General features: G+C 59.8%; 54 protein-coding genes (2 of these 54 cut by a window edge). 21 read left to right on the top strand and 33 right to left on the bottom strand.

The annotated features are described in order from the left end of the window. From B0E33_RS30145 to B0E33_RS30130, 4 genes are all read right to left on the bottom strand, one after another. Positions 1-199, bottom strand: the 5' portion of a protein-coding gene (locus B0E33_RS30145; protein ID WP_077294532.1) for a cysteine rich repeat-containing protein. It extends 44 nt beyond the left edge of the window; 199 of the gene's 243 nt are visible here — the first part of the coding sequence; it begins with the start codon at positions 197-199; the stop codon falls past the left edge of the window. A 115-nt stretch (positions 200-314) separates the two neighbouring features. After that, on the bottom strand, positions 315-845 hold the full coding sequence (locus B0E33_RS30140; RefSeq protein WP_077294529.1) for a hypothetical protein: 531 nt from the start codon (positions 843-845) through the stop codon (positions 315-317). A gap of 105 nt (positions 846-950) precedes the next feature. After that, the gene (locus B0E33_RS30135) at positions 951-2,288 is read right to left on the bottom strand and encodes a HAMP domain-containing sensor histidine kinase (RefSeq protein ID WP_077294526.1); all 1,338 of its coding nucleotides are present in this window, start codon (positions 2,286-2,288) and stop codon (positions 951-953) included. Position 2,289: 1 nt separating this feature from the next. Beyond that, positions 2,290-3,006, bottom strand: a complete 717-nt coding sequence (locus B0E33_RS30130) for a response regulator (protein WP_077294523.1) — start codon at positions 3,004-3,006, stop codon at positions 2,290-2,292. Positions 3,007-3,301: 295 nt separating this feature from the next. Here B0E33_RS30130 and B0E33_RS30125 point away from each other — a divergent pair, with 295 nt between their 5' ends. Further along, positions 3,302-3,979 carry an SH3 domain-containing protein gene (locus tag B0E33_RS30125; RefSeq protein WP_077294520.1) on the top strand — a complete coding sequence of 226 codons (678 nt, stop codon included), beginning with the start codon at positions 3,302-3,304 and terminating at the stop codon, positions 3,977-3,979. A 53-nt stretch (positions 3,980-4,032) separates the two neighbouring features. Here B0E33_RS30125 and B0E33_RS30120 read toward each other — a convergent pair whose 3' ends face one another. The 4 genes from B0E33_RS30120 to B0E33_RS30105 form a co-directional block, all read right to left on the bottom strand. After that, positions 4,033-6,381 carry a cytochrome P450/oxidoreductase gene (locus B0E33_RS30120; RefSeq protein WP_439126697.1) on the bottom strand — a complete coding sequence of 783 codons (2,349 nt, stop codon included), beginning with the start codon at positions 6,379-6,381 and terminating at the stop codon, positions 4,033-4,035. Positions 6,382-6,498: 117 nt separating this feature from the next. Continuing rightward, complete coding sequence (locus B0E33_RS30115; RefSeq protein WP_023001304.1) at positions 6,499-7,812, bottom strand: TRAP transporter large permease; 1,314 nt, start codon at positions 7,810-7,812, stop codon at positions 6,499-6,501. Further along, entirely contained in the window at positions 7,805-8,302 is a 498-nt protein-coding gene (locus B0E33_RS30110) for a TRAP transporter small permease (protein WP_077294517.1), read from the bottom strand. The genes B0E33_RS30115 and B0E33_RS30110 overlap by 8 nt, the downstream gene beginning before the upstream one ends. Before the next feature lie 54 nt (positions 8,303-8,356). Beyond that, positions 8,357-9,373, bottom strand: a complete 1,017-nt coding sequence (locus B0E33_RS30105) for a TRAP transporter substrate-binding protein (RefSeq protein ID WP_077294514.1) — start codon at positions 9,371-9,373, stop codon at positions 8,357-8,359. Between the two features lie 409 nt (positions 9,374-9,782). Here B0E33_RS30105 and B0E33_RS30100 point away from each other — a divergent pair, with 409 nt between their 5' ends. After that, on the top strand, positions 9,783-10,184 hold the full coding sequence (locus B0E33_RS30100) for an acyl-CoA thioesterase (protein ID WP_077294655.1): 402 nt from the start codon (positions 9,783-9,785) through the stop codon (positions 10,182-10,184). Positions 10,185-10,402: 218 nt separating this feature from the next. On the opposite strand, the gene B0E33_RS30095 is transcribed toward B0E33_RS30100, so the two are convergent. The 8 genes from B0E33_RS30095 to B0E33_RS30060 are packed head-to-tail and all read right to left on the bottom strand — an operon-like array spanning position 10,403 to position 18,676. Further along, the gene (locus B0E33_RS30095; RefSeq protein WP_077294511.1) at positions 10,403-11,128 is read right to left on the bottom strand and encodes an SDR family NAD(P)-dependent oxidoreductase; all 726 of its coding nucleotides are present in this window, start codon (positions 11,126-11,128) and stop codon (positions 10,403-10,405) included. Continuing rightward, the gene (locus B0E33_RS30090; RefSeq protein WP_077294508.1) at positions 11,125-11,898 is read right to left on the bottom strand and encodes a cyclase family protein; all 774 of its coding nucleotides are present in this window, start codon (positions 11,896-11,898) and stop codon (positions 11,125-11,127) included. Before B0E33_RS30090 ends, B0E33_RS30095 begins: the two co-directional genes overlap by 4 nt. Beyond that, positions 11,895-13,151 carry an SDR family NAD(P)-dependent oxidoreductase gene (locus B0E33_RS30085; protein WP_077294505.1) on the bottom strand — a complete coding sequence of 419 codons (1,257 nt, stop codon included), beginning with the start codon at positions 13,149-13,151 and terminating at the stop codon, positions 11,895-11,897. Before B0E33_RS30085 ends, B0E33_RS30090 begins: the two co-directional genes overlap by 4 nt. Continuing rightward, the gene (locus B0E33_RS30080) at positions 13,148-14,323 is read right to left on the bottom strand and encodes a thiolase family protein (protein WP_077294502.1); all 1,176 of its coding nucleotides are present in this window, start codon (positions 14,321-14,323) and stop codon (positions 13,148-13,150) included. The genes B0E33_RS30085 and B0E33_RS30080 overlap by 4 nt, the downstream gene beginning before the upstream one ends. Further along, positions 14,323-15,936: an AMP-binding protein gene (locus B0E33_RS30075; RefSeq protein ID WP_077294499.1), complete on the bottom strand. Its 1,614-nt coding sequence runs from the start codon at positions 15,934-15,936 to the stop codon at positions 14,323-14,325. The genes B0E33_RS30080 and B0E33_RS30075 overlap by 1 nt, the downstream gene beginning before the upstream one ends. Beyond that, positions 15,933-16,406, bottom strand: coding sequence for an aromatic-ring-hydroxylating dioxygenase subunit beta (locus B0E33_RS30070; RefSeq protein WP_077294496.1), 474 nt, complete (start codon positions 16,404-16,406; stop codon positions 15,933-15,935). The genes B0E33_RS30075 and B0E33_RS30070 overlap by 4 nt, the downstream gene beginning before the upstream one ends. Continuing rightward, positions 16,406-17,716 carry an aromatic ring-hydroxylating dioxygenase subunit alpha gene (locus B0E33_RS30065; protein WP_077294494.1) on the bottom strand — a complete coding sequence of 437 codons (1,311 nt, stop codon included), beginning with the start codon at positions 17,714-17,716 and terminating at the stop codon, positions 16,406-16,408. The genes B0E33_RS30070 and B0E33_RS30065 overlap by 1 nt, the downstream gene beginning before the upstream one ends. A gap of 27 nt (positions 17,717-17,743) precedes the next feature. Continuing rightward, complete coding sequence (locus B0E33_RS30060) at positions 17,744-18,676, bottom strand: PDR/VanB family oxidoreductase (protein WP_077294492.1); 933 nt, start codon at positions 18,674-18,676, stop codon at positions 17,744-17,746. Between the two features lie 120 nt (positions 18,677-18,796). Here B0E33_RS30060 and B0E33_RS30055 point away from each other — a divergent pair, with 120 nt between their 5' ends. From B0E33_RS30055 to B0E33_RS30040, 4 genes are all read left to right on the top strand, one after another. Further along, entirely contained in the window at positions 18,797-19,255 is a 459-nt protein-coding gene (locus tag B0E33_RS30055) for a MarR family winged helix-turn-helix transcriptional regulator (protein WP_077294652.1), read from the top strand. Positions 19,256-19,755: 500 nt separating this feature from the next. After that, positions 19,756-20,322 (top strand): MaoC family dehydratase, encoded by a 567-nt coding sequence (locus B0E33_RS30050; protein WP_077294488.1) that lies wholly within the window; start codon positions 19,756-19,758, stop codon positions 20,320-20,322. A gap of 6 nt (positions 20,323-20,328) precedes the next feature. Beyond that, positions 20,329-21,489 carry a CaiB/BaiF CoA transferase family protein gene (locus B0E33_RS30045; RefSeq protein ID WP_077294485.1) on the top strand — a complete coding sequence of 387 codons (1,161 nt, stop codon included), beginning with the start codon at positions 20,329-20,331 and terminating at the stop codon, positions 21,487-21,489. After that, the gene (locus B0E33_RS30040; RefSeq protein ID WP_077294482.1) at positions 21,486-22,622 is read left to right on the top strand and encodes a type 2 periplasmic-binding domain-containing protein; all 1,137 of its coding nucleotides are present in this window, start codon (positions 21,486-21,488) and stop codon (positions 22,620-22,622) included. The genes B0E33_RS30045 and B0E33_RS30040 overlap by 4 nt, the downstream gene beginning before the upstream one ends. A gap of 76 nt (positions 22,623-22,698) precedes the next feature. Here B0E33_RS30040 and B0E33_RS30035 read toward each other — a convergent pair whose 3' ends face one another. After that, a complete protein-coding gene (locus tag B0E33_RS30035) occupies positions 22,699-23,535 on the bottom strand; it encodes an amidohydrolase family protein (RefSeq protein ID WP_023001320.1) in 837 nt (278 codons plus the stop codon). A gap of 65 nt (positions 23,536-23,600) precedes the next feature. Continuing rightward, positions 23,601-24,383, bottom strand: coding sequence for an IclR family transcriptional regulator (locus tag B0E33_RS30030; RefSeq protein ID WP_023001321.1), 783 nt, complete (start codon positions 24,381-24,383; stop codon positions 23,601-23,603). Between the two features lie 176 nt (positions 24,384-24,559). Between B0E33_RS30030 and B0E33_RS30025 the strand changes: the two genes are divergently transcribed. From B0E33_RS30025 to B0E33_RS29970, 12 genes are all read left to right on the top strand, one after another. Then, complete coding sequence (locus tag B0E33_RS30025; RefSeq protein ID WP_077294479.1) at positions 24,560-25,876, top strand: ABC transporter substrate-binding protein; 1,317 nt, start codon at positions 24,560-24,562, stop codon at positions 25,874-25,876. Positions 25,877-25,984: 108 nt separating this feature from the next. After that, complete coding sequence (locus B0E33_RS30020; protein WP_023001323.1) at positions 25,985-26,881, top strand: carbohydrate ABC transporter permease; 897 nt, start codon at positions 25,985-25,987, stop codon at positions 26,879-26,881. 2 nt (positions 26,882-26,883) lie between these two features. Then, on the top strand, positions 26,884-27,750 hold the full coding sequence (locus B0E33_RS30015) for a carbohydrate ABC transporter permease (protein ID WP_077294649.1): 867 nt from the start codon (positions 26,884-26,886) through the stop codon (positions 27,748-27,750). A gap of 2 nt (positions 27,751-27,752) precedes the next feature. Next, positions 27,753-28,850 carry an ABC transporter ATP-binding protein gene (locus tag B0E33_RS30010; protein ID WP_077294476.1) on the top strand — a complete coding sequence of 366 codons (1,098 nt, stop codon included), beginning with the start codon at positions 27,753-27,755 and terminating at the stop codon, positions 28,848-28,850. A 4-nt stretch (positions 28,851-28,854) separates the two neighbouring features. Beyond that, a complete protein-coding gene (locus B0E33_RS30005) occupies positions 28,855-29,976 on the top strand; it encodes a mandelate racemase/muconate lactonizing enzyme family protein (protein WP_023001326.1) in 1,122 nt (373 codons plus the stop codon). A 3-nt stretch (positions 29,977-29,979) separates the two neighbouring features. Then, entirely contained in the window at positions 29,980-30,309 is a 330-nt protein-coding gene (locus B0E33_RS30000) for an L-rhamnose mutarotase (protein WP_077294473.1), read from the top strand. Further along, on the top strand, positions 30,302-31,375 hold the full coding sequence (locus tag B0E33_RS29995) for a Gfo/Idh/MocA family protein (protein WP_077294470.1): 1,074 nt from the start codon (positions 30,302-30,304) through the stop codon (positions 31,373-31,375). The genes B0E33_RS30000 and B0E33_RS29995 overlap by 8 nt, the downstream gene beginning before the upstream one ends. Positions 31,376-31,378: 3 nt before the next feature. Next, positions 31,379-31,831, top strand: a complete 453-nt coding sequence (locus B0E33_RS29990; protein ID WP_055661060.1) for a MaoC/PaaZ C-terminal domain-containing protein — start codon at positions 31,379-31,381, stop codon at positions 31,829-31,831. Between the two features lie 18 nt (positions 31,832-31,849). After that, on the top strand, positions 31,850-32,584 hold the full coding sequence (locus B0E33_RS29985; protein ID WP_077294467.1) for an SDR family oxidoreductase: 735 nt from the start codon (positions 31,850-31,852) through the stop codon (positions 32,582-32,584). A 23-nt stretch (positions 32,585-32,607) separates the two neighbouring features. Beyond that, complete coding sequence (locus B0E33_RS29980; RefSeq protein ID WP_077294464.1) at positions 32,608-33,903, top strand: L-fuconate dehydratase; 1,296 nt, start codon at positions 32,608-32,610, stop codon at positions 33,901-33,903. Positions 33,904-33,939: 36 nt separating this feature from the next. Continuing rightward, entirely contained in the window at positions 33,940-34,779 is an 840-nt protein-coding gene (locus B0E33_RS29975; protein WP_075284566.1) for a fumarylacetoacetate hydrolase family protein, read from the top strand. Between the two features lie 58 nt (positions 34,780-34,837). Then, a complete protein-coding gene (locus B0E33_RS29970; protein ID WP_228148156.1) occupies positions 34,838-35,428 on the top strand; it encodes an AAA family ATPase in 591 nt (196 codons plus the stop codon). A gap of 27 nt (positions 35,429-35,455) precedes the next feature. Here B0E33_RS29970 and B0E33_RS29965 read toward each other — a convergent pair whose 3' ends face one another. The 13 genes from B0E33_RS29965 to B0E33_RS29905 all read right to left on the bottom strand — a co-directional run bounded on the left by B0E33_RS29965 (position 35,456) and on the right by B0E33_RS29905 (position 53,380). Further along, entirely contained in the window at positions 35,456-37,951 is a 2,496-nt protein-coding gene (locus B0E33_RS29965; RefSeq protein ID WP_077294461.1) for a DNA translocase FtsK, read from the bottom strand. 222 nt (positions 37,952-38,173) lie between these two features. Further along, complete coding sequence (locus tag B0E33_RS29960; RefSeq protein WP_156912576.1) at positions 38,174-39,283, bottom strand: COG3904 family protein; 1,110 nt, start codon at positions 39,281-39,283, stop codon at positions 38,174-38,176. A 273-nt stretch (positions 39,284-39,556) separates the two neighbouring features. Continuing rightward, positions 39,557-39,901 carry a copper-binding protein gene (locus B0E33_RS29955; protein ID WP_077294455.1) on the bottom strand — a complete coding sequence of 115 codons (345 nt, stop codon included), beginning with the start codon at positions 39,899-39,901 and terminating at the stop codon, positions 39,557-39,559. 39 nt (positions 39,902-39,940) lie between these two features. Continuing rightward, the gene (locus B0E33_RS29950) at positions 39,941-43,123 is read right to left on the bottom strand and encodes an efflux RND transporter permease subunit (RefSeq protein ID WP_077294452.1); all 3,183 of its coding nucleotides are present in this window, start codon (positions 43,121-43,123) and stop codon (positions 39,941-39,943) included. Further along, positions 43,123-45,324: an efflux RND transporter periplasmic adaptor subunit gene (locus tag B0E33_RS29945; RefSeq protein ID WP_077294450.1), complete on the bottom strand. Its 2,202-nt coding sequence runs from the start codon at positions 45,322-45,324 to the stop codon at positions 43,123-43,125. Before B0E33_RS29945 ends, B0E33_RS29950 begins: the two co-directional genes overlap by 1 nt. 86 nt (positions 45,325-45,410) lie before the next feature. Next, complete coding sequence (locus tag B0E33_RS29940; protein ID WP_156912575.1) at positions 45,411-45,785, bottom strand: hypothetical protein; 375 nt, start codon at positions 45,783-45,785, stop codon at positions 45,411-45,413. A 261-nt stretch (positions 45,786-46,046) separates the two neighbouring features. Next, on the bottom strand, positions 46,047-46,760 hold the full coding sequence (locus tag B0E33_RS29935; RefSeq protein WP_077294444.1) for a HoxN/HupN/NixA family nickel/cobalt transporter: 714 nt from the start codon (positions 46,758-46,760) through the stop codon (positions 46,047-46,049). After that, positions 46,757-48,091 carry an MFS transporter gene (locus tag B0E33_RS29930; protein ID WP_077294441.1) on the bottom strand — a complete coding sequence of 445 codons (1,335 nt, stop codon included), beginning with the start codon at positions 48,089-48,091 and terminating at the stop codon, positions 46,757-46,759. The genes B0E33_RS29935 and B0E33_RS29930 overlap by 4 nt, the downstream gene beginning before the upstream one ends. Positions 48,092-48,186: 95 nt before the next feature. Further along, complete coding sequence (locus tag B0E33_RS29925) at positions 48,187-48,675, bottom strand: c-type cytochrome (protein ID WP_077294438.1); 489 nt, start codon at positions 48,673-48,675, stop codon at positions 48,187-48,189. 20 nt (positions 48,676-48,695) lie between these two features. After that, positions 48,696-49,586 (bottom strand): c-type cytochrome, encoded by an 891-nt coding sequence (locus tag B0E33_RS29920; RefSeq protein WP_077294435.1) that lies wholly within the window; start codon positions 49,584-49,586, stop codon positions 48,696-48,698. Between the two features lie 3 nt (positions 49,587-49,589). Further along, entirely contained in the window at positions 49,590-50,225 is a 636-nt protein-coding gene (locus B0E33_RS29915) for a c-type cytochrome (RefSeq protein ID WP_055661046.1), read from the bottom strand. 52 nt (positions 50,226-50,277) lie between these two features. Further along, a complete protein-coding gene (locus B0E33_RS29910) occupies positions 50,278-50,601 on the bottom strand; it encodes a hypothetical protein (protein WP_055661045.1) in 324 nt (107 codons plus the stop codon). Between the two features lie 271 nt (positions 50,602-50,872). Then, a complete protein-coding gene (locus B0E33_RS29905) occupies positions 50,873-53,380 on the bottom strand; it encodes a heavy metal translocating P-type ATPase (protein WP_077294428.1) in 2,508 nt (835 codons plus the stop codon). A gap of 161 nt (positions 53,381-53,541) precedes the next feature. Here B0E33_RS29905 and B0E33_RS29900 point away from each other — a divergent pair, with 161 nt between their 5' ends. After that, a complete protein-coding gene (locus B0E33_RS29900; RefSeq protein WP_077294426.1) occupies positions 53,542-53,748 on the top strand; it encodes a heavy-metal-associated domain-containing protein in 207 nt (68 codons plus the stop codon). A gap of 358 nt (positions 53,749-54,106) precedes the next feature. Here B0E33_RS29900 and B0E33_RS29890 read toward each other — a convergent pair whose 3' ends face one another. Further along, entirely contained in the window at positions 54,107-54,703 is a 597-nt protein-coding gene (locus B0E33_RS29890; RefSeq protein WP_077294420.1) for a hypothetical protein, read from the bottom strand. Between the two features lie 64 nt (positions 54,704-54,767). Here B0E33_RS29890 and B0E33_RS29885 point away from each other — a divergent pair, with 64 nt between their 5' ends. Both B0E33_RS29885 and B0E33_RS29875 read left to right on the top strand, forming a co-directional pair. Next, a complete protein-coding gene (locus B0E33_RS29885; RefSeq protein WP_167579711.1) occupies positions 54,768-55,319 on the top strand; it encodes a Crp/Fnr family transcriptional regulator in 552 nt (183 codons plus the stop codon). 250 nt (positions 55,320-55,569) lie between these two features. Beyond that, complete coding sequence (locus B0E33_RS29875) at positions 55,570-56,043, top strand: fasciclin domain-containing protein (protein WP_031269461.1); 474 nt, start codon at positions 55,570-55,572, stop codon at positions 56,041-56,043. A gap of 90 nt (positions 56,044-56,133) precedes the next feature. Here the strand turns inward: B0E33_RS29875 and B0E33_RS29870 are convergent, their stop codons facing one another. Then, positions 56,134-56,693 carry the 3' portion of a cation-translocating P-type ATPase gene (locus tag B0E33_RS29870; protein ID WP_322853570.1) on the bottom strand. Its footprint extends 2,059 nt past the window's final position, so the window shows 560 of its 2,619 coding nt (coding positions 2,060-2,619); its start codon lies beyond the right edge, outside the window; it ends in the stop codon at positions 56,134-56,136.

Below are 56,693 nucleotides of genomic sequence, written 5' to 3'. Positions count from 1 at the left end.
CGCAACTCGGCGACATGCTTGCGGCATTGGCCTGAAGGCACTGCAGAAGTCTGCCGCCGCCCGGCTGTATGCCGGAGCACAAGCTGCGCACGTCTGCTTCGCAGGCGGTCCTGATTTCCCGCATCTGCTGACGGGTCAGTTCCTGGGCATTGGCCCCGGAGACACCCAGAAGCAAAAGAGCCGAAATCAAAAATCTCATGAAAATCTTCCTATGTCTTGAGGGGGACGACGAGCGCGTAGAACATTGGCGGCCACGCGCCCGTCTTTGCCGATGCGGCGGGAGCACCGGCAATTCTGTCGTATTGAGATGCGGGTTATCTGAGGGTAAGGCGAGGGAACCGGGAGGCTTCAAGCTGCTCTTCCGTTAGCGCTGCGCGCAGGTTCTCGACTGCGGTTTTCAACGCTGCACCCTTTTCGCCATAGACGGAAAGGACGTCCGCCAGAGCTTCAATCCGGCCGAAGGCTTCCGGACCTGCCGGATCTTCGTCCGGCGCTCCTGCAAGGGCGCGCACCGTGCCGGCATCCGGAACCAGAGCGAGCATTGCAGCGGTATAGGCTCGCCATTCGTCCTGTTGGTCGGCCCGGATGCCGATTGCCGTTTCCTGCGAACTCAACGCGCCGGCCAGCCTGAACCTGGCGGCTTTCCCGGTATAGAAATGCCGAAGATGATCGAGGCGCTCCGCAACGTCGTAGATGTCGGGAACGCCCCCGAAGACGATAGGCAATTCGGGTGGATAGGCAGGGCCTTTGATGGCGAAGGGATTGTCCTGCGACACCGCGGCAAAAGGCATGACGGCGGCAAGCGTGACGCCGGCCACAAGTGACAAGGGGATCAGCTTCTTCACGGTTACTCTCCAACTCGTTGTCGATGGAGAGATCCTGCAAATTCCGCATGTCCGCCGGTTTTCCGACTGATGGGAAATTGTAGCTTTTTGTTTCCCGCCCGGTGGTCAGCTTGACTTGAAGAGGGGCAGCGTCACCTTCACCCGACCACCCCGAGGAGTGTTTTCCAGACTGATGGCCCCGTCATGGGCTTCGGTCAATGACCGGGCTACCGAAAGACCGAGGCCCGCGCCGCCAGTTCCCCGGGACCTTGATGGTTCCGCGCGCACAAAGGGCTCGAGCAACAGCGATCTGGCTTCTTCCGAAAAACCGGGGCCATCATCATCAATCAGGATCGTTATCCGCTCTTCGTCCAGGACGAAGGTTGCCCGCGCGCGGGTGCCATATTTTATGGCGTTGTCGACCACGTTCAAAATGATGCGCCTGAGCGCGACACGATCGCCGACGATCCATGCCTGCTTCTGCGCGAAATCCTCACTCGCTTCGGCAGGCAGTCCGGCTTCCCTGAACTCGGCAAACTCCGCGCTGACAAGTTCGCAGAGATCAAGCAACTCCTCGTCGAGTACGCCGACGCCTGCCCGGGAAATCAGGAGAGCATTGTCGAGCAGGGAGATCATGTCAGTGATATCGGACGTTGCCCGCTCCCGCTCCGAGGCGTCGGGCAGATTTTCCAGACGCAATCTGAGGCGGGTGGCGAAGCTGCGCACGTCGTGCTGAAGCCCGCCGATCAGTGCCATTCGCGAGCGGGTCATGGTGTGAAGCCGTTTTTGCAGCCTGTCGAACGCCCGGACGAGCGCTGAAATTTCCGGCGTACCCGCGCGGGTGTCCGGCAAGGGAACAGGTTCGGTAGACGGATCGATGCGGTCCACCGCCGCCGCCAGCCTTGCAAGCGGCCGGATCTCACGGTGGAACAGAAGCAGCGCGATAAAGGCGAACACCGTACCGAGCAGACCCGCCCCCAGGCCGACAGGCAAGCCCAGAGGCGTGACCGGGAACGGCAGATGAACCCCGATTGCCAGAGCCTTGCCGTCTCCCGCTGTGATCCAGAACTTGAGCGGGCGCATGGGGCCGAAACGCCAGCGGCTGCCGTCCAGTCCGTTCAGCTTGCGAGACTGTGCGGCAAGCAGGCGCTCTCCCAGAATTGCCCGGTAGGGTTCAAGCACACCGCTGTCACGCAGTTCGCTGTCGGTTTCGGGAACCTCGGAAACGGCTACCAGTTGAACATCAATCCCCGGCGAGCGGACAGCTTTCAGAACCGTGTCCTGCTGCGCGGGAGGAGTACCAGCAAAAAGCTCTGCAATCGCGGCAAGCTGCGCAGGTTCGGGGTTGGATGTTGCGCGCGAAAGACTGCCTTCGCGATAGGCGACGCCCAGCACCAGCAGCCACAAGACCAGAAGCAGGCTCGCGCCGATGGCAACAAGTCTTGCGACCAGGCCGAAGCGCATCTCACGCCACCTGCCGGACCGAGGCCGTCAGAAGATAGCCGCCGTTGCGAACGGTGTTTATCAAGCTGCTGCCGGGGCTGTAGCTTTCCAGTTTCTTGCGGATGCGCGAAACCAGGATATCGACTGTACGGTCGAATGGACCGGCACTGCGACCACGGGTCCAGTCCAGGATCTGATCGCGGGAGAGAACCCTGCGCGGGCGGAGAACAAAACACGACAGAAGATCGAATTCGGCACTGGTGATGGACACCAGATCTCCATCGTCGGTCTCGACCTGGCGCGCGTCCAGATCGACAATGAACCGGTCAAAGGCAAACCGTCTCGACATGGGTTGCGAGGGGTTGGAGGCGGCCCTGCGCAACATCGCCCTGACCCGTGCCAGCAGCTCTCGCGGGCCAAAGGGCTTGACGACATAGTCATCGGCGCCGAGTTCCAGCCCGACCACACGGTCGGTTTCATCCCCTTTTGCCGTCAGCATGAGAATGGGCGTATTGCCCTGGGCACGCAGCCTGCGGCAGATGGACAGTCCATCTTCGCCCGGCAACATGAGGTCGAGAATGAAAAGGTCCGGCTGGACGCGTTCAAGCGCCGAATCCATGTCCCGGCCGTCCTGTGCAGAGACGACTTCGAAGCCTTCCCGGCTCAGAAACTCGCCCACCAGGCGGCGGATTTCATGATCGTCGTCGACGATCAATATTGTCTTTGCATCCGGTTCCATGAGTTCAATTGCACATGACGACCCTGCGAAATCAAACGAAAACAGGCAGCGATTACAAAATCATACAAACCGGAAATCTAACGAAATGCCTTGGCTGCCAGAGCGCCGCACGGTGCAGAACCACCGCGACCACGGCATTTGTCTTCCTGTACGCGCCAGCAGGACCAACGCCGGCCGAACGGTCATGTTTTACAAATTGAAACATAACGCAACGCGCCGGAAAGACCCGGTGCAAGCGACACGGCGAAGGTCTCCAGAGGCCGCTGCCAAGGCGGCGACGCATATGGAGAATACCATGATGAAACGACTGTACCTCGCGCTGGCGATCCTGATCGGCGCACCATCGCTTGCGGCGGCGGCAACGGTTGCCGTCTCTACCGGAAACGTGAACCTGAGGGCTGGCCCATCGACCGGCTATCCCGTCGTCACTGTTGTTCCCGCCGGAACACGGATCACGACTTACGGCTGCGTTTCCGGCTATTCCTGGTGCGACGTGAGCTTCGGCGCGTATCGCGGCTGGGTGTCGGCCAGCTACATTCAGGTCGTTTACCGCGGCAACCCGGTCATCGTCACGCCAGTGGTCGCACCTGCAGTCGGCCTCACCGTCGTTGCCTATAACCGCGCTTATTGGGACACCTACTACGCCGCTTATCCATGGTATGGCCGCTGGGGTCATTATTACCGCCCGGGTTATCCGGTCGCGCCGGCGGCACGCGTTACTTCGCATGACAGGGCGGTTACCTGCACAGGAGACAGCTGCACGGCCACGCGGACGACAACGGGTATCTACGGCGGCTCGACCAGCCAGTCCCGCACCTGTGCCAATGGTGAATGCAATGCCACCCGAAACGTGGTCGGCCCTTACGGCGGCACCGCGTCGCGCAGTCGCAACTGCAGCACCAACAGTCAGTCCTGCACCGTCAGCCGGACGGGACCTGCCGGCGGCACCAGAACGCGGGTTTTCCAGCGTTGAAACGATTACCGGTCTGCAGACGGTTCGCTCATTGCGAACCGTCGCCCGGCACCCTACAGCGCCAGCTTGACCTTGCCGCCCTTCACAGACCGCGAGCAGCAGGACATCATGCGCCGGTTTTCCGCGCGTTCGGTGCGCGTCAGTACCACGTCGCGATGATCGATTTCTCCCTCAAGAACTTCAACCTCGCAACTGCCGCACAAACCTTCCCGACAATCGCAGGCAATGTCGATACCTGACGCAAGCAGTGCGTCGAGCAACGTTACATCTGCTGCAACGTCAAGCGTCAGGCCGGAATCTTTCAGTTCGACCTGAAAGGCGTTTTCCTTCGATGGATCGAGAGCGGTCTCCTGCGCGGAGAAATGCTCGAAATGCAAAGTTCCGGCCGGGTGACTTGCAGTAAGGTCTTCCAGCTGGGAAATCATCCGTTGCGGACCGCAAGCATAGATCTGTCCGCCGTCGTGCAAGCCGGCGACAATGGCGGCCAGGTCCGCGCGTGCGCCTTCGTCCCCGGCATAGATCGCAAGCCTTCCGGGGTGGTCGGCCTGCAACCGGTCCAGAAAGGCCATGCTTCCGCGGGATCGGCCGCAATAGTGGATCGTGTAGTCCCGCCCCAAGGCTTTCAGCCGGTCTGCCATGGCGAGGATTGGGGTGATGCCGATCCCTCCGGCAATCAGGACGTATGAGCTGGCCTGTTCGTCGAGCCGAAAGAGGTTGCTGGGTCCGCGAAGGCGCAGTTCCAGCCCCTCTGCGGCAACCTCGTGAATTCGGCGGGAACCGCCCCGTCCATCTTCTTCAAGAAGCACGGCGATATCGTAGTCGGTGCCATCGGCTCTGCCGCACAGAGAGTATTTGCGATCGAAGCCCTCAAGACACACTTCGATATGTGCCCCGGCACTCCAGCCCGGCAGGGACCGGCCCTTGGCATCCTCGATCGTCAGCCCAAGAATGCCGTCTGCTTCCCTGCGGACATTCTTGACGCGGATCTTGCGCGCGATGTCACGGCGCGCAGGCGCTCCGACCGGGAAATGATGGTTGCCGTTTGCAATCGAGGACGTGGCCCGCTCGGGGTTCTTCACCGGATCCCACTCGACCCAGACATGATCCGGACCTCTGAAGGAGGTGTTGGAAAGGTAGGTGAATTCCTGTTCGGCCAGTTGCAGGTGTGGCAGCCGGCGGGTCATTTCTTCCAGGAAGATCCGCATTTCCATACGGGCAATGTTCTTGCCCATGCACTGGTGGCTGCCGTAGCCGAACGTGAGGTGATCGACGGCGTTGTCGCGGTAGATGTCGAACTTGTCGCCATCTTCGAAATGCCGCTCATCCTGGTTGCCGGACGCCTGAACGATAAGCAGCTTCGCCCCTTCCGGGATCTCGACGCCGCCGATGCTGGTCGCCGCCGTCGCCTGCCGCCGCCAGGCGACGATGGAGCCTGAATAGCGCAGGCATTCTTCCACCGCGTTGGGGATCAGGCTCGGATCCTCGCAGATGTCCTGCCAGGCCTGCCTGTGGGTGAGCAGCGTCTTGAACATTCCTGCCGAGGCAAGCGACGTCGTTTCGTGGGCGGCAACGATGATCGCCATCATCATCGAATGTACGTAGCTGTCCGGCACGACATCCGGCATTTCCGCGTTCTTGCGGATCGTCTCATGCATCCAGCCGGTTCCGTCCGGCTCCTTGCGCATCTTTTCGATGATCTTGCCCGCGTAGTTCCAGAACTGCCCGACGTCATGCGCAATGGCGACCTGTTGCTCGTCGGTGGGCTTGCCCCAGGTATTGACCGAGTGGGCGACCGAGAAGTTCTTGAGGACCGCGATGTCGTCTTCCGGAACGCCCAGAAAATGCAGGGCGACATTCAGCGGCACTTCGTAAAGCATGGCATCGACCAGATCGACCCGGCCGCTGTCGATGAAGGCGTCGATCTTTTCGCGCGTCAGCCGGCGCACCATCTCCTGCCTGGCTTCCAGATTATCCGGAAGAAAGTGGTCCATCAGGGCGCGCCGCCGTTCCATGTGTACGGGCTCGTCCTCGTTCACCATGGTCCGGTTCATTGCATAGCCGTAGCCCTTCAGAACCTCCATTGCTTCCGGCGTTGCCGGTGTGATTTTTTCTAGGGCGTTCCGGGGCGAGAAGAGGATGTTGTCGCGAAAGACCGCCTTGATGTCATCGTAGCGACTGACCACCCAATAGCCGAGCTTGGGACTGTAGAAGACGGGCAACTGCTCCCGCGACCAGCGCAGTGCTTCTGCGGGGTCCGCCTGATAGGGTCCGGCGAACGCATCGAATTCGGCAGCCTTTTTGGAAAACGGACACTGGGCTTCGGCAGCGGCCGGGTTGTCCGGTCTGCCCTTTGAAGACTTACCGCCCGCCATCGCGTCTGCAGGGCTCGCAGTGCGTTCCATTTTCTCCTCCTCCCAGAAAAGTGGTCGGACCGCATCCCCCTTTGAAAAGGTACGTCTGCGGTCTGTGTCGGCTCCGATGCCAGAGGCTTGCCGGCAGATGCCAGACCAAATCTGATCCTACATCTGGTTTGGCAGCAAGAGCACTAGTCCCGGCAGTGTCAGCAAGATGATCAGACGAATGATATCGACCATCCAGAACGGCGTGACACCCTTGAAGATCGTGGCCGTCGGCACGTCGCCGACGACCGCCCGCAACACGAAGACATTCAGGCCGACGGGAGGCGTGATCAGGCTGATTTCGGTTACCACCACGACGATGATGCCAAACCAGATCGGATCATAGCCAAGCCCTGTGACGACCGGAAAGAAAATCGGCACGGTCAACAGCAGCATCGACAGGCTTTCGAACACGCAGCCGAGCGCAATGTAGATCAGCAGGATCAGCCCCATGACCATCCACGGCGGCAGATTGTAGGCGGTCACCATGTCGCTAAGTGCGGTCGGCAGGCCTGCGATATTGACGAAGTTGGAGAAGATCCAGGCGCCGATCAGAACTGCAAACAGGCTGGCTGCGGTCATGGCCGTTTCGCGCAGGGCTTCCAGGGCATCTGCAAGCGACAGGCGTCTGCGGGCAAGCGCAATCAGAAAAGCCCCCATGGCGCCCATGCCGGCGGCTTCCGTCGGCGAGAAGCTCAAGTTGATCGGCGGCACATCGAAGACACCATAGAGCCCGCCGATCACCAGAAAGAACAGCAACAGGACAGCCCAGACATCCTTCAGGGCGGACAGTCTTCCGCTGAGGTTGATGCGTTCACCTGCCGGACCGGCTTCCGGATCTCGCCACACCGTGAACTGGACAGCAACCAGATAGAGTACGACACCCAGAAGGCCGGGAATGATGCCGGCGACAAAAAGCTTGCCGATCGAGGTTTCGGTCAGCAGACCGTAAATGACGAGGATCACCGAAGGCGGTATGAGGATGCCGAGCGTCCCGCCGGCGGCAATCGAAGCCGTCGACAGTTTGTCGGCATAGCCGAACCGACGCATTTCCGGCATGGCCACTTTCGACATGGTGGCGGCGGTTGCAAGGGACGATCCGGATATGGCGGCAAAACCGCCGCAGGCAACGATGGTTGCCATCGCGAGGCCACCGCGAAAATGGCCGAGGAACGCGTTGGAGGCGGCATAGAGCTCCCGGCTGATTCCCGCCTTGTTGACGAACAACCCCATGAGGATGAACAGCGGAACGACCGAAAGGCCGTAATCCTGACTGGTATCGATGATCAGACGAGCCGTCATGGAAATCGAGGCGCGGTAGCCCGATTCAATCATGAAGCCGATCATTCCGACAAAGCCCATGGCGAAGGCGATGGGCACTCGCAGCAAGACCAGTACGAGAACCGCTGCGAATCCGAGAAGTCCTTCAAGCATGCCGGGGGCTCATCAATTTCGGTGCGAAAATATGGCCGAGCCCTCGGATAATGAGGACTGCGGCGGTAATTGCCGTGACGATGGAAATGAACCAACCGACATAGTGCAGGGGCAGGCGCAGATATTCCATGACGTCGCCATAGGAGCGGCTTCGTTCGGCCAGATCAAATACGCGCATGGCCGGCAGGACCAGCATCAGGCCGCAAAAGAGATCTGTGAATGCATTACGCCAGCGGGTCAGTCCGGCGCGCTTGAACATGCCGTCCGTCAGGTCGACGCAGATGTGGCCATCCTTTGCGGAGACGACCGGCAGAACGGAGAAAACCATGATTGCCATAAGCAGGCGCGTCATGTCGGCGGCAACTTCGATCGGCGCGTTGAACACCGACCGGAGCACCACGTCGCAGAACGTCATGACCATGAGGACGAACAAGGCAAACGAGGCAAGCAGCGCCGGCAGACTGGCCGCAAACTTGAGTAGACGGGACACGTCCAGATCCTTCAGCTGCGGGCGGCCCGGACGAACCGGACCGCCCGGACTCGTTTAGTTTCCGGCCATTTCCTGCTTGACCATTTCGTAGGCGGCTTTCGCGTCCACCCCGGCTTCCTGCAGTTCCGCCAGAACCTTGTCCGTGACTTCCTTGCTGATTTCCTCGAACTTGGCGATGTCATCGTCGCTCGCAGGCGTGATCTTCGTGCCTTCTGCGTTTTTGGTCGCTTCATAGGCAATCGTGTCGGACTCGTCCCAGGATGCACCTGCCATCCGGCTCGCGGGCTCACCAAACACTTGCTCGTCCAGGGCTTTCTGGACATCTTCCGGCAGGCTGTCGAATTTTTCCTGGCTCATGATCACGGCAAATGAGCCGCGATAGAGACCGCCCGGCATGTCATAAAGATACTTGGCCACTTCGTTCAGCTTGAAGCCGACACGCTCGCCGACATTCATCGCAACGGCGTCGGCGGCACCGGATTCCAGCGTTTCATAAACCTTCGGAGCCGGAACGTTGATGCCGATCAGACCGAGCGCGGATCCCACATCGCCGGCAACACCGCCGCCGATACGCGTCTTCAGGCCGTTCATGTCGGCAAGACTGCTGACTTCCTTGCTGGAATGGATCTGACCGGGGCCATGGGTGTTGAGCGAAATGACCTTGACGCCGCGATGCTCGTTCAGGGCAGCGAGGTATTTCTCATAAACGCGCCAATAGGCGACGGATGCGTCTTCTGCGTTGCCTTCATAACCCGGCAGTTCAATCAGCTTCGTCCCGACGAAACGGCCCGGTTGATACCCGTGGAAGATGATAGCCATGTCTGCGGCACCATCGAGAACCAGATCCATCTGGGCTGGTGGCGGGGCGAGGCCAAAGACCAGCTCACCCGAGACTTCGCCGCCTGTAGCTTCTTCCATCATGGTGATCAGATTGGCAAAAATGCCGGTATTCACGCTATGGGTTGGCGGCAGCCAGCTGGAAATCTTGAGAACGGTTTCCGCCGAAAGCGCCGAAACGCTGAGGCTCAGTGAAACTGCGGCAGCGCCAACAATCTTGAATAGCGACTTCATCTTCCTCTCCCTTGAATGATGCGTCTGTCTGGCTGGGCTCCTCCGCAGGCCCGAGACCGTTTTTGAATACTTCCATTGATGAGCATGCCTTGTCAATAAATATGAAACTGCATGTATTTTTTGCAATCGACAATAGAAAATACCGTCGCTCCGCAATCATTTTCACGGTGGATCAACGCTTCACGAAACTCCGAATATTCTTATTGATTTCAGATATTTATCCAGATTTCTCAGCGCACGGCCCGCGTTACGCAGGCAAGGAGTCAACATCCTGGCGAACAATCCACGTGTTGAAGCCCCTCTGCGATATGTGCAAAATCAAATAAATAAAATTGGGCCACCTTTCCATGGTGAGCCAGCCAGTGGCAGGGAGAAACGCATCTTGGACGTTCCATTCAAAACCACCCGCATGCTCAACTTCGGTGATTGCGACATCTCCGGCACAGCCTATTTTCCATCCTATCTGAACATCCTCAACGGTGTGAACGAGGAATTCTGGCTGAAGCTCGGCTATCCATGGCACAAGATTATCTGGGAGGAACGTTGGGGCACTCCGACCGTCCATCTTTCCAGCGACTTCTCAAGCCCTTCCTTTTTCGGGGAAGAGCTGGAGTTCGAAGTAACCGTGAAGCGGGTCGGCCGGTCGTCGGTGACCATACATCACGAGATCAGCTGCAAGGGCGAAAAACGCTGGTCGAGCACCCAGGTGCTGGCCGCCAGCGATCTCGACAAGCATTGCTCCATCCCCTGGCCGGACGACGTGAAGGCAGCCCTGCTGGCCTGCATGCCGCAAGATCAAGAAGACAGCTGACGGCTCAGATGCTTCAGAACAAATCGCGTTGGTTTCCCGTCAAACGCGGCTCCCGCTAGTCACCCGAATCTGAAGTTCGTCTCAATTTCCGGCATGCTCCGAACGAACTTCAGATTCAAAAGGGTGACTAGCAAATATATGTTTCTAGTGTGGTTTTCGAATTTGAAATACGCTCTGGCGGTTGCAGCACCAATGAGGCGTATTTCAAATTCACCACACTAGATCGTCAGCGTTCCGACGCTCGCGCCGCCGCAGACATAAAGCGTCTGACCGGTCACGAAGCTGTTTTCCGGATCGCAGAAGAACAGGAAAGCATTAGTCACGTCCCGGACGTTGCCGATGCGCCCGACCGGGATGCGTTTGGCGAGGGCTTCCTGTTGGGGGCTGTCCTTTTCGACGATGCCCCAGAAGTTGTCGGTCAGGATCGGGCCGGGGGCGACCACGTTGACGGTGATGCCATGCGGGGCAAGCTCCAGGGCCCAGGTGCGCGCCATACCGATCATGCCGGCCTTGCTGGCACTGTAGGCGGTTCGGGTCGGTGCGCCGAGCGCCGCCCGTGAGGCGTTGAACATGACACGGCCGAACTGGCGCGCCTTCATGTTTGGCAAGGCCGCCTGCAGGAGTGTTAATGCCGATCCCAGGTGCAACTGCGCAAGACCGGTGATGTCTTCGGGCTTGGCATCCTCGACAAGGTTGGGCCAGATGAGCCCTGCATTATGGATCAGATGAGTGACGTCGAACTCCGCCGCGATCGTGCCGGCGGCAGCGGCCACGGCTTGTGCATCGAGAAGGTCGGCTTCCACCGAGTGCAGGTTCGGGTGAGACTTTTCCGGGGCGGTTCGTGCCACCGACACCACCGTGTAACCCTGACCGAGAAGCCTTTCGACCAGATCGGCACCAATTCCCTTGTTGCCGCCGGTAACGACTGCCGTAAATTCACTCATTCCGTCACCATCGCCAGAACCCGAAGCGGGCTGCCGGTTCCATTCTTGATTTTCAGGGGAGCCGCAATCAGCACGGCACCTGTCGCGGGCAGCTGATCGAGATTGGCCAGGCATTGCAGGCCGTATTTTCCCGCGCCATGCAGAAAGTAGTGAGCGGGATAGGGCGGCACGTAGTGCGCCCCCTGGCCTGCATCCGTTCCGACGGTCTCGGTACCAAAGCCGCGGATGTTCCGCTCCTCGATCAGAAACCGGATCGCCTCAGGCGTCGGTCCGGGCGAATGCGGTCCGTCGGCGCGCATGTTCAGGTAATCGGCGCCTCTGCGCTTGGACCAGTCGGTGCGCATCAGCACCCAGGCATCTTCCGGGATGCGGCCATGGTCGCTTTCCCAATTTGCGATGACCTCGGGCGTCAGTTCGAAGTCGTCGTTCTCCGAAGCGCCTTTTGAGCAATCGATTACCACCACAGGCCCGACAAAAGCCTCGACCGGGATCTCGTCAACCGAGCCATTCGGCACGTCTTTTCCTGAAATCCAGTGCGAAGGCGCATCGAAATGGGTGCCGGTGTGTTCGCTCATGGAAATGTTGTGCCATTTCCATGCCGGACCACGGTGATCGTAGGCGCTTATTTCCTCCATCCGGAAACGCGCGCACTGACCGAACTCGGGTGGCAGCACGATGACCGGAAAGTCCGGATCGAGCGTGTGGGTCAGATCCACAATCCTGACGGCTCCGGTGGCAAGGCCGGAGACCAGCTGGTTCAGACCGCTCATGCGCCTTCTCTCCCTTGCGTGAGTTCACGTTCCAGGACTTTCGGGTCCCGCCGCCAGCGTTCGCGTATCTCCATGGCAACGTCACCGCACCACACGTCTTCAAGCCCCTGCTGCAGGCCCGTGACCACAGACCTTGCCAGAGCCTTTGCATTGACCTTGGGCGGCGGCACCGGCTGGGTCCAGTCGTCTTCGTCCGGTCCGGTGAAGACGGTCATGACACGCAGCCCGGACGCACGGAATTCTCCGCGCAGGGACTGCGACAGCGAATAGGCAGCAGCGTTGGAGGCAGAAAAGCAACCGAAGTCCGGTGAGTTGGACAGGGCGAAGACTGACAGGATATTCACCCAGGCCACCGCCGAGTTGACGCCATCGCTGGTGCGAGCGCACATGCCCGGCCCGAAGGCCTGCGCAAGACGCATCAGACCAAGATAATTGGTCTCCATTTCCTCGCGCGCAAAGGCAGTATCGCCTCTTGCCAGAACACCGCCCGGCCGCAGAAACCGGGCATTGTTGACCAGAATATCCGTCTTGCCGCCAATTTCCCCGGCAAGCCGCTCTACCGAAGCGGTGTCTGTGACGTCAAGCGGCAGCACGCTGACCTTTTCGAGCCCGGACAAGAGATCGCGGTTAGCGTGCGGACGCCAGCTTTCGGCCTCGCCGACAAAGATGGTTGAAGCCCCTGCCTCCAGCAGCGACGTCACCAGAGCCGGCGTGTTCGGGTTTCGCAGGTCCGTGATCAGGATGCGCCTGTGCTTCGGGTCGGCCGAAAGGGCACGCATTTGCGGATCGTCTTCCATATTGCTTGTCCTGTCCTTGGGCACTGCCAGCAAAACGCCCTGGCCGGACGCGTCAAGACGGTTGAGTAGTGTAACTTCCCCGCCGCGCTCGCAGTCGCCATGCACATGGCACAGGACCACAGGACCGGCCTCCAGTTGTACCGAGCCCATGCGCCAGGGCGTTCTCTCCCTGAAGTAGAGATTGATCGAGGTGCGGATCCGGGTCTCTGCCAGCAGTGTGCCCGCAGGTGAGATGTCCTGCCATTCCAGCCCCGCCGACAGACAGCTTCCGCAAACGTCCCGGGGCGGATATTGCACTCTGCCGCAGTCGTCACAGACCTGAAGAGCGAAACGGCCTTCCGCCGCAGCCGCGGTCAGGCCGAGAGCCGCGCGGGATCGGGCCTCCGGGGGACGTAGCGGAGACTGCGTGCGCTTTTGCGGATCTTTCTTGTGGGGAGGGGAAAGCGGTGTGCTCATGCCGGGCTCCCTGTTTTCACAATGGCCGCACTCGTGCAGACGCCGCGGTCGTAATTGATCATGCCGAAGCCTGAAACCATCGCGGTCGTCGCATCTGCCACCTGCGTACCTCCGGCCGTGCCCAATACCTGGCGCAGTGCTTCCACGAGGCCGATGAAACCACCCGCGGCCCCGGCCTGACCTGCAGACAGTTGTCCACCGGACGTGTTGTGCGGAAAGTCTCCGGAAATTGTCAGGTCCCGGCTTCTGACGAAATCCGGGCCGCCGCCCTTGTCGCAGAAACCGAGATCCTCGATCTGCATCATCGAAATGACGGGATAATCGTCATAGGTCTGCAGGAGATCGATGTCGTCCGGCGAGCACTCCGCCATGGCGTAGAGTTCTTCGACATCGAGCGTCCAGCCGCCCCGCAGTTGCACGGGATCCTCGGCATGGGCGTTGTGGCGCTCGATTGTTCCGCCGATCACGGCATAGGGCAGGTTCCGCCGCTCTGCCTCTTCAATGGACATGACGAGAAAACACTCGGACCCGGCGCAAGGCATGACACAGTCGAACAGGGCAATCGGATCTGCGATCGGGCGGGCGTCGAGATATTGCTCGAGCGTCAGCGGCTTCTTCATCAGCGCGTTCGGATTGCGCAGGGCATTGGCACGCTGCGCAACGCAGATCCTGCCGAAATCCTCGCGTGTCGCGCCATATTCCTGCATGTACCGGTCGGTCAGAAGCGCGAAATTGGCATTCGGCCCCCCAAATCCGTAAGGGTAGGAGGCATCCTGGGCAAAGCGGGAAAAGCTCGACAGCAGGTTTCTGAAGCTGTCGATGTGGTTGGTGTCTCCGGCAACGCAGGCCACGATGTCCGCGTCGCCCGCCTGGACTGCACGTGCGGCCCTCCGCAGGGCAACCACACCACTGGCACCACCCATAGGAATATTGTCCAGCCACCTGGGGCACAGGCCCAGATGCTGCGTCAGCCCGACAGCCGTATCCGGAAACAGGGTGAAGCTTGCAACCGAAAACCCGTCAATATCCGCAGGCCTCAAACCAGCGGCCTGAAGGGATCCGCGCAATGCGCTTGCGATCCACCAATGGGCCGTTTCGATGGAGTAACGCTGGTAGGGAATTGAAACCGGTGCGGTGACCGCAACGCCCTCATAGCTCTGTCGTTTCCCCATCAACTGGCCTGCCGCTTTTTCATGTGACCGGTGGCGATTGTATCGGGATCCTCCAGAAGCTGCAGGGCCAATTCCTTCAAGGCGGCCCGTTGGATCTTCTGGGTCGGCGTCAACGGCAGCTTGTCGACAAAGGCGATGTAGCCCGGCGCCTTGTAATAGGCCATCTGCTCCAGGCACCAGCGTGTGATCGCCTCGGCCTTGCCTCGGCTCGGGTTCTTCACTTTCAGGCAGGCAAACACCTCGTCGCCGCGCACCGGGTCGGGCACAGGGGCAATACCGGCCGCCTCGATGTCGGGATGGCGCATCAGGATCGATTCCACCTCCACGGCGGCGATGTTCTCGCCCGACCGCCGGATGACGTTTTTCTTGCGGTCGACAAAAAACAGGTTGCCGTCTTTGCCCTGGCGGACGATGTCGCCGGTATGGAACCAGCCGTCTTTCCAGGCCTCATCCGTCGCGGCAGCGTCCTTGTAGTATTCCGAGAAGAAACCGTAGCGCGGATCCGGCCCCGCGTGGCGCACCAGCAATTCACCCTGAGCCGCCCCCCTGCCGCTGTCGTCGACAAGCCGGCATTCGACACCCGTGCCTGGCTTGCCGATGCTTGCCTGGGCCACCAGCCGGTCTTTACCCGAGGCGGCGATTACTGCCCCGGCACCGGTTTCCGTCATCGCCCAGGCTTCGACCAGCGGAAAGCCGAAACGGTCCTCGAAGGCAATCTGCAGCTTCGGGTCGACGCCTGCGCCAAAGCCGAAGCGAACCTGATGCGCACGCTCTTCGGGGGAAGGGTCGAACCCCATCAGCATGGACGGCATCACGCCCAGGTAATGCAGACAGGTTGCCCGGGACGCGGCAACGTCCTGCCACCACGCACGCGGGTGGAAGCGATCCAGAACGGTAAGACACCCGCCAACCATGACCATCGCCATGAAGGAATAGGCCATTGCGTTCATATGGAAGACGGGCAGGGGCGTGATCATGCGCTCGCCGTCCTCCGTCAGCGTTGCCAGTCCGCCGACACCGGCATACCAGCGGCCCGCAAGCAGGAAATAGGTGTTGGGAAGGACGCAGCCCTTCGGTTTGCCGGTCGTGCCCGAGGTGTAGAGGATAGCCGCCTCGCGGGCTTCGCCTTCCAGCGGCCGGGCGGTGACCGCCTGGTCGCGCGGCCCGGGGACCGGGTCGCCGGGGGCAATCACGGCCGCCTTGATGCCGGCAGCGGCAACGGCAGCCTCAAGTTCCTTGTGGCGGTCTTCGATCGATATGATCAACGCCGGTTCGGAGTGGCCGATGAGATATTCAAGCTCCGCTGCTCTCAGGTCCGGATTGACCGGCACAACGGAGCCGCCGATCCGGTTTACCGCAAGCCAATGCAGGAAGAACGTGGGCCGGTTTTCCAGAAGCAGGGCAACACGCATGCCTGCACCATAGCCAGCCTGCATCAAGTCCCGCGCAAGCGCGTCGACTTCCTGGCGCGCGGCGCCATATGTCAGCTCGCCGGGCGGTATGCCGTAGATATCTGCAGTGCCAGGCAGAACGTTCAGAAACGGCCGGTCCGGATATTTCTCCGCCGTTGCAGCGAAGGCCTCATAAACTGTTTCAACTGTCATGGCTGTCATGGCAGCAACTGAATATTGCCGAAGGCGGCGTCGCAATTGAGGATGTCGACCCGCTTGTTGGCGATCCTGATCTCGCCATCGACCACTTTCAGTTCGTGCGTTGCCGTCAGCGCCAGCAGAAACTGCTCGTCCAGGCGCGTTTCGACATAATGCATGGATGTGTTGGTGACGATCCTATCCCCGTCCATCTCGTCGATGAAGGGGCGCTGGATGACATGGTGACAACGGCTCTTGGGCTTCTGGCTGAAGGTTCTGGCCCCGTTCAGCCGTTCCACGCGCAAGCGCAGCATGAACATGTCCTCGTAGAGCAGGGACGTCACCAGATGCGGATCGGTCTGCTTGTAGTCGAGCGGCATCCAGTAGTGGCCGTCTTCCAGCCACAACGACAGCCATTCACTATAGCGGCCCTCGTCCAGCATTCTTGCTTCGTCATAGATGAAGTCGATGACCTCTTCCCTGGAAACCGCCATCACGCATTCTCCATCGTAGCTGTCATGAATTTCACCCAGGCATCGAACTGGTTGCGCATCTGCCGTTCCGTGGTGCCGTTTTCCACGGCCTCCTTGCCGAAGTCTTCCTCTTCCGTTCTGAGGCGCTGAACGTTGACCCATTCCATGCCGTTGGACATGAGGCCTTCCTGCGCGCGCTCGTACATTTCCAGATCGTCGTGACCGACCATCGACGTCGGAGCGTTGATCATCCGGTTGTACATGGCGGTGCGCGCCAGAAGTTCGTCCGGAGCCCCGACCAGGCGGTAGATGTAGCTTTCGACCAGAGTCTTGTCGGGCCCCAGCGGAATGAAGTTGCGCAGCTGCTGGATCGGTCCCTTGATCATGATGTTCGGGAAATAGACCGTGTTGTGCCGGTTCTCGCCGAGAATTTCCTTCGCGCGCTCCTCGCCGTGGGTTTCGCTCAAGGCCTCGAAATAGCCAGGTATCGCGGAATAGTCGGAATGGATCGAATGATGCACACCCGTATGCCCGTGCCCGTTCGGCCAGGTACGAATGCCCATGTTCTCGAAGAACTCGTAGGGCGACATGAAGGGCGCGATGATCTCCATCGCGGGCGGACGCGGTTCCGGGTTGCCCATCTCCTTCCAGATGTTCACTGCCGTTCCGGCGGAGCTTTCGTGGGCGACCATCGGGTGGCAGGTATCGGTCTGGTTTTCGACCAGCATCTTCCAATTGCACTTGTGCATGTAGCGCAGCGGCGGACCGGCGATCTCAAGCCGTCCTTTCGGCGAGCGGTCGACCATGTTGTCGATGGAACTCAGGCTGTCGCCGAAGTAATCCTCGAAGCTGATGCCCTCGGCAGCCAGGCGGGCAAAGACGAAACCGCGATAGTTCCGCACCGCTCCGACGGCCGTCATGCCCTTGGCATTCTCGGTGTTTTCGAAGCCGGTGTTCTCGTACCCTTTCTTCAGCGGGATCGCGAGCAGGCAGCCGTCCGTCTTGAACGACCAGGCGTGATAGGGGCACCGGAAGAACTTGCCCGTGTTGCCTTCCCGGTCGATCGCGATCTTGGTGCCCTTGTGCGGGCAGCGATTGTAAAGAACGTGAATTTCGCCATCGGAGTGACGCACCTGGATGACAGGCTGGTCGCCGATCTGCGTGGTGAAATAGTCACCCTTGTTCGGGGTTTGGCTGTCATGGCCGACAAACACCCAGGTGTTTGCGAACAGATGCTGCATTTCCAGCTTGTAGATTTCCGGGCTCGTGTAGACGTCCCGATGCACCTGCGGCCCCGTGAACAGAGCGGCGATTTGGCTGGCCGTTTGCATGCTGGCTCCTCCCTGGAATGCGAAACCCTAAAGATCGAGGACAAGTCGCGCGGATTTCGCGCGGCTGACACAAATCTGCATGACCTTTCCCGATGCCTTCTCGGCATCCGACAGCACGACGTCGCGATGATCGGGCGTACCGCTGATCACATCCGTCTGGCAGATGCCGCAGTCACCGCGCTGACAGTCATACATGACGTCGAGGCCGGCATCTTCCAGTGCCTGGATGATGGTCTGGTCCGGGGCGACGGTCACAACCTGTCCCGTGCTGTGTACCTCCACCTCGAATGCCGCATCGCCGGACTGCGCCTGGGGGGCGGTGAAGAGTTCAACATGAATGGCCTCTTCCGCCAGTCCGGCTGCGATCGCGGCAGCGCGTGCGGCATCGATCATTCCCTTCGGGCCGCAGATATAAAGATGTGTTCCGGAGGGCTGGGCTTTCATCAGTGCGGCCAGATCGAGCGGGTCCGTGTCGTCAAGGTAAAAACGGGCGCTGTCACCGAAGGCGTTCTTCAGCTTGTCGGCAAAACCCATCCGCGCAGCCGAACGTGCAGAATAATGCAGCTCGAAAGACCGGTCCTGCGATTTTAGCCGGGTCGCCATCGAAATGAGCGGCGTGATGCCGATGCCGCCGGCCAGAAGCAGGACGTGCGGAGCATCTTCGGCAAGCGGGAAGTCGTTCTTCGGTTCGCTGACGGAGATTGTTTGGCCTGCGCTCAGGGCATGCATGGCCTTGGAGCCCCCCTGGCCGCTCTCTTCCCGCTGAACCGCGACCGTATAGAGGTCATCAGTCTCCGGCCAGTCGATCAGGGAGTACTCCCGTTCGCCCAGAGGGCCGAGATCGAATTTGACATGCGCACCGGGCTCATAGCCCGGCAATGACCCGCCGGCTTCCGCCCGAAACCTGAAAACACGAATCTGATCGGTTTCCGGTTCTACACCTTCAAGAACAAGTTTCACCGCAATGCCTCCTCCTGTAAAAAATATGAAATTTCATATAAAATGAGTCAAGCCTCTTTTTTTCCCGATCTGTCCGGGATAAATGACACTTTGAAAACAGGTGCATAGTTGGAGGGGGTGTTGACCCTGACGCCGGAAAAATTCGTTTCTTCTTACCTGCTGTATCTGCTGGCAGCATCAAGCGAAGCGGCAAGCCACCAGTTTCACCTCCGCGTGCGCGAATTGGGCCTGCGCGTTCCGGAATGGCGGGTTCTTGCCTGCCTTTTCGATCAGGACGGACTGATGATCACGCAGTTGGCGAAATACTCCCTTCTGGAGCAATCCAGAATGACGCGTATCGTCGATCAGATGGAAAAGCGTGGTCTGGTCGTGCGCAAGAGCGACAAGGGCGATGGCCGCCGCGTCCGCGTTCACCTGACTGACGCCGGACAGAAGCTGAGCTCCGAAGTGGTCGAAGAGGCAAGGGAACACGAAAGAACCCTGCTGTCTGCCTTGAACCAATCGGATGCGGATCGGATCAAGCCCTCCCTGGAACGGCTCCTGGCATCCCTCAACAGCTGGAACAGCGCCAACGAATAGGCGTCTGGCGCTGGTTGTTCTTGTCGCGACGGACGACGACAAAGCACATCAGGATCGCTGGCAGTCTCGCGGTTCTTCTTCTTCAGCCTCGCCGGCGCCTTGACGCCAATGGCCGCTCAAGCCGTCTTGCCCGGCTGTCATTCTCCCCATTACCCACTTAACCCACCGCAATCGCCTGGCTCTGCGTGCACTGCAGTTCCGGTTGCGGTTGGCTGCTGCGGCACACCAGACCGTTTTATCCTTGAGTTGATGGCCGGCTGAACGCTCGGCCCGAACGACAGATGCCGCACTTCCGGTTCCATTCCCGACGAACCCCGCACGCACCCGAACAATTCCCTGAATGGATCGGCACACCCAGCTCACTGCAGCTTCTTTGCTGTTGGGTAATTGCCTGCAGGGCCTGCGCTAGCGCCTTCCAGTCATGCACCGGGAAGAACAGAGCCCTTGCTTCTAAAAATCATATGTGAATATAGTATTCACATAAGAAATTGGGAGGAGCCATGGAAACGTCATTCGTACCGACGGTCGGGGTCGACAGCACGCTGCCGAAGGATATGCCGGCGGCACATGCGGCCATCCCGGTCTGGAATTCGGAAAACTGGTTTTACGAAGACTGGCAGCCGGGGCATTGCATACGTTCCCTGCGTCGGACGATAGCCGAAGGTGAAAGCCACCTCTTCAACACGCTGGTCGTCGACATTCACCCTTATGTGCAGGACCAGATGTTCGCAGAAACGGAAGGGGTCTTCGGCAAGAGACTGGTTGCCGGAGCGTTCGTCTTCTCCGCAGGCCTCGGCCTTGTCGCGACCAACTGCGTCAACGCGTTTTCCTATGGCTACGACAAGCTGCGCTTCATCAAGCCGGTCTTCATTGGCGACACGATCTATACGGTCCGGACAAACCTCGACAAGAAGCCGAAATACGAAGAGATGGGCCTCATTCGGGCGTCCTACGAAGTCTTCAAGGGGGCAGGGGAACTCGTCCTCTACTGCGAGCATCTGCAAACTGTGAAATACCGCAATCCGGCCGCCCATGCGGACCGGACAGAACCTGAAAACCGGGCCTGAACCGACATGAACTCCACTTCAGAACTACCGCTCGCCGGGATCACCGTGCTCGACATGAGCCAGTTTCTCTCCGGTCCCTATGCCACTCTGCGCCTGCAGGATCTTGGCGCGCGCGTTATCAAGATCGAACGGCCAGGCTCCGGAGACCTGTCGCGCAGCCTCTATCTGAGCGACACGGAAATCGGCGGGGATTCGACCATCTTTCACGCCATCAACCGCGGCAAGGAAAGCCTCGCCGTCGACTTGAAGAAGCCGGAGGACATAGACCGTCTCAAGCGCCTGATCGCCAAGGCCGACGTGCTGGTCCAGAATTTCCGGCCCGGCGTGATCGAACGGCTGGGCCTCGACTACGAGACCGTACGGGCAATCAATCCGGGTCTGGTCTACGGCTCGATCAGCGGTTACGGGGAAGACGGCCCATGGGTTGCCCGCCCAGGGCAGGATCTGCTTGCCCAGGCACGTTCGGGCCTCATGTGGCTCAGCGGCAACGACGGTGACGGCCCGGTACCGATGGGACTTGCCGTCGGCGACATGTTTGCAGGGGCCGCCCTGGCACAAGGCCTTCTTGCTGGCCTCGTCCGGCGCGGTGTTACCGGCAAGGGCAGCCATGTCCAGACCAGCCTTCTCGAAGCTCTGGTCGATTTCCAGTTCGAGGTTCTGACCACTTATCTCAACGACGGAAGGCGCATGCCGAAACGATCCGGTTTCCGCAACGCACATGCCTATCTCTCCGCGCCTTACGGCGTGTATGAGGCAAAGGACGGGTACATTGCGGTTGCCATGACGCCGATCCCGAAACTGCGTGACCTGATGGAGCTGGAAGCTCTCGAGCCTTATTGCGGCGATCCGGCGGTCTGGTTTTCCGAACGCGAGACGATCAAGAAGCTGATCGCAGGCGCGATTGCCGAACGAACGGTCGAGGACTGGATGTCCGTTTTCGAACCCGCCGACATCTGGTGTGCGCCGGTGCTCGACTGGGATAGCCTGCTGGAAAGCGAAGGGTTCAACGGACTGGACCTGCTGCAGCGCGTCGAGCGTGAAGACAATGTCTCGATCCTGACAACCCGCTCCCCGTTGAGAGTGAACGGCGCCCGTCCGAAAATCGCCCGGGCTGCACCGCGCGTCGGCGAACACACGGCCGCGATCGAGAAGGAGTTCGGCCTATGAGCGCCGTTCGCCTGAAAGGAATGACCTGGAGCCACCCGCGCGGCTACGAGCCCATGGTTGCCTGCTCGAAGCTCTGGGAAGAGCAGACGGGTGTCGGGATCGACTGGGACAAGCGCTCGCTTCAGGACTTCGAATCCTACCCGGTCGAAGATCTCGCGCGCCAGTATGATCTGATCGTCATCGACCATCCGCACGTTGGCGAAATCACCACGCAGAACTGTCTTGCTCCACTCGACAGACACGGGGACCCGCAAAACCGGCAGGCCGTCGCCAATGGCAGTGTCGGCGGTTCTTATGAAAGCTATTTCTGGGAAGGCCACCAGTGGGCCTATCCGATCGACGCCGCCGCGCAGATCCAGGCCTATCGGGCAGACCTCGTCGGCGCGGCACCCACACGCTTCGATGAAGTCCTTGAACTGGCGGAAGCGGGCAAGGTGCTGATCCCGATGCGCCCGCCCCATTCGCTGATGACCTTCTTCACCCTGTCGGCAAACCTTGGAACACCCTGCACGACGACAGGACCGGGCGAGCTTGTTTCGATTGAGAACGGCGCACCGGTCTATGAGCTGATCTCGCACCTGATGCGACACGTTCCTGACCGGTGCTATGGCATGGATCCGATCGCGGTCTTTGAGGAGATGTGCAAGACGGACAGCCCGATTGCCTGTGTTCCCCTGATCTACGGCTACGTCAACTACGGTATCGAAGGCTTCAGGCCGAAACGCTTGTCCTTTGCCGATATCCCTGCTGCCGGCGACAACGGCCCGATGGGCTCCGCACTTGGTGGCACCGGCATTGCCGTTTCCGCATTTTCGAACCATGTCTCGAACGCTGCAGACTTCGCTCTCTGGATTGCAAGTGGCCCAGTGCAGCGCGGGCCTTTTGCAGCTGCCGGTGGCCAGCCTGGTCATGCGGACGGCTGGTCTGACGAGACCGTCAATGATGTGACAAACGACTTTTACCGCAACACCCGCCGGACCCTGGACAACGCCTGGGTCCGTCCGCGCCACAAGGGCTACATGGCATTTCAGGCAGCAGCTTCAGAACGGCTGAACCTGGGCCTGCAAGGTGGTGAGACAGCGCAATCCGTCATCGGCGACATCAATGCGCTTTTCGCCGGGAGTTTTGAGTAAGCCCTTCCAAGACAATGCGTCTGCGGACAACCGTCCAAACGCGCCTCCAATCACATTGGGGGCGCGGTTCAGTTGGTCAAAGCTGCCAGATACGTTTTGCGTTTCCGGACAGCAGCTTTGTTCGTTCATCCTCGCTGACGCCTTCCAGCAGGGCGTGGGTCGCAGCAACCCATGCCAGCAAGCCGCCACCAAGCGTGCAGACCGGCCAGTCACTGCCCCAGACAACACGGTCCCAGCCGAATGCCTGAATGGTGTGCTCCGCCCAGGGGCGCAGGGTCTCGGCAATCCAGCTTTCAGGATCGGCATAGGCTACGATCCCGGAGATCTTGGCGCAGACATTGGGGCGTTTTGCGAGTTCCGTAACCCGCTCCTGCCAGGGCTGGCGTTCGTCGGCGGCGATATCCGGTACACCGCAATGGTCCAGTATGAAGGTGACGTCGGGAGCCAGATCGACGAGCTCCATTGCCCGCTCAAGCTGGCGGGGCAGGACGCAGAGGTCGAAGGTGAAGCGCGTGCCGCCAAGGCGCTTCAGGTTTTCCCGGAATAAAGGCTGATCAGACAACTCGTCCGGCATGACGTGCAACACACGCCGGAAACCCTTCACAAGCTCATTTGCCTGCTGCCGCTCCAGATAGGCAGCAAAGCTTTCCTCCTCGGGACGGCAGGACGCAATTGCCCCCTTGATGAGGCTGTCCGGCCGGTTTGCCAGAGTGCCGACATATCCTGTCTCAGCTTCGATGAGGGGTTCAGCGACATCGACCTCCATGTGAAGCGTGGTCGAAATGCCTGCGCGCCGCGCATCACGGGCATAGGTTTCGTATGTCCAGTCCCGATTGAGCGGTTCGACACCCGCCAGCCACGGATAGTCCAGAGCCGACCGGTCTATGACATGAAGATGGGTGTCGACGATCATGCTGCTCCTCCTCGCAAATAGCCGGGCAATCCTTCCACAGGAAAATAGATTATTCAAATAAGAATTTATTCGGCCGATTTGCCGTCCGTTCCGGTCAGTTCCGACAACTGTCGCGCGGTCCTGGTCAGAAGTTCCAACGTCCCGGTGATGTCGGGGGCCTGCGGGGTGTTCACCAGCGTGATGAAAGGAACAGTCAGTGCCGCGATGGCCCGTCCGTCCGGGCTCAGGATCGGAGCGGACAGGTTGTAGACACCGGCAGTCTGGAGGCTCGGCATCATTTCGTAGCCGCGTTCCGAAATCTGGTCGAGCCGGTCGAAGAACTCCTTCTCGACGGTCGGATGTTCGGTGCTGCGGGAATATTCGTTGATCATCATCAGGCGTTCCTCTTGCGGCCTGAAGGCCAGAAGAACGTGACCGGATCCGGTGTCGTAGAGCGAAATATTCGAGCCGACGCGGATTGAGATCCCCCAGTAGCTCGGCGCCTCCTGCTGCGCGACGACGACGACCGATCCACGGTCGAAGACGGAGAGCTGGTTTGCCTGGAGCGTCTTTTCCGCAAGGTCTCGCATGAAGGGCGTTGCAAAGGAAACGAGACGGCGGACCGGCGCATGGGACTGCGCCAGACCGAAGAGCTTGAGCGTCAGCGAGTAGCGGTCACCGTCGATCCTTGTGACGTAACCCCGACGCACCAACCGGTCCAGCATGCGGTAGAATTCGTTGGGGCTGCGGCCGAGATGCTTGGCGATCTCCGCCTGGGTCAATCCGCCGTCAATGCCTGCAAGAAGTTCAAGAATATCGAGCCCCTTGTCGAGGGCGGGTGCCCGGTATCGATCCTCTTCTTGTTCCATACTTTTCTCCATGAAGTGCAATATTCATATACGCACACCCTTCTCGAAAAACAAACAAGAATGCGCCGGAGCAGCTTGACCATAAATGAAGAGCATGTTTGTATATAAATGAACCACTCATTAGTGAGTTGTTTGGGCGGGCACCCGCCTTCTTTGAAAGTCTCGGGAGGAGGCTCATGAAAAATCTACTGGCCGGCGCGTCCGCCGGCGTTATCGCTCTTTTTGCCGTTGGCTCTGCGCTCGCGCAGGATCTGCCGGGCAAGTTTGACGGGGTCACGATCGATGCCAAGCTGATCGGTGGCCAGCAGTACGAAAAGCTCTATGCGCGCATCGGCGAATGGGAGGCGGCGACGGGGGCCAAGGTCAACGTCATCTCCAAGAAGAACCACTTCGACCTCGACAAGGAGATCAAGTCGGACATCGCCGTGGGTGCGTTGAACTGGTGTGTGGGTTCGAACCACTCATCCTTCGCGCCCCAGTATCCGGGCATCTACACCGACCTTGCAGCACTGCTGCCGAAGGAAGAAATCGACGCCTTCGTTGATGCCAACATCTCCGCCTCGACGCTTGACGGAAAACTGGTGATGCTGCCGCGCGCCCAGTTCGACGTGTCCGCGCTCTACTACCAGAAGAGCCTTTATGCGGACGAAGACAACAAGGCGAAGTTCAAGGAAAAATACGGCTATGACCTGACGCCGCCGGACACCTGGCAGCAGGTGACCGATCAGGCCGAGTTCTTCGCCAATCCGCCGGACTTTTACGGCACGCAATTTGCCGGCAAGGAAGAGGCCATCAACGGCCGTTTCTATGAAATGCTGCGCGCGGAAGGTGGCGAATACCTGGATGCAGATGGCAAGCCTGCGTTCAATTCGGAAGCCGGTGTGCGTGCGCTCAACTGGTTCGTGGATCTCTACAAAGCGAAAGCCGTTCCCGCCGGTACAACCAACTACCTGTGGGACGACCTGGGCCAGGGATTTGCCTCCGGCACGGTTGCCATCAACCTGGACTGGCCGGGCTGGGCCGGCTTCTTCAACGACCCGGGTGCTTCCAAGGTGGCCGGCGATGTTGGTGTCGTTGCACCGCCCAAGGGGTCCTCGGGTGCCCGGACCGGATGGTCGGGACATCACGGGTTCTCCGTCACCGAAAACTGCGAGAACAAGAAAGCCGCAGCTTCCCTCGTCTGGTTCCTGACCAACGAGGACAGCCAGAAGCAGGAAGCAGCCGGTGGACCGTTGCCAACGCGCGACGCCGTCTGGGACTGGGTGATCGCGGAAGCCTCCGACGACCCGTTCCGCAAGGAAGTTCTGCAGGCCTTCCAGGAAGCCGCCAAAGGCGCTTACCCGGTTCCTCAGTCTCCGTCCTGGATCGAGATCTCTAACGCGGTCTACCCGCAGCTGCAGGCTGCCATTCTCGGCGACAAGACGCCCCAGCAGGCACTTGACGATGCAGCGGCCGAGGCCACCGAAATCCTGCAGGATGCCGGAGAGCTCTAAGCTCGCTCAAGGACAGGCGCGGCCCTGCCGCGCCTGATCCCGCCGGGTTTCCCGCGCACGACATTCGCGGGTCGGCTAGCTCCTTTCGTAAAACGATATGAGGATAGAATGAGAGGCTGGAAGCCCGCGCCGCATGTGCTTCTGCTGCTGCCGGCGTTTATCGTCCTGGCGGCAGTGGTGGTCGTGCCACTCCTGTTGTCACTGTATTCAAGTTTCACGCCGTTCCGGCTGACCCGGCCGGACACGATCTATACGTTCATCGGCTTCCGCAACTACGTGCGGCTTCTGACGGACATGGATTTCTGGGTCGCCTTCGGCCGAACGGTGCTGCTGCTAACCTTCGCGCTCAACCTGGAAATGCTGCTCGGTCTGGGCCTGGCGCTGCTTGTTGAAAAGGCCACACGCGGACAGCGGATCCTGCGCACCATCATGATGTTTCCCATGATGTTCTCGCCGGTTCTGGTCGGCTTCCAGTTCAAGTTCATGTTCAACGACAACATCGGCGTCGTGAACAACGCGCTGCAATCGCTCGGGCTCACGGATATCGCCATTCCCTGGCTGATCGACGGACAGCTTGCCTTCATTTCCATCCTGATTGCGGAAATCTGGTCGTCAACTGCGGTCTTCGCGATCTTCATTCTGGCGGGCCTGATGGCCATGCCGCGCGAGCCGCTGGAAGCGGCCAAGGTGGACGGGTGCACCTCGTGGCAGAGCTTCCGCTATGTGACTTGGCCGTTCATCATGCCCTTTGCCTATATCGCCATGACCATCCGCTCGCTCGACATCGCGCGCGCCTATGACATCGTCAAGATCATGACCGATGGCGGCCCTGCCGGGCGTACCGAGATCCTCTGGACGATGATTGCCCGCACCGCCTATTCCGACGCGCGCATGGGGCTGGCCAATGCCATGGCCTACATCGCCATTCTTCTTTCAATCCTGTTCACGGCGCTGTTCTTCCGGCAACTCGCGAAGGCCCGCCAGCAGATCGGCGCGGAGTGGTGATCATGGACGAGAATACCGCACATCGCCTCAAGGGCCGTTTCCTGAAGGTTGGCCACCTTATCGGACTGTTCCTCGCCATGACGATCATCTGTCTGCCGGGGGTCTGGATCGTTCTTTCCTCGCTCCGCCCGACAGTCGAGATCATGGCCAAACCTCCGGTCTGGATCCCGCGCGAGCTGTCGTTCGACGCCTATGTGGCAATGTTCTCCGGCGTTGGCCAGGGCGGCATTCCGGTGCTGGAGTATTTCCGCAATTCACTGATCATCTCGGTCACCTCGACCGTGATTGCCCTGGCGGTCGGTATGGCTGGTGGTTACGCGTTTGCGCGTTACCGGTTCCGCGGCAAGTCGGCGATTTTCCTCGGCTTCATGCTCACGCGAACCGTGCCTGGCATCGCGCTGTCACTGCCGCTGTTCTTCGTCTATGCCAAGATCGGCATCATCGACACCCACTTCGGACTGATTCTTGCCTATGTGGCACTCAACGTGCCCTTCACGGTCTGGCTGATCGACGGTTTCTTCCGACAGGTCCCCCGGGATCTTGCGGAAGCGGCCCAGATCGACGGCTGCACCCGGTGGCAAGCCTTCTGGCAGGTTGAATTTCCGCTGGCGCGTTCAGGCATCGCCTCCGCCGGTATCTTCGCCTTCCTGATTTCCTGGAACGAATTCGCGCTGGCATCCCAGCTCACCCGGTCGACCAATTCCAAGACGCTGCCGGTCGGTCTGCTGGATTACACCGCCGAATTCACCATCGACTGGCGGGGCATGTGCGCGCTGGCCGTGGTCATGATCATTCCGGCACTCACCCTGACATTCATCGTACAAAAACACCTCGTCTCCGGCCTCACCTCCGGCGCAGTGAAGGGATAGACATGGCTACCGTCTCTTTGAAAAACCTGGTCAAGAAATACGGGCAACTGGAGGTGGTTCATTCCATCAACCTTGAGGTCAAGGACCGGGAGTTCATCGCGCTGGTCGGCCCGTCCGGCTGTGGCAAGTCGACCTCGCTCCGCATGATCGCCGGGCTGGAGGACATCTCGGGTGGCGAAATCCACATCGGCGACCGGGTGGTCAACGACCTGCCGCCGCGCCAACGCAACATCTCCATGGTCTTCCAGTCCTATGCGCTCTACCCGCATATGACGGTTGCAGAGAACATGGGATTTTCGCTCAAGATCGCCGGAAAATCCCAGGCAGAGATCGATGCGGCGGTCGCGGAAGCAGCGCGCACGCTCAGCCTCGAGGCCCTTCTGGAACGACGGCCGTCCCAACTTTCCGGCGGCCAGCGCCAGCGTGTTGCCATGGGCCGCGCCATCGTGCGCAATCCGGATGTGTTCCTGTTCGACGAACCGCTTTCCAACCTTGATGCCAAGCTGCGCATGCAGATGCGCACGGAGATCAAGAAACTGCATTCCAAGGTCCAGTCGACGGTCATCTACGTGACCCACGACCAGGTGGAAGCCATGACCCTGTCTGACCGGATCGTGATCATGCGCGACGGCCATATCGAACAGGTCGGCACGCCGGAGGAAGTCTTCCAGCGCCCAAAGACCCGCTTTGTCGCCGGGTTCATCGGTTCGCCGACCATGAACCTGCGCGAAGCGGTCATCGACGATGGCAAGCTCGCCTTCGCAAATGGCGCCAGCCTTCCGCTGCCGATGCAATTCCGGAACGCGGTCAGCGTTGGCCAGAAGGTCGTGTTCGGCCTGAGACCGGACGATTTGTATCCCGCGGGACATGGCCTGCATTCCGGCGAAGCCCATGACGTGCACACGACGCAGGTGCCAGTCTCGATCACCGAACCGCTCGGCAACGAGACCCTGGTCTTTGCGGAGTTCGCTGGTGAGGACTGGATTGCGCGCATGCTCAACCCGAAGGCGCTGCACGCGGGCGACAAGATCGATCTCAGTTTCGACCTCAGCCAGGCACATCTCTTCGATGCCGCCACCGAACAGACCTTGAGGAGCTGAACGCATGGCACGGATTGAAAAAGTCGAACTGCGCATGGTCGACCTGGTTCCGAAGGTCAAGCGAACCGATGCGATCCAGAGTTTCGTCAGCCAGGAAACACCGATCGTCACGATCACCGATGCGGACGGTGCGACGGGCACAGGCTACAGCTATACGATCGGCACCGGTGGATCCTCGGTCATGCGGCTTCTTGCGGACCATCTCGCCCCGGTTCTGATCGGCCGTGACGCAGACATGATCGAGGGCATCTGGCACGAACTGGAGTTCTTCACCCACGCCACCACGATCGGCGCCATTTCCTCCATTGCGCTTGCCGCCATCGACACGGCCCTCTGGGACCTGCGTGCGCGCAAGATGGGGCTGCCGCTCTGGAAGCTGGCAGGTGGAGCCAAGGACCGTTGCCCGCTGTATACGACCGAAGGCGGCTGGCTGCATATCGAAACCGAAGCCCTGGTCGAGGATGCTCTTGCAGCCAAGGCAAAGGGCTTTACCGGATCGAAGGTCAAGATCGGCCGCCCGCATGTCTCCGAGGACTACGAGCGGCTTGCCGCCGTGCGTGCCGCCGTCGGTGACGGTTATGAGATCATGACCGACTGCAATCAGGGCTTCACCGTTGATGAAGCCATCCGGCGCGCCGACCGCCTGCGGGACCTGGACCTTGCCTGGTTCGAAGAACCGCTACCCGCCGACGACATCGGTGGCCATGTGCGCCTGTCGCAGAGAACCTCGACGCCGGTCGCTGTCGGCGAGTCGCTCTATTCGATCCGGCATTTCCGGGAATACATGCAGGCCGGAGCGTGCTCTGTGGTGCAGGTCGATGCCGGACGGATCGGCGGCATCACCCCCTGGCTGAAGGTTGCCCATGCTGCAGAAGCCTTCGACATGCCGATCTGTCCGCACTTCCTGATGGAGCTGCACGTCAGCCTGACCTGTGCCGTGCAGAACGGCAAATACGTCGAGTACATTCCGCAACTCGACGAACTGACCAATAGCCGCATGACAATTGAAAACGGCCATGCGCTCGCACCCGTGGAACCGGGCATCGGCATCGATTGGGACTGGGACGCGGTGCGCGGAAAGAGCATTCCCGAGTTCACCAGCACAATCACCCGGCAGGAGGCGTAGGTCATGCAGCGCATGGGCATGGTGATCGGTCTCGAGCCGGAGAAAGTTGCCGAATACAAGCGGCTGCACGCTTCGGTTTGGCCGGAGATCCTCGACATGATCTCCAAATGCAATATCCGGAATTATTCCATCTTCCTGAAGGAGCCGGAAAATCTGCTCTTCGGCTACTGGGAATATCACGGCACGGACTTTGAGGCCGACGCGGCGAAGATGGCCGCCGATCCGAAAACGCAGGAATGGTGGGGCGTCTGCATGCCCTGCCAAAAGCCGCTCGACACCCGAAAGGACGGCGAGTGGTGGGCGATGATGGAAGAGGTCTTCCATCATGACTGAAGCTTTCGATCCGGCCAGCCTTTCCCAGGACTGGCCAAGGCCCGCCAATCCACGCCCCATCGTGACTTTCGGCGCAGGCTCCATCGTCGGTGATGCCCATTTCCCCGCTTACAGGAAAGGCGGCTTTCCGATTGCGGGACTTTATGACCCGGATGCCGGCAAAGCGCAGGCTCTGGCGGATCAATGGGGCATCAAGGCCTTTGCCAGCGCAGAGGAAGCAGCCAGTGTGCCGGGCGCGGTCTTCGACCTTGCCACCCCGCCCCATGTGCATGCCGATGTCCTCGGCCTGCTACCGGAAGGGGCCTCAGTGCTGATCCAGAAGCCCATGGGCAGCGACCTGCGCCAGGCAACGGATATTCTCAGGATCTGCCGCGACCGCAAACTGATCGCCGCCGTCAACTTCCAGCTCCGCTTCGCACCGATGATGCTCGCCCTCAAGGACGCCATCGCCAAGGGCTGGCTTGGAGAAGTTGTCGATTTCGATGCCTGGCTGGCTCTCGCCACGCCCTGGGAGCTCTGGGCCTTCTTGAAAGGACTGCCCCGGATCGAGATCACCATGCATTCGATCCATTATCTCGACCTGATCCGGCAGGTGCTTGGGGACCCGAAAGGCGTGCACGCGAAATCGCTCGGCCATCCGTCCCATGAAATGGCCCAGACCCGCACCAGCGCCATCCTCGACTACGGCGACAAGGTGCGTTGTGCGCTCTCCATCAATCACGATCACAAGTTCGGCCGCCGGCACCAGGCTTGCGAGTTCCGAGTGTGTGGCACGGAAGGCGCTGCCTATCTGCAGCTCGGTGTCAATCTCGACTATCCGAACGGCGAACCGGACATCCTGGAGATCCGCCCGAAGGGTGGAGACGAGTGGATCCCCGTCCCCCTGAAAGGGGCCTGGTTTCCGGACGCTTTCGTCGGCCGCATGGCAAATCTCCAGCGCTTTGCGTCCGGCGAGGACGCCGAGCTGGTGAGTTCGGTCGAAGACGCCTGGAACACGATGGCTCTGGTGGAAGCGGCCTATGCCTCCTCCGCTTCCCCTGCAACTCCACTCGCACAAAGACCATAAGTCATGGAACAAACGACCTATTTCGAAGACTATGAGCTCGGCCATGAGCGCATCACCTATGGCCGCACGATTACCGAAACCGACTTCGTGGTCCACGCAGGCCATACCGGAGACTTCTTTCCGCATCACATGGACGCAGAGTTCATGAAGACCCAGCCCTTCGGCCAGCGGATTGCCCACGGCACCATGGTGTTCGCCATCGGCGTCGGCCTGACCGCCAGCGTCATAAACCCGGTTGCCTTCTCCTATGGCTACGACCGGATGCGCTTCGTGAAGCCGGTTTTCATCGGAGACACCATCCGTTCGCGCGTGACCATCGTTGCCAAGGACGATGACCCGAAACGCCCGGCATTCGGCCGCGTGGTCGAGCGGACGGAAGTTCTCAATCAAAGCGACGAAGTGGTTCTCGTCGCCGATCACATCCACATCGTTGAACGAAAGAACAAGCCCGCCTAAGGGGCAGATGGAGCCGACATGACAGACTGGGTGAAGGACAAGACCGTTCTGGTGACAGCCGCGGGACAGGGGATCGGACGCGCGACGGCGCTCGCCTTTGCCGCCAGGGGCGCGAAGGTTGTGGCAACGGACATCAACGAAACGGCCCTTTCCGAACTCGAAGGATCAGCAGGGATCGAAACCCGTCACCTCGACGTTTTGAAGGATATGGACGTACAGACAGTCGTTGCCGAAACCGGCCCGGTGGACGTCCTCTTCAACGGGGCGGGTTTCGTTCATGCAGGCTCGATCCTTGACATGAAAGACGAGGACTTCGACTTTGCGGTCGACCTCAACGTGCGCTCCATGATCCGGACCATTCGGGCCGTGCTGCCTGCAATGCTGGAACGGGGAGGCGGCGCCATCATCAACATGGCATCCGTTGCAAGTTCCATGAAAGGCGTGCCGAACCGCTTCGTCTACACCACCACGAAAGCGGCTGTGATCGGCCTCACCAAGGCGGTTGCCGCCGATTTTGTGGCGCAGAACATCCGTTGCAACGCGATCTGCCCGGGCACGGTGGAAAGCCCTTCGCTGCAGGACCGCCTGCGCGCCCAGGGCGACTATGAAGCCGCCCGGGCCGCCTTCATCGCACGCCAGCCGATCGGCAGGATCGGTACGCCGGAAGAGATCGCTGATCTCGCGGTTCATCTTGCCAACGCGACCTATACCACCGGGCAGGCCTATGCCATCGACGGCGGCTGGACCATCTGACATTTCATTGAGGACGTGAACCCGTGACGACAATCACCGGTCTGAAGACGTACGATCTCCGCTTTCCGACGTCCGAAACCCTTGACGGTTCGGACGCCATGAACCCCGATCCGGACTATTCCGCGGCCTATGTCGTTCTTCAAACCGACGACGATGGCCTTGAAGGACATGGCCTGACCTTCACTATCGGGCGCGGGAATGACATCTGTGTTGCCGCAATCGAGGCCATGCGCCACCTGGTGACAGGGCTTGATCTTGCCTGGATCTCCGAAAACCCCGGCCGCTTCTGGCGTCACGTGACCTCGGACAGCCAGTTGCGCTGGATCGGACCGGACAAGGGCGCCATGCATCTCGCCACCGGCGCCGTCGTCAATGCCGTCTGGGACCTTTTGGCCAAACAGGCCGGCAAACCGGTCTGGCGTCTTGTCGCGGACATGAGCCCGGAAGAGATCGTTTCCATTATTGATTTCCGCTACCTGACCGATGCGATCACGCCGGAAGAGGCACTTGCCATCCTGAAAGCGGCGGAACCGGGCAAGGCGGAACGGATCGCGCAGCTCGAAGCACATGGCTATCCCTGTTATACCACCTCGGCGGGCTGGCTCGGCTATCCCGACGACAAGCTGCGCCGGCTGTGCCGGGAAGCGGTCGAGGCTGGGTATACCCACGTAAAACTCAAGGTCGGGCGCGATCTCGCCGATGACATCCGCCGGCTGAGGATCGCCCGGGAGGAGCTCGGGCCCGACCGGTTCCTCATGATCGATGCCAACCAGGTGTGGGACGTCGGACAGGCCATCGACTGGGTACAACAACTCGCGTTTGCCAAACCCTACTTCATCGAAGAACCAACCAGCCCGGATGACATCGCCGGCCATCGCGCGATCCGCGAAGCGGTGGCGCCGGTGAAGGTGGCAACCGGTGAAATGTGCCAGAACCGGATCGTCTTCAAGCAGATGATTGCAGGCGGTGCCATCGACATCGTGCAGATCGACGCCTGCCGGATGGGCGGTCTCAACGAGGTTCTCAGCGTTCTGCTGATGGCAGCCAAATTCGGCACTCCCGTCTGGCCGCATGCCGGCGGCGTCGGTCTTTGCGAGTATGTGCAGCATCTGTCGATGATCGACTTCGTTGCGGTTTCCGGAACCAGGGAAGGGCGCGTGATCGAATATGTCGATCATCTCCACGAACATTTCGTCGACCCCTGCACCATCCGCAATGCCGCCTATATGCCGCCGCAGATGCCGGGCTTTTCCGTGGAGATGAAACCGGCCTCCATCGAACATCACATCTTTCGAGACGGTAGCGCAGGCGCCGCCTGATGTCACAAGCCACACATCAAAACCAAGGATAACCCCATGAAACTTCTCCGCATTGGAGACGCCGGACGGGAAAAGCCCGCCATTCTGGACAGTGATAACCGGCCGCGGGATCTCTCCGCTCTCGTTTCCGACATTGCCGGCGACACGCTGACGCCGGACGGGCTGGCGAAAATCGCATCCGTCGATCCGGCCACCCTGCCGTTGCTCGAGGAAGGCCGTATCGGTCCCTGCGTGGGTCATGTCGGCAAGTTCATCTGCATCGGCCTCAACTATTCCGACCATGCCGCCGAAACCGGTGCGGAAGTGCCCAAGGAACCGGTGATCTTCCTGAAGGCGACAAGCGCAATCTGCGGCCCCAATGACGACGTGAAGATCCCGCGCGGATCGGTCAAGACCGACTGGGAAGTCGAACTTGGTGTCGTGATCGGCAAGGGCGGCAGCTACATCGAGGAAGCAGAAGCCCTTGACCACGTCGCGGGATATTGCGTCATCAACGATGTTTCCGAACGCGAATTCCAGATCGAACGCGGTGGCACCTGGGACAAGGGCAAGGGCTGCGACACCTTCGGCCCGACGGGACCCTGGCTGGTGACCCGGGACGAGGTTTCCGATCCGCAGAACCTGAAGATGTGGCTGGAAGTCGACGGCAAGCGCTATCAGGACGGGTCGACGGAGACCATGGTCTTCGGTGTCGCCCACCTGGTCAGCTATGTCAGCCGGTTCATGAGCCTTCAGCCGGGCGACATCATTTCCACCGGCACGCCTCCGGGCGTCGGCATGGGACAGAAACCACCAATCTATCTGAAGGGCGGAGAGGTGATCGAGCTGGGCATTGAAGGACTTGGCGTCCAGCGGCAAAACGTGGGCAAGGCTTAACGTAGCTTTTGCCGTGATGGCGACGCTCTCCAACAAAGGGTGTCGCCTGACAGTCCAGATGCCCGCATCTGATAAGGAAATCATGATGCCAAACGATACCTACCGCCGGCACGTCATCCTGTCCGGATGTTCGGGTGGCGGAAAGTCAACGCTTTTGGCGGAACTGGAACGACGGGGTTTCGAAACCGTGCCGGAACCCGGCAGGAGGATCGTCGCCGAAGAGCAACAAGCTGAGGGGAGGGCGCTTCCCTGGGTCAATCTCGAAGCCTTCGCCAGAAGAGCGATCGACATGTCATTCCGTGACAGGGAGCGATTGAACAGCGCTGAAGGATGGGTCTTCTTCGACCGGGGTCTGATCGACGCAGCTGTTGCCCTGGAATTCGCGACCGGCGTGGCCGTAAAAGACACCCTCGGCAGAACGAGCCGATTTCATTTTCAGGTATTCCTGACACCGCCCTGGCCGGAGATTTACGCCATAGACGCCGACCGGCAGCACGGTCTGGATGAAGCTATCGGAGAATACCAGCGATTGCTCGATGCCTACGGCCAACTTGGCTACGAGAAAATCATCTTGCCGAAGACGGATGTCGAGAAGCGAGCGGATTTCATTCTGGATTGTCTTTCCAGGCACCAGGAGACGCAGCACTAGATCGACATCGCCAATCGTACTGCGTATCTATTCTTCGCTCGGCTGCTCTCTCTTGCCGGCCAGGATCTCGCGCTTCCCGACGTGGTTGGGCGCACCGACAAGGCCTTCGTTTTCCATTTTCTCGACCAGGGTAGCCGCACGGTTGTACCCGATGCCGAGGCGGCGCTGGATATACGAGGTTGAGCAGCGCTTGTCGCGCAGGACGATCTTCACCGCCTTGTCGTAGAGGTCATCACCGTCTTCGGACGCGATGGCACCCTTGTCGAAGACAGCTTCCTCTTCTTCCAGCTCTTCCTCTTCTTCCGCGGTCACGGTTTCAAGGTACGCGGGCCGGCCCTGGCTTTTCAGGTGGGCGACAACCTGTTCGACTTCCTCGTCCGAGACGAAGGCGCCATGGACACGGTTGATACGTCCGCCACCCGACATATGCAGCATGTCGCCCATGCCGAGCAGCTGTTCCGCACCCTGCTCGCCGAGGATCGTGCGACTGTCGATCTTCGAGGTGACCTGGAAGGAAATCCGGGTCGGGAAGTTTGCCTTGATCGTGCCGGTGATCACGTCGACCGAAGGACGCTGTGTCGCCATGATGAGATGAATGCCTGCGGCACGGGCCATCTGCGCCAGACGCTGGATAGCGCCTTCGATCTCCTTGCCGGCGACCATCATCAGATCCGCCATCTCGTCAACGATGATGACGATGTACGGCATCGGAGCGAGGTCCATTTCCTGCTGCTCGTAGACCGGTTCCCCCGTATCGCGGTCGAAACCGGTTTGCACGGACACGATAACCGGTTCGCCCTTCTGACTTGCAGCGGCGGCACGCTGGTTGAAACCGTTGATATTGCGCACGCCAAGCCGTGCCATCTTCCTGTAGCGATCCTCCATTTCGCGCACGGCCCATTTGAGAGCTGTCACGGCCTTTTTCGGATCGGTGACGACAGGCGTCAGCAGGTGCGGAATGTCGTCGTAGATGGACAGTTCCAGCATCTTCGGATCTACCATGATCAAGCGGCACTCTTCCGGCTTCAGGCGGTAGAGCAGCGACAGGATCATCGTGTTGATGGCAACCGACTTGCCCGAGCCGGTCGTTCCGGCGACCAGCAGATGCGGCATCTTCGCAAGATCGGCAACAACCGGTTCCCCGCCAATCGTCTTGCCGAGGCTAAGCGCAAGCTTGCAGCTGGTCGCGCGGAAGTTGGTCGAATCGATCAATTCGCGGAAGTAGACGGTTTCGCGTTCCGTATTCGGCAGCTCGATCCCGATGACGTTCCGGCCCGGAACGACCGCAACACGAGCGGAGATGGCCGACATGGAACGGGCAATGTCATCGGCGAGGTTGACGATGCGTGAGGACTTGATGCCCGGGGCCGGTTCGAACTCGTAAAGGGTGACCACAGGCCCGGGGCGCACGTGGATGATCTCGCCGCGCACCTTGAAGTCTTCCAGAACGCTTTCCAGAAGCCCCGCATTCCGTTCCAGTTGCTCCTGCGTCATCTGGAAGCCCGGACCATCCTGCGGCAGTTGCAGCAGATCGCCTGACGGAAACTCGTAGCCGCCGAACAGCGATTGTTGACCCGATCCCGCTCCGATCGGCGGCAGAGCCTGCGTGCTGGAGGACAAGGACCGGGGTGTGGGGCTTGGCATCGAAATCGACACTCTTGCCCGACCGGTAGCGTCCTGATTGCCTTCCGGGTTTTGCTGTGCTGCCGGCCTTTGGCCGGTAGGCTGCGGAGACGGGTTTGCTGGCCTTGCGGCAATCGGTCTGGAAGACGAAGGCGCAGGCGTGGGGGATGCAGAACCGTTGCATTCCACGACCTTGTACAGCGACACGATTCCCTCCGGTGGCCGCGCCCCCTGTCCCGCGACGGGCACCTCCTCGTAAGCCGTCCTCACGGCTCGTACCGGCTCCGCGACCCTCTGCGCAGGCACTTCTGCAGCCGGCTGAGGATTGATGGCATCGTCGGACATGAATTCAAAGAAGGCGTGATCGGACAGGAAACCAAGGTGCGCCGTGGAAGAATGCGCGTCATTGGCAGGCGCCTGCACATTCACCGGCCCACCATCGGCGGGCTGACCAATCACCTGTGCAACTGGCATGGTTGCGGGCATAACAGGGGAGGGGTTTGGCGTGACCAGCGGCTGCTGCGCAACGGGCTCTACCTCGACCGGGGAAACAGTTTCACTGGCGCTGACTTCGCTCGCGTTTTCTACCGGTGCAGATCGCTGCTTTGAACCGCGGTCTGGCGTCCGGGTGAAGCGAACGTTGGGTGCAAGGTAGAAATAGCTCTGGCAGGATTCGTCCGAAGGGGTTTCCACCCCCCGGTTTCCATCTCCTGTCTGCTGCTGCGGATTGCCTGCAACATGTGGCAACCGGCGCGCCTCAGCCACCCGTTCACCATCTGTGGCGGCGGGTTGCCCGAGCGGGTTTTCGCCCTGCGCTTTCCGACTGGAATCATCGGTTGAAGCTGGCTGGCCGGCATCGTTCGAATTCGAAAGTGAGAAATTCTTCCGGGAAATACGCATGGACAAAGAAGACTAGTGTTTCGGGTTGAACGCCTTTGGGAGAGATGTAGGAAAATAAGGTTAACAGTCTCTATCCAAACCCAGTCATTCTCCACCTTTGAGCCACTCCCGATCGACCGTCAGGCGTGCAAATTTCGGCGAAAATGCGCTGAAAACAACACCTTGAAGCCAGTTCAACAATGTCGCGTTTATGTGATGAGCCCTCTTGTCGGGCTCACCCTCCTAGCCGATGCAAAAATGGAAGCTGGCGGCGATGATCTTGCGGTCCATGTCGCTCAGATCGATCGCCCCGCGCACCTCGCCACCGGACGACATTCCAAGAAACAGGCTGAACTCGATCCGCTCGCTAACCGACAGGAGCTCAACAACCTTGTCGTTGATTTCGACCTCGACGCTGCTGTCACCGACAACCCGAAGGATATCCTTGGTGGCTGTCGCTGTGATGCCACGTCCTTTTGAGAACATGTTTATGCTTGTCGTTGGCAGATTATCAGGGTTCAGTATACCGCCATCGGTCGTGATCAGGACGTAGGGCTTGTTCTTGCGGCAATAGCTGGAAAACTGGCTCGCGAGATCATAAAGGCGCGTGGCGCTCTTGCGCTTGCTTGCTGCCACCAGACCCTGCTTGTAGGGCTCCAGAAAGAACGCCCCGAACCCTTCCGGCGTGACAAGGGCAAATTCCTCAAGCTGCGCCGCGTCGGGAACGAACATGTCGTCCGGCTTCGCACCCGTGCCAAGAACGAAGATGCGAGCATCGATTCCCATTTCCAGAAGGTAACGTACAATCCGGCTGGACAATTCCTGCGCGGACATCAGTGCCTGGTCCACCTGGCTGGACGGCACCTGGCCAGCCCTCTCTCCGGACAGGTAGAACTGGTGGAAGCCCAGACGGTTGCCGTCTGGAATACGTCTGACTTCACCCCCCAGGAACGCGTAGGAACAGGCGCTCATGCAGTAGCCGCCGTCCACCGTGTCCCCGAATGTGCCCTCGGACTTCCAGATGCCGATTTCCGTCTCCATTCCCCTGGCACGGATCAGCTCTCCCAGTTCCAGGCCGGCAATCAGACTACCGCCGGGGCTGTGCAGCAGAACCTTGTTGCCGTCGGAATGCTCATTCTTCAGGTAGCTGGAAAAGAGCGCGGGCGTTTCCGCGGTAATCTGCCCTTCGGCTCGCACATAACAGGATGCCGCGTTGTTGCCCTTGCAGACGTTTTCGAACGTCATGCTTTCTGCCCGGGCTGCACCTGGAGACAATGCAATAAAGGCAACAACCGCGAACGCCGCCACCCGCCAACCATGTGCGGCAAAAATCCGCCCCAAAGACTTTTTCATTTCGTTTTCCTGAACCGGTAAGACCTGAACGTCGGTCAAACGAGAAAACAACAAAGCCATTAAAGAGAGCCTGAAAAATCAGGACAAGAGAACGATCGCTCTGGTCCCAGTCTTATCAAGCCCGATGTCTTTGTTGCCTTCTGAACTGGCATCAGGGGAAAACGGAATTGCGTATTTCACCAACCCCTATTTGGGGAAGGCGGAAGGGTACTGGAAGGGTATTGGCAGCAGCCCGAGGCAGGTGTCATGGGCTGCTGCCGTTTGTCCGAAATCTTACTTCGGCATCATTCCGCCGATGGCATACATGCCGTCGTCGCCTTTCACCAGCATCAGGATCACGCTGTCACCTGGGGTGAGATCATCCGACATCTGAGCGCCTTCCAGAAGGGGCAGATCCATCGTCATGGCCGGCCAGCCGATTTCCGGAATCGGATCGTGGCTGACATTCGCCGTGCCGTCACCGATGGAGTTGACGACGGCATTGGCGTGGACCGCGCCGTCCATCTGTTCGGCGGTCATGGGCATGTTGGAATGATCCATGCCGCTATGCGACGACTGGGCAAGGACGACCGGAGTGGCCGCCATGGACAGGAATGCTGCGAGGATGAGGGTCTTCATTTCAGTTGCCTTTCTTGGGTTTTTTTGTGAGTTGCAAAATCATTCGGCCGGCTGCACCGCACCTTTGATGTCCGGGGTGGCTGTGCTCAGCTCACGGTTGACCCGCGAGAGAGCAAGCCGCTTCCAGATCGTGAAAATGGCGGGAATGACGAAGAGGGTCAGAAGGGTGGCGGTTGCCATGCCACCGACCATGGGGGCCGCGATCCGCTGCATGATTTCCGAGCCCGTACCGTCGCCGTACATGATCGGGATCAGCCCGGCAAAGATCGTCGCAACGGTCATCACCTTTGGCCGCACGCGCAAAAGCGCACCTTCGAAAACCACTTCCTCTACGTCGACAACCGTCAGGGAGCGGGCCTCCGCGGCCGCAAGCTTCTTGCGTTTTTCCCAGGCCAGGTTGAGGTAGAGCAGCATCACGATGGCTGTCTCGACCGCAACGCCAGCAAGGGCGATGAAGCCGACGATCACCGCGACCGACATGTCGAAATCGAGATACCAGAGGAACCACACACCTCCGGCCAGTGCCACGGGAAGGGCGGCAAGGATGATCCCGACTTCAATGACCCTGTTGAACGCCATGAACAGCATGAGCGTGATGATCAGCAAGGTCGCCGGAGCTACCAGCTTCAGACGTTCCTGCATGCGTTCGATGTACTCATACTGGCCCGACCAGGCGATCGAATAGCCGGGCGGCAGTTGCACCTTCTCCGCTACCGTCCTGCGAGCTTCATCAACGTAGCCGCCCAGGTCTCGGCCTGTGATGTCGATGAAGACGAACCCGGTACGTCGAGCGTTTTCAGACCGGATCATGCCCGGTCCGTCGACAACGCTGACCTCTGCCAGGGCACCGAGCGGAATATGGGCACCGGACGGCGTGACCACCGGAAGTTCCCGCAAGCGCTCTGGACTGTTGCGCCAGTCCTGTGGATAGCGGAGGTTGATGGGAAAGCGCTCCAGGCCTTCGACGGACTCCGATACCTGCATGCCGCCAATCGCGGTCTGCACGACGTCCTGAATGTCCCGCACGCTCATCATGAAGCGGGCAGCCGCCTCCCGGTCGACGTCGATCTCGATGAAGCGTCCCCCGACGGGCCGCTCGGCGTAGGCCGATGCAGTGCCATCAATTCCTGCGACCGCGTTTTCGACTTCAATGCCGATCTTCTCGATGACGCCAAGATCGGCCCCGGTGATCTTGACCCCGACAGGGGTCTTGATGCCGGTTGCCAGCATATCGATGCGGTTCTTGATCGGCTGGATCCAGACGTTGGTGACGCCCGGTATCTGGACGGCCTGATCCAGCTCATCCCGGATCCGGTCCATCGTCATGCCCTCCCGCCACTCGGCGCGCGGCTTCAGCTGGATGGTCGTCTCGATCATCGTCAGCGGGGCAGGGTCTGTCGCAGTATCGGCACGGCCCAGCTTGCCGTGCACCGTCTTTACTTCCGGTACGGTGGCGATAAGACGGTCGGACTGCTGAAGAACCTCACGCGCCTTGCCGATGGAAACACCGGGATAAAGCGTCGGCATGTAAAGGAAGTCACCTTCGTTGAGGGCTGGCATGAATTCCGTGCCGATCCTCTGAAGGGGCCACCACATGGAGGCGACCAGGACACCCGCCAGAATGGTCGTTGCCCAGGGCCAGGCAACGGCCGCATCCAGAAAGGGGCGGTAGAGCCAGATGACAATCCGGTTCAGCGGGTTCTTGTTCTCCGCAAGAATTCGCCCGCGGACAAAGTACCCCATCAGCACCGGAACCAGCGTGATGGAGAGTATGGCAGCGGCCGCCATGGCGTAGGTCTTGGTGAAGGCCAACGGCTTGAAGAGCCTGCCTTCCTGGCTTTCCAGAACGAACACCGGCAGGAAGCTGACGGTGATGATCGCCAGGGAGAAGAAGAGGGCAGGGCCCACTTCCGAGGCACATTCCCCCACGATCCGCCAGCGGTTATCCGCTGTCAGTTTTTCATGTTCCAGCCGACGGTGCATCGCCTCGATCATGACGATCGCCGCATCCACCATCGCGCCGATGGCGATGGCGATGCCGCCAAGCGACATGATGTTCGCATTCACGCCCTGCAGCTTCATGATGATGAAGGCAGCCGCGATGCCGAGAGGCAGGGAAAACAGGATGACGAGCGAGGAACGCAAGTGCAGGAGAAAGGCTGCGCAGACCAGAACGACAACGATGAATTCTTCGGTCAGCTTTGTCTGAAGATTGTCAATCGCACGTTCGATAACGCCGGAGCGGTCGTAGGTCGTGACGATCTCCACTCCTTCGGGCAGGCTGCTGCGCAGTTCGCCGATCCGTGCTTCGACTGCCTTGATGGCTGCCAGCGCGTTGCCGCCCCAGCGCAGGATCACAACCCCACCGACGGCATCGCCTTCGCCGCCGAATTCACCGACACCACGGCGCATTTCCGGCCCGAGTCGAATGTCGGCAACGTCTCCAAGCGTCAGCGGCGCACCGCGGTCGTTGACCATCAACGGCGCCTTGGCAAGATCGGCAAGCTCATCGACGTAACCGGTCGAGCGCACCATGAATTCGGCTTCGCCCATCTCGATCACGCTGCCGCCGGTCTCCCGGTTCGCAGCCTGGATGGCGCCTCGGATCTGCGACAGCGTTATGTCGTAGGCCCTGAGTTTGTTGGGGTCCACGACCACCTGGTATTGCTTCACCATGCCGCCGATCGTGGCGACTTCCGACACGCCGTCGACGGTCTGAAGTTCGTATTTCAGGAACCAGTCCTGAAGGGCACGCAGTTGGGCAAGGTCATGATTTCCGGTGCGGTCTATCAGGGCGTACTGGTAAATCCAGCCGACACCCGTCGCATCCGGGCCAAGCTGTGGTGAAACATCTTCAGGCAGGTTTGCAGCGATCTGACCGAGGTATTCCAGAACACGGGTTCTGGCCCAGTAAAGATCGGTGCCGTCCTCGAAAACGATGTAGACGTAGCTGTCGCCAAAGAAGGAAAAACCGCGCACATCACTGGCACCTGGCACGGCAAGCATCGCCGTGGCGATGGGGAATGTGACCTGGTCCTCCACCACCTGAGGCGCCTGGCCGGCGTAGGGCGTGCGCACGATGACCTGAACGTCCGAAAGGTCCGGGATTGCATCGACAGGCGTTTCACGGATTGCCCAGATACCGGCGACGGCGATCATGGCGGCGATTGCCAGCATGATCACGCGGTTGGCGATGGAAGCACGAATGATTTCGGCAATCATCACAAGCCCTCCTCACGCCGGACGCCGACCAATGTCATGGAGAAATCCGGATTGCGCTGGAGCAAGAGTGTTACCTCCTGATCCAGTGGCAAATCACCAACGACAACGGCCTGATCAACGGCAAAATCCATGGTCATGCCCGGCATGCCGATCTCAGCCATCGGTCCGTGAGTGATGTTGGCCGTGCCTGCATCCCGATCAAGGGCATTGATGGTGCCGCGGACTTCCATCGGCGGCGTGATCGGCTCTGCCTTTGCCAGGACCATCGTCATTCCGTCCGGCCTTGAAAAGGTGAGCGTGGTTTCCGTGCCGACTGGCAGGGCATCCAGATCCAGGGTCTCTTCCACCGCGAATGCCATGGTCATGCCAGGCATGCCGATTTCGGCAATGGGGCCATGGGTGATTGTAGCCTTCGCGTTTTCGGTATCGATCGAGTTGATCGTTCCCGACACCACGATGGGTGCGGCTTCTGCTTGCGCGTCGTCGGCAACTTCCTCGGCCTGCTCTGCCGCCGGATCCTCGGCAACGCCCGGCTGCCTTACTGCCACGATCGAGAAGAGACCGCCGTCGCCCTTGGCGAGGTCGAATTCGACCGGAACATTCACCGGAACCGACTGCGGATCGAAGCCCGAGACATCCAGGTCCATTTGCATGGCGGGCCAGCCGAGATCCGGGATCGGACCATGTTCCATCGTCAGTTTGCCGTCGCTTGTAACAGCAAGAACGGTTCCCGACCCCGTGGCTGCAATGCCGTCGTCTGACCCGAGCTCAATCAACCCCAGCAGGCCATCAGCGCCGCGCGCTGCCTTGAAGGAAACCTGCTGGCCGTCGCTCAACCGGTCGAGAGGGATGGACGCCGCAACAGGAAATCGTGTTGTCATCGCGGGCCAGTCGAGACTTTCCAGACTGTCGTGGCGGATGGTTGCAAGCCGGGCTTCGCGGTCGAGCGCGATCAGTTCACCGGTTCCGCGCGCAGGAACCTCGTTCGTCGGCGCCATGCGCATCAAGCCCGCATTGAGCGCGCTTTCGCTGTCGATCAGGAACTGGGCCGAAGCAACAACCTCTTCACCAGGCTCAAGCCCCTGAACAACCTCCGTGCGCCCGTTTTCTCCAAAATTGTCACGCAATCCGGTGGTTATCAGCCTTGGCTTGAAAGTGCCTTCGCCGACCTTGATGACAACACGCTCCGCTGTTCCCGTCCGGATGACGGCTTCGGAGGGAATGGTGACGGCAGTGCGGGTCTCGTTGGGAAACAGCCTGACGTTGCCGAACATGTTCGGCCGCAACAGACCTTCGGCGTTGTCGAACAGGAGCCTGACAGGCAGGGTTCGCGTTTTTGGATCGAGTTCCGGGTAAATGTAATCGATCTGGCCTTCGAATGTCCGTCCCGGCAGATGTTCGAAGCGGGCGACCGCACGCATGTCTTCCGTCAAACGCGCGATGTCGCGCTCGAAGACATCTACAATCAGCCAAACCTTGTCGAGATCCGTGATGGACATGGCCTGAGCGCCGGGCTGCAGGAACATGCCGTCGGCGGCCGCAAGGGCAATAACGACCCCGTCGCGCGGCGCGACCACCTTGATCCTGCGGGCGACCTTGCCGTCTGCCTCGATCTCGGCAATCTGCTCCTCTGAAGCCCCATGACTGCGCAGCTTGTTGCGGGCAGCCTCCAGGGACAGACCGTTGCCGTTCGAAAGCGAACGCAGGAAATCGAAGCTGGCAATGCCGAATTCGGGCGAAAACAGCTCGAACAGCACTTCGCCCTTTTTCACTCGGTCGCCAACGGCGCGAATGTTCAGCGTCTCGATCCAGCCGTCCACCCGGGTGTGAACATGACTGGTCAGATGTTCGTCGTATCCGACGAAGCCGACGGTTTCGATTTGCCGGGAGATTTCACCGACACGGGCCAAAGCCGTACGTACGCCGATGGCATTGACCTCGGCCGCCGACAGGTTGACTTCAGCCGGATCAGCGGAAGGTTCCTGTCCGGCATAAACCGGTATCAGATCCATTCCCATCGGCGACTTGCCGGGCCCGGGCTGGCGGAAGTTCGGGTCCATGGGGGCGACCCAATAGAGAATTTCCGGTCCCCCCGACGCATTGCCGTCGCCCGGGTTCAGATAAAGGCGCTCAAGAAACACCCCGCCTGCCACACCTGCGGCAAGGGCGATGATGCTGAGCGCGGTATAACGTCCACGCATAGTAACCTCTGAGTTGCCAGCGGCTGTTTGCCGAAGGCATGTCCATCACTTCTGGCTCCGCGAAAATCTGCGGAGGAACGATGTTTTCAGAGGAGGCGGGGAGGTCGTTCGGGAAGGGTGATGTCCGAGACGTGCAGGGCATCAGGCGGCAACTGTGTGAAGGCGAGGGCCTGGGCAAAACCCAGTGCCATTTCCTGGCTATCGCGAACCGTGTCGGCAGCGCACAACGCACCGCCGCAGCACAGGTCGAATTCCACCTGTCCGTCGTCCGGCATCTCATCGCCCATCATTGCCGAGGCATGACCCATCATTGTTTCACACGGCATGCCGGCATTGACCGCAACATGTTCTCCAGGAGCCATCATTGCCTGGTGAGCCGGTGCAAATCCGGCAAACAGCAGGGCAATCGCGAAGAGGATAGTCGCGGCCAGTCTGCTGATGTGATGCACGGGTCGGGTCATGTTGCGCGATATAATCCAGTCCAGCACAAATACAAGTGCCTGATAGGTGCTGTTGAGCAAGCCTTCGAAGGGCGGTTAATAAATTTCCGTTCTTGATCTGGAACCGTGAAACACCCGGTTCTGCGATAGTTCATCCGATCACAAGACAACCTGAGACCTAAATACGCCTGGCGAGGCCGAAGCAGAAGCGAATATGAGCGTCGGCCCTTCAATTTTTCGTTTGCGACAAGGAGATTGATGCGGATCTGAACAGGGTCGCGTCTATTCAAGCAATTGGATACCGGCGAAAAGGATAATTAGAATTCCGGCAGTCGCATCGAGCGCTCGGGAAACCACGCTGAGGGTCGCGCCGTTCCTGAGAGCGACATCGAGAAACAGGCGCTGGCCGGCAACCGCCAATCCTGCCACTGCACAAAGCGTGAAGGCGATGCCGACAAGCATCGATGCCGCGAACATCAGACCCGCCCCCGGTTCGCCTTGCGACAGGGCTGCCACCACGACAAACAATGTCAAAGGACAAGGTACGAGACCGGCTGTAAGGGCCACCCAGAAGCCTTCGGCTCGCTTCCTGCCCGGCCTTGAGCGGATTGCCCTGACAAAAAGCCATGCGCCGATACCGATCAGTGTGACGCGGCTGATCAACTCGAGGGCCGGGGCCCGGCCGCCACCAACAAAGGATCTTTCCACGAGCTGGGAGGAAAAGAAGGCGATCAGAACGGCTGTGAGCACATGCGTTGCCGCCAGAAGTGTCGAGACCGAAAATGCACGGGCGAAGCTGCTTCTGGCTCCGGCGACATAGCTAGCCAGGATCGTCTTTCCGTGCCCGGGCGTCAAAGCGTGAATGGCGCCGAACAGCACCCCTGTCCCTATCATGCTCGCAAGAAGCCAGAAATCCCCCGACTGGCTGAATTCCAGCAACGAAGCCCGCACACCACCATAGATCCAGCGTTGCCAGGAGATGAGAAGATCCATCATGGTTGGCGATCCGGCCAGGTGTGGTGAAGGCTGTCGATCACGAACGCATGTGCGTGTCGTTTTCCATGCGCTTTGGCAAGATGCGGATGGTTTGCCGGCAGGTCGGGGTGCGCATGGTCGAGAATACTGTGATCGTCTGCAGGCCAGGACTTGCCGGCCACAACCCAGCCAAGCACAGCCAAACCGGCGAGAACGACCATTGTCACAGACATCGAGGAACTTGCTCCAAGCCAGCCGGCAAGCGGATAGGCAATCAGCCAGCAACCGTGCGAAAGAGCAAATTGCGCAGCGAAAACCAATGGACGGTCCTGGGGATGGGCGGAATTTTTAAGAAGCCGTCCAGAGGGCACGAGCACCGCCGACATGCCCGCCCCCATGGCAAACCAGACCAGCAGCAGGGCTGGCCAAACGAAAGGCACCGGCAGGACCGCCAACAGGCCGGCGAATATCAGCAATGAAACGGGAAGCAGTGCCCCGCCGGCGAGCATGACGAACCGTTCAGAACGGCTTGCAAGAAGCTTTGGCAGCGTCAACGCGACAACCATGGAGCCTCCGCCATAGGCCGCCATCGACAAGGCCAGGTCGGTGTCATCGAGACCAAGGTACGATTTCACGATGACAACACCGTTGACGATCACCATGGCTCCCGAGGCGGCAACCGCGAGATTGAGAGCCAGCAATCCTCTCAGGCGTGGTGTCTTCAGATAGATCTGCAGGCCCTTGACGGTTCTTCGGAACGCGGGCTCTTCCGCGTCGGCCTGCGGCGAGACGAGCCGAATGGTCAGGATCAACCCGGCAGAGAACAGGAAGCCGGCAACGGTACCGCCGAACAACCAGTGGAAGCCGACAAGGCCAACCAGGACGGCTGCAATCATCGGGCTGAGAAGGTTTTCAAGATCATACGCCATGCGCGACAGCGACAAGGCACTCGTGTAGTCCTTTTCATCCGGAAGGATATCGGGAATGCTGGCCTGGAAGGCAGGGGTGAAGGCCGCGGACGCGGTTTGCAACAGGGCGATCAGAACGTAGATCTGCCAAATCTCGTCAACGAAGGGCAGGGCCACCGCGGTCAGAGCCCGGACGATATCCAACGTGACGAGAAACATCCGACGCGGAAACCGGCTCGCATAAGCGGCAGCAATCGGGCTGATGCCGACGTAGACAATCATCTTGATCGCAAGGGCTGTTCCCAGAACGGCGCCAGCCTCATCGCCTGCAAGATCGAAGGCCAGCAGCGCCAGGCCAACCGTCATCAGACCTGTGCCGAACAACGCGATGACCTGCGCGAAAAAAAGATGGCGGTAGGTTTGATTGGCAAGTACCGAAATCACTTAACTCTCCAGCCGTCCAGCTTCACCACGCCTTGCGATCAAACCTGTGCCGCAACCGCAATGCTTCATAGCCGTATGGCGAAAACGCACGGCCTTCAAGACGATGGGGCTCCTCCTTGCGCATTGATGAGGTCATGCCTTTCACGAATTTCCTGCGGCCACTGTGCCTTGATCCAGGACAGGACGGCGATGATTTCGGTATCTGTCAGCACTCCTTCGAACGCCGGCATGTTCGAATTGAAATTTTCAAGGCCAACCGCCTTCGCGGTGCCATGCTTCGTGATACGGAACAACAGGTCGTCCTGATGATGCCAGGTGTGCCCGGTTTCATCGTGCGGCGGGGCCTTCAGGGAACCGTCCGGATTGGCGTCCATCCAGTCGCGCTCTCCTTTCAGGCCGTCTCCATGACAAGCTGCGCAATTCTGCGCGTAAATGTCTGCTCCCAAACGCACAAGCTTGAGGTCGCCCGGCTTCAGCCGGACGACACTTTCGTCAACATCGGGAGGTGCCAGAAGGAAAATGGCACTGGCGACGACAATCACCACTGCCGCAGAAAGTGCACCGAGCAAGATGCGGCTTCTCATGGTTTCTCTCCTTCAGACGGTCAGCCGTCCCTCTCCAGGAGAAAGGTTGCGATTGCTTCCCTGTCCTCTTCGGAAAGGAAAGCAGTGCCGTCGCGCACGACCTCGCCCATGGAGCCGCCAAAGACATCCCCATCAGGCATGATCCCGGTTTTCAGAGCATACTGAAGAGAACTTATCGTCCAGCCCTGTCTCTTCAGCGCGGCACTCGTGATGGGTGGAGAGTTGCCGCCGTCAGGCAGTTCGCTGGCGCCATGCAGAGCCAATTCCGCCTGACGTGCACCAGCGGCATTTCTAGGGGTGTGGCAAGCGCCGCAATGAGCCGGTCCCTCAACAATGAACTTGCCCCTGTTCCAGAGATCAGAGCGCGCAGGATCCGGGTCGAATGTCTCCGGCACGTAAAACAGTCCGCGCCAGAGTTTCAGACCCATTCTGAGATTGAATGGCGGCAACATGTCATGTGGTGTCGATGCTTCAGCAACGGGGGGAACCGTCTTGAAGGCTGCCCACAGGTCCGCGATATCCTGGTCGGTAAAGGAACCGTAAAACGGATAGGGAAACGACGGATAGTAGGGCTCTCCTTCCGGCGAAATACCCTGTCGCACCGCCGCTGCAAAATCCTGCAAGTTCCAGTTTCCGATGCCGTGATCCGGATCCGTCGTCAGGTTGGGCGAATAGAACGTACCGAAGTCTGTCGGCAGCCTGACACCGCCAGCCAGAGGTTTCCCGCCACCTTCCGTATTGGTATGGCAGGCGATACATCCCGACATCCTGGCAAGATAGGCGCCGCGGCCCGGATCGCCGGCAAGGACTTCGATCCGTTCGGGCTTGTCGACAGGCCAGAGGTACAGCACGGCGAACGCCGCTCCCGCCAACGCGGGAGCAACGATCGCAACAATGAGCCAGAGGCGCATCGATCAGTTTTTCTCGACCCTGAATTTTGAGTGACAGGCCGAACAGGTCTGCGCGACCATGTTGAAAAGCCCGTCCGCAGGCATCTGGGCCAGCATTTCGGGATCGGCCATGTGACCGGCGTTCCCCATCATGCCACCCGACCCCATCATTCCTCCGGAGCCCATCATACCACCCTGGGACATCATGGAATTTCCACCCATCATGGTGTCTTGCCCCATCATGCCCGACTGACCCGTCATACCTGCACCGCCCTTGCCGTGTGCCAGGCCGTTTTCGGCCGCTGCGCCAAGTCCTGCTGCAAAAACGTCCAGCTGTTTTGCGAGCTCAGAGAATTCTTCCCAGTCAGTCCAGATTTCCGGTTTCGCCTCCGATGGGCCTTCGATGCTGTGTTCCGGGAACAGCTTGGTCAGGGCCTCGCCGGAATGGGACTGGATAACCGCAGCGCCCTCACGCACTGCGTCCGCATCATAGTCCTTTTCTCCACGCATGATGGCAGTCAGCGACTTCATCACGTCGCCCATCTCATCCATCGCGTCCATGCGTTCCTTGACGATTCCGGACGCCCCACCATGTGCAAAAGCGCCGGCAACGCCTGCAAGCAACAGCGCGCCAGTCACTGATATAACCGTAAGTTTCATTGATCTTGTCCTGTATCCAGATTGCGTGGCGGATATTCCGCCTCAAGCGATTTCAAACGGATAAAGGAGCCGGTCGCGGGGGAGGCGGATCAATCTTCCACACCCGGGACACATTGGACACCACGGTATCACGGACGCTGTCTTCGATGAGGTCAGGGATGCTCAGATGCTCGTCATCCGTCAACGCCAGCAAATAGGCCCCACAATGCACGGTTTCATGATCTGCCACATTATGATCGGAATGGTTTGAAGCATGATCGTGGGGAATATCGCCGCCGGAGGCGGCAGCGGTTTCATGTGAGTGTTCGTGGGCAGTTCCGGCAAGCGAATGACTGAACGATCCTCCGGCAGCAACGAAGGCCGCCACGAGGAGCATTTTCAAAGTCGTCCAAAAGCAAGACTGCAACCGCATCAGCAATGACCTACTGGATCCTGTTTGCCAGCAACGAACCCGAACCTGTGTCACAATCCGGTGAACCTGCGCCCCGGTCAACCCTTGTCTGGTCGGCATATTGCCGATCCGCACCGTTAAAGCTTGATCGAGGCTGTCTTGTGGGCACTCAGGCCGATGTCCTCAAAGCAGCGTATGATCTTGGTCGGTCGCCCGGACTGGCGCGAAGGTTCTCCAATGTTCATGTCACCCCCTCCTATTCAGCAGGCGCGGCTTCGGCACTTGGCGTGAAAGCGACCCTGGACCTTGCTTCATCCATCACTGGCGCGATCCGGCGAAGTCGCAAAGCATTGGTGAGGACGAACACCGACGACAACGCCATGGCGCCTGCTGCAAGAACGGGTGACAGCAACAGGCCAAAGGCTGGATAAAGCGCTCCGGCGGCCACCGGGATCAGGGCCGTGTTGTAGGCAAATGCCCAGAACAGGTTTTCCTTGATGTTGCGCATGGTGCGGCGCGACACTTCGTAAGCGTTCACGACGCCTCTCAGATCGCCCGACATCAGCACGACATCGGCGGATTCAATCGCCACATCGGTACCTGTGCCGATCGCGATACCGACATCGGCATGGGCGAGGGCAGGGGCATCATTGATGCCATCTCCAACGAAGGCGATACGGCCCTCGTCGCCCTTGAGTTCAGTCAGGGCGTCAACCTTGCCGTCGGGCAGAACACCCGCGATGACGATGTCGATCCCGGTTTCCGCGGCAATTGCCTCGGCGGTTTCCCGTTTGTCGCCGGTGATCATCGCGACCTTCAACCCCAGCCCATGAAGCGCTGCAATTGCGGCACGGCTCGATGGTTTGACCGGGTCGGCAACTCCGACAACAGCTGCAATTCTGCCGTCAATGGCTGCATAGAGAGCTGTGCGCCCACGGGTCGCCAGCCTGACCTCCTCGTCCACCAGCGCATCGGTCGCAATACCTTCGCGCTTCATCAGCCGGTCAGCGCCGACGAGCACCCGTTGACCGTTCACAATAGCGGAAACACCATGACCGGTGATGGAGTTGAACTCACTGACCGCGAACCTTTCCACGCTCTCCTTGCCCGCTGCCCGCACGATGGCCTCGGCAACAGGATGCTCAGAGCGAGCCTCAACTGCGGCAATGCGAGACAGGACGAAAGAGCGTTCAAAACCGTCCGCCAGGACGAGGTCGGTCAGTTCCGGCCGGCCCTCAGTTACGGTGCCCGTCTTGTCCAGCGCAACAATGTCGACGTCGGCAAGCTGCTGCAGAGCGTCCCCCTTGCGGAACAGGACGCCCATCTCGGCTGCCCTGCCGGTGCCCACCATGATCGATGTCGGCGTTGCAAGGCCCATGGCACACGGACACGCGATGATGAGCACCGACACACCGGCCACAAGGGCCAGCGTCAATGCCGGGTCCGGACCGAAAGTCAGCCACACCAGGACCGTGGCCACGGCAACGGCCATGACGGCGGGAACGAACCACAGCGTGATGCGGTCCACCAGCCCCTGGATCGGCAGCTTGGCGCCCTGGGCTTCCTCGACCATGCGGATGATCTGCGAAAGGGTCGTATCGGCGCCGACACGCGTTGCCTTGAACTGAAGTCCTCCAGTGCCATTCACCGTGCCCCCAGTCACCGCGCTGCCAGCCGATTTCGCGACAGGCACGGGCTCGCCGGTGATCATGCTTTCATCGACGTGGGAGAAACCTTCGACCACTTCACCGTCAACCGCGAGACGCTCTCCAGGGCGCACTACGACGATGTCGCCAATGGCCAGCGTTTCGATAGGCACTTCCACCATCTCATCGTCCCGCAGCACCCGGGCCGACTTGACCTGCAGGCCGAACAGGCTCTGGATGGCCGCACCGGTGCGCCCCTTTGCCCTGGCCTCCAGGAAGCGGCCCAGCAGGATCAGGACGACAATCACGGCGGCCGCCTCGAAATAAACGGCGCGAACCTCGGCGGGCACCAGATCCGGCAGGAAGGTGGCAACCACCGAATAGAGATAGGCCGCTCCGGTTCCCACGGCCACCAGGCTGTTCATGTCCGGCGCCCCCTTCAAGAGCGCCGGAACCCCCTTCAGATAGAACGACCGGCCCGGACCGAAAAGGACCACGCTCGTCAGCGCGAATTGCAGGATCCAGCTCATTTGCTGACCAATGGTCACCGCGATCAGGTGGTGAAAAGCGGGGATCAGATGCCCGCCCATTTCGATCAGGAACACGGGCAGGGCAAAGGCTGCGGCAATCGCCATCTTGCGCGCCAGCTCACGGGCTTCTTCCGCCTTGCGCTCGCTGCGATCCTGAGACGTTCCTGCGTCTGCCAGACTTGCGGGATAGCCGGCATCCGTGCTGGCCTTCACCAGCTCCTGAACGGTTGTGGCACCTTCTGCAAAGACGATCGTTGCCGTTTCGGCCGCAAGATTGACGCTGGCACTGAGGACCCCGGGCACCGCCTGCAACGCCTTGTCGACACGTCCGACGCAAGAGGCACAGGACATGGACTGAATAGTCAGCGTGACCGTCTGCGTTCGCGCCGGATAGCCGAGATCATCCAGTTTGGCGACCGCTGCGGTGATCTTGTCAGGGGTGGCCGTAAACTGCGCGCTTTCAGTTGCCAGGTTCACGCCGACATCTTCAAGCCCTTCGACAGCCGCAAGGCCGCGCTCGACGCGTCCGACACACGATGCGCATGACATTCCCTGAACCGACAAGGAGAATTTCTGTTGCCCAGACATGGGTCCAACTCCGGCATAGATTGTTCGATTTCCCTCAAATGAGGCTTCCAGTCACTGGAAGGTCAAGGATCGTTCAAGATATTTTTCAAACGTTTTTCTTCTTGACCTTCCAGCCGCTGGAACCGGGAAAAACAGAAAATCGATCAACTACGGAGCCAATCATGAAGTTCAGCGTTCCAGATATGAGCTGTGGTCACTGCAAGGCAACCATCGGCAAGCCCATTGAGCAGGCGGACGGATCTGCCCATGTCGAATTCGACTTGGCGAACAGGACCGTGACCGTGACGAGCATTCGGTCCGCACAGGAAATCGCAGGCGTTCTCAAGGAGGCCGGCTACAGCTCCGAACTGTTGCAGCAAACCCCGTAAGAATTTTATCCCTCTTCTCCGGGGACATTGCCTGATGTTTTCATCCATTGTTCGGCTGGGCGGCCCCGGCGACGTAGGTCGCCGGGTGGTCAACCTCTTGAACGAAAACACGGATTGCCGGATTTATCTGGTCTGAAGGAAAGGCGGCACAGATACCGACCGGGTCCGGCACTTGAAGATGGACCTCGGTGCGAAAGAGGCACAGGACAGGCTCCCGAAAGGCGCCGCGGTCGTGAACCTCACGGAAACGACCTCTCACGCTCTTGCTGCCGTGGTTGTCCGGAGAGGGGGTCTTTTCCTCGATGCATCCGCGTCTCCAGAATATGTTTCGGCTCTTGAACCCAAATCACGACCGGGGTCAGTGATGGGGCGATTGGCCGGACGCCAGTGCGAGATGGTGTTCCTGATGATGCGCTCCCAGTGTCAACACGCCGATAAACCCGAGCCCCGAGAGCTTCTGCAGGTCTGAGGGCTTACTGACGTAAACCGACAGAATTGCGCCGCCGGGCACTTCCGCCACTTCATAGCGGAAACCACGGGTTCCGTTCATGGTGGCGGCATGGGCCGTCAACATCCGCCTGATCGAGTTGGTGACATCGCCGTCTCCCGTAACGGTGAACCGGTAACCATCATCGACCGGCAAGGTTTTTACATCTGCCCGCAAGGTGACGTTGTCCATGTCGGCAAGATGGTTTCGTAGTGCTTCGATATTGACCCTGGACCAGTCTGTTTCAGGATCTGCTTCAAGGATCGCCACGATTTCCTGAATTGCCGCGAAAGCGGACTGTCCCGGTTCACGCGGAACCGCCTTAGCGGATGATGTTTTGGTGCCATGTGCCGCATGCTGCGCGGCAGAATGGTCATGATGCTGGGTTGTCTGGGTCTCGGTCTGGGCCAGGACCGGAGCGCTGCACACGATGATGGCGGCGGTCAGGGCAAGAATGTACCGGCTCATGGTTTCTCCTTTGCTTTGCGTCCCATCTTGCCTGAGGAACTAAAATCAGAACATGATAGCTATCATGTCGATGGATATACCCTCCTTCTTTGAAACGTCCGGAACCTTTGAGCGCCGGGTGCCGGCGGGAGCGTATCTGTTCCATCAAAACAGCAAGGTGGAAAACCTGTTTCTGGTGACCGCTGGTGAAATTCAGCTTGTCCGACACCAGACAGGGGGAGCCGCACTGGTTCTACAACGCGCTTTTCCAGGTGCAGTCGTGGCTGAAGCCTCTGCTTTTGCCGAAACTTATCACTGCGACGCGATCGTCCGATCAGATGCCTGCGTACTTGGGATCTCGAGGCGGCGCTTCCTCGACCTTTTTCGCGCTGACCCGAAACTGTCAGAAGCCTGGGCGGCACGGCTTGCCCGCGAGGTGCAGACAACTCGCCTGAGGAGCGAAATTCTGGCCCTCAGAACAGTCACGGAACGTCTGGATGCCTGGCTCGCCTGGCACGGCACATTGCCGCCGAAAGGTGAATGGCACCAGATTGCCCGACAGATTGCTGTCAGTCCGGAAGCCCTCTATCGCGAAATCGCGCGACGCCGAAGCGCCAAGGGCCTCTCGTTCGAATGAAATCCCAATTGGTTCGACGGAAAAAGCCCGCTTTTGTTTGAAAAAAGCGCAGATCGCGGGCGCCGATGTCGTCACGCCTTGCTCTTTTTGTGATTGCGCAAACCGGCTTCCGGATCACTTTTGGATCATCAAATCGTCCTGAAATTAATGTGTTCAATGACCGCTCTTTTGAGCAGATCCCCTTTCAGGGCGTCCGCGTACTGGGGTGGCTGGCGCAAAGCCAGCTTCAGAACGTGACAAGGAGGATCAGATGAAATTCGCCAAGTATCTTGCAATCGGCATCGTTGCTTCCGTGGTGTCTCTTCCGGCGAAAGCCGCCGATATTGTCGACACGGCTGTTGGCGCAGGCTCGTTCGGCACGCTCGTTGCCGCCGTTCAGGCCGCAGGCCTTGTTGAAACCCTGAAAGGGGACGGTCCCTTCACCGTTTTTGCGCCCACCGACGAAGCCTTTGCCGCGCTGCCGGCCGGCACCGTTGACGACCTTCTGAAACCCGAAAACAAGGACAAGCTTGTCGCCATCCTGACTTACCATGTGGTTCCAGGCAAAGTTCTCTCGACAGATCTTTCGGATGGAATGATGGCGAAGACCGTGGAAGGCAGCGAAATCACGGTAGACCTCGACAATGGCGTGATGATTAACGACGCCAATGTCGTGACAGCAGATGTGGCAGCCGACAACGGCGTCATTCACGTGATCGACAAGGTCATCATGCCGCCGATGTAATCCGGTCGTGGAACGCAGGGTTTGCAGGAGCACAACCAAGCCCCGGCAAACCCTGCTTCCGAAAGCCAAACAAACTCGAACAGCGATAACTTACTTCGAACCGCTGTTGCGGGCCGCAAGGCTTATCCAGGCCTGTCCGAGAACCAACGGCAGAAAACTCATCGTGCCAGCGACCAGGAGACCCGTCAGTCCTGGCCATGGCAATGCCAGAAGCGCTGACAGATCCGTATTCAGAAGTGCCATTGCGACAAGTGAGAGGCACAACGAGATAGCGCCCCAGACATAACCATTGCGAAGGACATCGCTTTTCCAGAACGGGCCTGTTGCGGCACGCATGTTGAAGACGTTCCAGAGCTGTGACAGTGCCAGCGTCAGAAAGGTAACCGTGATGGCTCTCTCCGTTTCCAAACCAAGCAGAAACAACGCGATGACAAATGCAGCAAGCGTCGAAAACGTAATCGTGCAACCGATATAACCGATCAACATCCAGCGGGACCCGTCGACGATAGGCTCACCGGGGTCCCGCGGCGGGCGCTGCATTACCCCGTCTTCCCCCTTTCCGAGCCCCAGGGCAAAAGCGGGGAAGACATCGGTCACCAGGTTGAGGAACAGGATCTGAAGTGGCAGGAGCGGGACAGGCAGGCCAACAC

The organism is Roseibium algicola (assembly GCF_001999245.1).
GTDB lineage: Bacteria > Pseudomonadota > Alphaproteobacteria > Rhizobiales > Stappiaceae > Roseibium > Roseibium algicola.
This window is presented reverse-complemented; position numbering and strand designations above follow the sequence as displayed.

Excerpts from the sequence above, each read along its gene's own strand:
- B0E33_RS30135 (WP_077294526.1), bottom strand. The coding sequence starts at position 2,288 with ATGCGCTTCGGCCTGGTCGCAAGACTTGTTGCCATCGGCGCGAGCCTG.
- B0E33_RS30130 (WP_077294523.1), bottom strand. The coding sequence starts at position 3,006 with ATGGAACCGGATGCAAAGACAATATTGATCGTCGACGACGATCATGAA.
- B0E33_RS30125 (WP_077294520.1), top strand. The coding sequence starts at position 3,302 with ATGATGAAACGACTGTACCTCGCGCTGGCGATCCTGATCGGCGCACCA.
- B0E33_RS30120 (WP_439126697.1), bottom strand. The coding sequence starts at position 6,381 with ATGGAACGCACTGCGAGCCCTGCAGACGCGATGGCGGGCGGTAAGTCT.
- B0E33_RS30115 (WP_023001304.1), bottom strand. The coding sequence starts at position 7,812 with ATGCTTGAAGGACTTCTCGGATTCGCAGCGGTTCTCGTACTGGTCTTG.
- B0E33_RS30105 (WP_077294514.1), bottom strand. The coding sequence starts at position 9,373 with ATGAAGTCGCTATTCAAGATTGTTGGCGCTGCCGCAGTTTCACTGAGC.
- B0E33_RS30100 (WP_077294655.1), top strand. The coding sequence starts at position 9,783 with ATGCTCAACTTCGGTGATTGCGACATCTCCGGCACAGCCTATTTTCCA.
- B0E33_RS30095 (WP_077294511.1), bottom strand. The coding sequence starts at position 11,128 with ATGAGTGAATTTACGGCAGTCGTTACCGGCGGCAACAAGGGAATTGGT.
- B0E33_RS30090 (WP_077294508.1), bottom strand. The coding sequence starts at position 11,898 with ATGAGCGGTCTGAACCAGCTGGTCTCCGGCCTTGCCACCGGAGCCGTC.
- B0E33_RS30085 (WP_077294505.1), bottom strand. The coding sequence starts at position 13,151 with ATGAGCACACCGCTTTCCCCTCCCCACAAGAAAGATCCGCAAAAGCGC.
- B0E33_RS30080 (WP_077294502.1), bottom strand. The coding sequence starts at position 14,323 with ATGGGGAAACGACAGAGCTATGAGGGCGTTGCGGTCACCGCACCGGTT.
- B0E33_RS30075 (WP_077294499.1), bottom strand. The coding sequence starts at position 15,936 with ATGACAGCCATGACAGTTGAAACAGTTTATGAGGCCTTCGCTGCAACG.
- B0E33_RS30070 (WP_077294496.1), bottom strand. The coding sequence starts at position 16,406 with ATGGCGGTTTCCAGGGAAGAGGTCATCGACTTCATCTATGACGAAGCA.
- B0E33_RS30065 (WP_077294494.1), bottom strand. The coding sequence starts at position 17,716 with ATGCAAACGGCCAGCCAAATCGCCGCTCTGTTCACGGGGCCGCAGGTG.
- B0E33_RS30050 (WP_077294488.1), top strand. The coding sequence starts at position 19,756 with ATGGAAACGTCATTCGTACCGACGGTCGGGGTCGACAGCACGCTGCCG.
- B0E33_RS30045 (WP_077294485.1), top strand. The coding sequence starts at position 20,329 with ATGAACTCCACTTCAGAACTACCGCTCGCCGGGATCACCGTGCTCGAC.
- B0E33_RS30040 (WP_077294482.1), top strand. The coding sequence starts at position 21,486 with ATGAGCGCCGTTCGCCTGAAAGGAATGACCTGGAGCCACCCGCGCGGC.
- B0E33_RS30035 (WP_023001320.1), bottom strand. The coding sequence starts at position 23,535 with ATGATCGTCGACACCCATCTTCATGTCATAGACCGGTCGGCTCTGGAC.
- B0E33_RS30030 (WP_023001321.1), bottom strand. The coding sequence starts at position 24,383 with ATGGAACAAGAAGAGGATCGATACCGGGCACCCGCCCTCGACAAGGGG.
- B0E33_RS30025 (WP_077294479.1), top strand. The coding sequence starts at position 24,560 with ATGAAAAATCTACTGGCCGGCGCGTCCGCCGGCGTTATCGCTCTTTTT.
- B0E33_RS30020 (WP_023001323.1), top strand. The coding sequence starts at position 25,985 with ATGAGAGGCTGGAAGCCCGCGCCGCATGTGCTTCTGCTGCTGCCGGCG.
- B0E33_RS30015 (WP_077294649.1), top strand. The coding sequence starts at position 26,884 with ATGGACGAGAATACCGCACATCGCCTCAAGGGCCGTTTCCTGAAGGTT.
- B0E33_RS30010 (WP_077294476.1), top strand. The coding sequence starts at position 27,753 with ATGGCTACCGTCTCTTTGAAAAACCTGGTCAAGAAATACGGGCAACTG.
- B0E33_RS30005 (WP_023001326.1), top strand. The coding sequence starts at position 28,855 with ATGGCACGGATTGAAAAAGTCGAACTGCGCATGGTCGACCTGGTTCCG.
- B0E33_RS30000 (WP_077294473.1), top strand. The coding sequence starts at position 29,980 with ATGCAGCGCATGGGCATGGTGATCGGTCTCGAGCCGGAGAAAGTTGCC.
- B0E33_RS29995 (WP_077294470.1), top strand. The coding sequence starts at position 30,302 with ATGACTGAAGCTTTCGATCCGGCCAGCCTTTCCCAGGACTGGCCAAGG.
- B0E33_RS29990 (WP_055661060.1), top strand. The coding sequence starts at position 31,379 with ATGGAACAAACGACCTATTTCGAAGACTATGAGCTCGGCCATGAGCGC.
- B0E33_RS29985 (WP_077294467.1), top strand. The coding sequence starts at position 31,850 with ATGACAGACTGGGTGAAGGACAAGACCGTTCTGGTGACAGCCGCGGGA.
- B0E33_RS29975 (WP_075284566.1), top strand. The coding sequence starts at position 33,940 with ATGAAACTTCTCCGCATTGGAGACGCCGGACGGGAAAAGCCCGCCATT.
- B0E33_RS29970 (WP_228148156.1), top strand. The coding sequence starts at position 34,838 with ATGCCCGCATCTGATAAGGAAATCATGATGCCAAACGATACCTACCGC.
- B0E33_RS29965 (WP_077294461.1), bottom strand. The coding sequence starts at position 37,951 with ATGCGTATTTCCCGGAAGAATTTCTCACTTTCGAATTCGAACGATGCC.
- B0E33_RS29960 (WP_156912576.1), bottom strand. The coding sequence starts at position 39,283 with ATGAAAAAGTCTTTGGGGCGGATTTTTGCCGCACATGGTTGGCGGGTG.
- B0E33_RS29955 (WP_077294455.1), bottom strand. The coding sequence starts at position 39,901 with ATGAAGACCCTCATCCTCGCAGCATTCCTGTCCATGGCGGCCACTCCG.
- B0E33_RS29950 (WP_077294452.1), bottom strand. The coding sequence starts at position 43,123 with ATGATTGCCGAAATCATTCGTGCTTCCATCGCCAACCGCGTGATCATG.
- B0E33_RS29945 (WP_077294450.1), bottom strand. The coding sequence starts at position 45,324 with ATGCGTGGACGTTATACCGCGCTCAGCATCATCGCCCTTGCCGCAGGT.
- B0E33_RS29940 (WP_156912575.1), bottom strand. The coding sequence starts at position 45,785 with ATGACCCGACCCGTGCATCACATCAGCAGACTGGCCGCGACTATCCTC.
- B0E33_RS29935 (WP_077294444.1), bottom strand. The coding sequence starts at position 46,760 with ATGATGGATCTTCTCATCTCCTGGCAACGCTGGATCTATGGTGGTGTG.
- B0E33_RS29925 (WP_077294438.1), bottom strand. The coding sequence starts at position 48,675 with ATGAGAAGCCGCATCTTGCTCGGTGCACTTTCTGCGGCAGTGGTGATT.
- B0E33_RS29920 (WP_077294435.1), bottom strand. The coding sequence starts at position 49,586 with ATGCGCCTCTGGCTCATTGTTGCGATCGTTGCTCCCGCGTTGGCGGGA.
- B0E33_RS29915 (WP_055661046.1), bottom strand. The coding sequence starts at position 50,225 with ATGAAACTTACGGTTATATCAGTGACTGGCGCGCTGTTGCTTGCAGGC.
- B0E33_RS29910 (WP_055661045.1), bottom strand. The coding sequence starts at position 50,601 with ATGCTCCTCGTGGCGGCCTTCGTTGCTGCCGGAGGATCGTTCAGTCAT.
- B0E33_RS29905 (WP_077294428.1), bottom strand. The coding sequence starts at position 53,380 with ATGTCTGGGCAACAGAAATTCTCCTTGTCGGTTCAGGGAATGTCATGC.
- B0E33_RS29900 (WP_077294426.1), top strand. The coding sequence starts at position 53,542 with ATGAAGTTCAGCGTTCCAGATATGAGCTGTGGTCACTGCAAGGCAACC.
- B0E33_RS29890 (WP_077294420.1), bottom strand. The coding sequence starts at position 54,703 with ATGAGCCGGTACATTCTTGCCCTGACCGCCGCCATCATCGTGTGCAGC.
- B0E33_RS29885 (WP_167579711.1), top strand. The coding sequence starts at position 54,768 with ATGTCGATGGATATACCCTCCTTCTTTGAAACGTCCGGAACCTTTGAG.
- B0E33_RS29875 (WP_031269461.1), top strand. The coding sequence starts at position 55,570 with ATGAAATTCGCCAAGTATCTTGCAATCGGCATCGTTGCTTCCGTGGTG.